General features: G+C 71.5%; 52 protein-coding genes and 1 pseudogene (2 of these 53 running past the window's edge). 21 read left to right on the top strand and 32 right to left on the bottom strand.

All coding sequences use genetic code 11. From position 1 onward, the window contains the following. The 3 genes from argC to ACGFNV_RS26140 form a co-directional block, all read right to left on the bottom strand. Nucleotides 1-665, bottom strand: the 5' portion of a protein-coding gene (gene argC, locus ACGFNV_RS26150; RefSeq protein ID WP_393625422.1) for an N-acetyl-gamma-glutamyl-phosphate reductase. The gene continues 364 nt to the left of window position 1, outside the view; the window shows 665 of its 1,029 coding nt (coding positions 1-665); the start codon lies at nt 663-665; its stop codon lies off the left edge, out of view. Between the two features lie 356 nt (nt 666-1,021). Further along, complete coding sequence (locus ACGFNV_RS26145; RefSeq protein WP_393625421.1) at nt 1,022-2,317, bottom strand: MFS transporter; 1,296 nt, start codon at nt 2,315-2,317, stop codon at nt 1,022-1,024. Further along, nucleotides 2,314-3,468 carry a PLP-dependent cysteine synthase family protein gene (locus ACGFNV_RS26140; protein ID WP_393625420.1) on the bottom strand — a complete coding sequence of 385 codons (1,155 nt, stop codon included), beginning with the start codon at nt 3,466-3,468 and terminating at the stop codon, nt 2,314-2,316. Before ACGFNV_RS26140 ends, ACGFNV_RS26145 begins: the two co-directional genes overlap by 4 nt. Before the next feature lie 196 nt (nt 3,469-3,664). On the opposite strand from ACGFNV_RS26140, the gene ACGFNV_RS26135 reads away from it, so the two are divergent. Continuing rightward, nucleotides 3,665-3,790, top strand: a complete 126-nt coding sequence (locus ACGFNV_RS26135) for a hypothetical protein (RefSeq protein WP_393625419.1) — start codon at nt 3,665-3,667, stop codon at nt 3,788-3,790. Between the two features lie 1,245 nt (nt 3,791-5,035). On the opposite strand, the gene ACGFNV_RS26130 is transcribed toward ACGFNV_RS26135, so the two are convergent. Both ACGFNV_RS26130 and ACGFNV_RS26125 read right to left on the bottom strand, forming a co-directional pair. Next, on the bottom strand, nt 5,036-6,661 hold the full coding sequence (locus tag ACGFNV_RS26130) for a multicopper oxidase family protein (RefSeq protein ID WP_393625418.1): 1,626 nt from the start codon (nt 6,659-6,661) through the stop codon (nt 5,036-5,038). A 92-nt stretch (nt 6,662-6,753) separates the two neighbouring features. Continuing rightward, the gene (locus ACGFNV_RS26125; protein ID WP_393625417.1) at nt 6,754-7,167 is read right to left on the bottom strand and encodes a hypothetical protein; all 414 of its coding nucleotides are present in this window, start codon (nt 7,165-7,167) and stop codon (nt 6,754-6,756) included. A gap of 292 nt (nt 7,168-7,459) precedes the next feature. Here ACGFNV_RS26125 and ACGFNV_RS26120 point away from each other — a divergent pair, with 292 nt between their 5' ends. Together ACGFNV_RS26120 and ACGFNV_RS26115 are read left to right on the top strand one after the other, a co-directional pair. Further along, on the top strand, nt 7,460-8,329 hold the full coding sequence (locus ACGFNV_RS26120; protein WP_393625416.1) for a DUF5134 domain-containing protein: 870 nt from the start codon (nt 7,460-7,462) through the stop codon (nt 8,327-8,329). 16 nt (nt 8,330-8,345) lie between these two features. Then, a pseudogene (locus ACGFNV_RS26115) lies at nt 8,346-8,492 on the top strand (cation transporter); the annotation flags it as partial. A 242-nt stretch (nt 8,493-8,734) separates the two neighbouring features. Here ACGFNV_RS26115 and ACGFNV_RS26110 read toward each other — a convergent pair. Both ACGFNV_RS26110 and ACGFNV_RS26105 read right to left on the bottom strand, forming a co-directional pair. Next, nucleotides 8,735-9,640, bottom strand: a complete 906-nt coding sequence (locus tag ACGFNV_RS26110) for a M56 family metallopeptidase (RefSeq protein ID WP_393625415.1) — start codon at nt 9,638-9,640, stop codon at nt 8,735-8,737. Continuing rightward, nucleotides 9,637-10,005, bottom strand: coding sequence for a BlaI/MecI/CopY family transcriptional regulator (locus ACGFNV_RS26105; RefSeq protein ID WP_393625414.1), 369 nt, complete (start codon nt 10,003-10,005; stop codon nt 9,637-9,639). Before ACGFNV_RS26105 ends, ACGFNV_RS26110 begins: the two co-directional genes overlap by 4 nt. 160 nt (nt 10,006-10,165) lie before the next feature. On the opposite strand from ACGFNV_RS26105, the gene ACGFNV_RS26100 reads away from it, so the two are divergent. From ACGFNV_RS26100 to ACGFNV_RS26085, 4 genes are all read left to right on the top strand, one after another. Further along, nucleotides 10,166-10,630, top strand: a complete 465-nt coding sequence (locus tag ACGFNV_RS26100; RefSeq protein WP_393625413.1) for a DUF6153 family protein — start codon at nt 10,166-10,168, stop codon at nt 10,628-10,630. A gap of 102 nt (nt 10,631-10,732) precedes the next feature. Next, entirely contained in the window at nt 10,733-11,383 is a 651-nt protein-coding gene (locus tag ACGFNV_RS26095; RefSeq protein WP_393625412.1) for a DUF305 domain-containing protein, read from the top strand. A gap of 144 nt (nt 11,384-11,527) precedes the next feature. Then, nucleotides 11,528-12,379: a F510_1955 family glycosylhydrolase gene (locus tag ACGFNV_RS26090; RefSeq protein WP_393625411.1), complete on the top strand. Its 852-nt coding sequence runs from the start codon at nt 11,528-11,530 to the stop codon at nt 12,377-12,379. 126 nt (nt 12,380-12,505) lie between these two features. Continuing rightward, nucleotides 12,506-13,624, top strand: coding sequence for a HoxN/HupN/NixA family nickel/cobalt transporter (locus tag ACGFNV_RS26085; RefSeq protein ID WP_393625410.1), 1,119 nt, complete (start codon nt 12,506-12,508; stop codon nt 13,622-13,624). 502 nt (nt 13,625-14,126) lie between these two features. Here the strand turns inward: ACGFNV_RS26085 and ACGFNV_RS26080 are convergent. Beyond that, a complete protein-coding gene (locus tag ACGFNV_RS26080) occupies nt 14,127-14,516 on the bottom strand; it encodes a hypothetical protein (RefSeq protein ID WP_393625409.1) in 390 nt (129 codons plus the stop codon). 45 nt (nt 14,517-14,561) lie between these two features. Here ACGFNV_RS26080 and ACGFNV_RS26075 point away from each other — a divergent pair, with 45 nt between their 5' ends. Then, nucleotides 14,562-14,906: a TetR/AcrR family transcriptional regulator C-terminal domain-containing protein gene (locus ACGFNV_RS26075; RefSeq protein WP_393625408.1), complete on the top strand. Its 345-nt coding sequence runs from the start codon at nt 14,562-14,564 to the stop codon at nt 14,904-14,906. Here ACGFNV_RS26075 and ACGFNV_RS26070 read toward each other — a convergent pair. After that, a complete protein-coding gene (locus tag ACGFNV_RS26070) occupies nt 14,876-15,076 on the bottom strand; it encodes a hypothetical protein (RefSeq protein ID WP_393625407.1) in 201 nt (66 codons plus the stop codon). The genes ACGFNV_RS26075 and ACGFNV_RS26070 overlap by 31 nt on opposite strands. A gap of 119 nt (nt 15,077-15,195) precedes the next feature. Between ACGFNV_RS26070 and ACGFNV_RS26065 the strand changes: the two genes are divergently transcribed. Then, nucleotides 15,196-15,753, top strand: a complete 558-nt coding sequence (locus tag ACGFNV_RS26065; protein WP_393625406.1) for a hypothetical protein — start codon at nt 15,196-15,198, stop codon at nt 15,751-15,753. Here the strand turns inward: ACGFNV_RS26065 and ACGFNV_RS26060 are convergent. Then, nucleotides 15,737-16,540 carry a methyltransferase domain-containing protein gene (locus ACGFNV_RS26060; RefSeq protein ID WP_393625405.1) on the bottom strand — a complete coding sequence of 268 codons (804 nt, stop codon included), beginning with the start codon at nt 16,538-16,540 and terminating at the stop codon, nt 15,737-15,739. The genes ACGFNV_RS26065 and ACGFNV_RS26060 overlap by 17 nt on opposite strands. Nucleotides 16,541-16,568: 28 nt before the next feature. Here ACGFNV_RS26060 and ACGFNV_RS26055 point away from each other — a divergent pair, with 28 nt between their 5' ends. Further along, nucleotides 16,569-16,976 carry a MerR family transcriptional regulator gene (locus ACGFNV_RS26055; protein WP_393625665.1) on the top strand — a complete coding sequence of 136 codons (408 nt, stop codon included), beginning with the start codon at nt 16,569-16,571 and terminating at the stop codon, nt 16,974-16,976. Between the two features lie 317 nt (nt 16,977-17,293). Here the strand turns inward: ACGFNV_RS26055 and ACGFNV_RS26050 are convergent, their stop codons facing one another. Both ACGFNV_RS26050 and ACGFNV_RS26045 read right to left on the bottom strand, forming a co-directional pair. Continuing rightward, on the bottom strand, nt 17,294-19,966 hold the full coding sequence (locus ACGFNV_RS26050; RefSeq protein WP_393625404.1) for a YfhO family protein: 2,673 nt from the start codon (nt 19,964-19,966) through the stop codon (nt 17,294-17,296). A 499-nt stretch (nt 19,967-20,465) separates the two neighbouring features. After that, a complete protein-coding gene (locus ACGFNV_RS26045; RefSeq protein ID WP_393625403.1) occupies nt 20,466-22,955 on the bottom strand; it encodes an alpha-L-arabinofuranosidase C-terminal domain-containing protein in 2,490 nt (829 codons plus the stop codon). 135 nt (nt 22,956-23,090) lie between these two features. Here ACGFNV_RS26045 and ACGFNV_RS26040 point away from each other — a divergent pair, with 135 nt between their 5' ends. Beyond that, the gene (locus ACGFNV_RS26040) at nt 23,091-23,555 is read left to right on the top strand and encodes a DUF6314 family protein (protein WP_393625402.1); all 465 of its coding nucleotides are present in this window, start codon (nt 23,091-23,093) and stop codon (nt 23,553-23,555) included. A 45-nt stretch (nt 23,556-23,600) separates the two neighbouring features. On the opposite strand, the gene ACGFNV_RS26035 is transcribed toward ACGFNV_RS26040, so the two are convergent. The 3 genes from ACGFNV_RS26035 to ACGFNV_RS26025 form a co-directional block, all read right to left on the bottom strand. Beyond that, complete coding sequence (locus tag ACGFNV_RS26035; RefSeq protein ID WP_393625401.1) at nt 23,601-24,194, bottom strand: histidine phosphatase family protein; 594 nt, start codon at nt 24,192-24,194, stop codon at nt 23,601-23,603. Nucleotides 24,195-24,298: 104 nt separating this feature from the next. After that, nucleotides 24,299-24,736 (bottom strand): GNAT family N-acetyltransferase, encoded by a 438-nt coding sequence (locus ACGFNV_RS26030; RefSeq protein ID WP_393625400.1) that lies wholly within the window; start codon nt 24,734-24,736, stop codon nt 24,299-24,301. 26 nt (nt 24,737-24,762) lie between these two features. Then, complete coding sequence (locus tag ACGFNV_RS26025; protein ID WP_393625399.1) at nt 24,763-26,232, bottom strand: PLP-dependent aminotransferase family protein; 1,470 nt, start codon at nt 26,230-26,232, stop codon at nt 24,763-24,765. Here ACGFNV_RS26025 and ACGFNV_RS26020 point away from each other — a divergent pair. Continuing rightward, complete coding sequence (locus tag ACGFNV_RS26020) at nt 26,231-27,196, top strand: DMT family transporter (protein WP_393625398.1); 966 nt, start codon at nt 26,231-26,233, stop codon at nt 27,194-27,196. The two genes, ACGFNV_RS26025 and ACGFNV_RS26020, sit on opposite strands and share 2 nt — an antisense overlap. Nucleotides 27,197-27,286: 90 nt before the next feature. Next, on the top strand, nt 27,287-27,493 hold the full coding sequence (locus ACGFNV_RS26015; RefSeq protein WP_393625397.1) for a DUF1918 domain-containing protein: 207 nt from the start codon (nt 27,287-27,289) through the stop codon (nt 27,491-27,493). 182 nt (nt 27,494-27,675) lie between these two features. On the opposite strand, the gene ACGFNV_RS26010 is transcribed toward ACGFNV_RS26015, so the two are convergent. Next, on the bottom strand, nt 27,676-28,890 hold the full coding sequence (locus ACGFNV_RS26010; RefSeq protein ID WP_393625396.1) for a glycoside hydrolase family 10 protein: 1,215 nt from the start codon (nt 28,888-28,890) through the stop codon (nt 27,676-27,678). 172 nt (nt 28,891-29,062) lie between these two features. Between ACGFNV_RS26010 and ACGFNV_RS26005 the strand changes: the two genes are divergently transcribed. Together ACGFNV_RS26005 and ACGFNV_RS26000 are read left to right on the top strand one after the other, a co-directional pair. After that, nucleotides 29,063-29,938, top strand: a complete 876-nt coding sequence (locus tag ACGFNV_RS26005) for a 3-hydroxybutyryl-CoA dehydrogenase (protein ID WP_393625395.1) — start codon at nt 29,063-29,065, stop codon at nt 29,936-29,938. Nucleotides 29,939-30,121: 183 nt separating this feature from the next. Continuing rightward, nucleotides 30,122-30,379 (top strand): hypothetical protein, encoded by a 258-nt coding sequence (locus ACGFNV_RS26000; RefSeq protein WP_393625394.1) that lies wholly within the window; start codon nt 30,122-30,124, stop codon nt 30,377-30,379. 40 nt (nt 30,380-30,419) lie between these two features. Here ACGFNV_RS26000 and ACGFNV_RS25995 read toward each other — a convergent pair whose 3' ends face one another. From ACGFNV_RS25995 to infC, 10 genes are all read right to left on the bottom strand, one after another. Then, on the bottom strand, nt 30,420-30,965 hold the full coding sequence (locus ACGFNV_RS25995) for an NUDIX hydrolase (protein ID WP_393625393.1): 546 nt from the start codon (nt 30,963-30,965) through the stop codon (nt 30,420-30,422). Nucleotides 30,966-31,028: 63 nt separating this feature from the next. Beyond that, on the bottom strand, nt 31,029-32,369 hold the full coding sequence (locus ACGFNV_RS25990) for a transcriptional regulator (RefSeq protein ID WP_393625392.1): 1,341 nt from the start codon (nt 32,367-32,369) through the stop codon (nt 31,029-31,031). Between the two features lie 221 nt (nt 32,370-32,590). Continuing rightward, nucleotides 32,591-33,661: a PP2C family protein-serine/threonine phosphatase gene (locus tag ACGFNV_RS25985; protein WP_393625391.1), complete on the bottom strand. Its 1,071-nt coding sequence runs from the start codon at nt 33,659-33,661 to the stop codon at nt 32,591-32,593. Nucleotides 33,662-33,821: 160 nt separating this feature from the next. After that, nucleotides 33,822-36,344: a phenylalanine--tRNA ligase subunit beta gene (pheT, locus tag ACGFNV_RS25980; RefSeq protein WP_393625390.1), complete on the bottom strand. Its 2,523-nt coding sequence runs from the start codon at nt 36,342-36,344 to the stop codon at nt 33,822-33,824. After that, nucleotides 36,344-37,465 (bottom strand): phenylalanine--tRNA ligase subunit alpha, encoded by a 1,122-nt coding sequence (gene pheS, locus ACGFNV_RS25975; protein ID WP_393625389.1) that lies wholly within the window; start codon nt 37,463-37,465, stop codon nt 36,344-36,346. Before pheS ends, pheT begins: the two co-directional genes overlap by 1 nt. Before the next feature lie 151 nt (nt 37,466-37,616). After that, complete coding sequence (locus ACGFNV_RS25970; protein WP_393625388.1) at nt 37,617-38,765, bottom strand: ATP-binding protein; 1,149 nt, start codon at nt 38,763-38,765, stop codon at nt 37,617-37,619. Between the two features lie 53 nt (nt 38,766-38,818). After that, complete coding sequence (locus tag ACGFNV_RS25965; RefSeq protein WP_393625387.1) at nt 38,819-39,670, bottom strand: TrmH family RNA methyltransferase; 852 nt, start codon at nt 39,668-39,670, stop codon at nt 38,819-38,821. Between the two features lie 181 nt (nt 39,671-39,851). After that, the gene (gene rplT / locus ACGFNV_RS25960) at nt 39,852-40,235 is read right to left on the bottom strand and encodes a 50S ribosomal protein L20 (protein ID WP_006141703.1); all 384 of its coding nucleotides are present in this window, start codon (nt 40,233-40,235) and stop codon (nt 39,852-39,854) included. A 111-nt stretch (nt 40,236-40,346) separates the two neighbouring features. Further along, complete coding sequence (rpmI, locus tag ACGFNV_RS25955; RefSeq protein ID WP_004933563.1) at nt 40,347-40,541, bottom strand: 50S ribosomal protein L35; 195 nt, start codon at nt 40,539-40,541, stop codon at nt 40,347-40,349. Between the two features lie 104 nt (nt 40,542-40,645). After that, complete coding sequence (infC, locus tag ACGFNV_RS25950) at nt 40,646-41,344, bottom strand: translation initiation factor IF-3 (RefSeq protein WP_393625386.1); 699 nt, start codon at nt 41,342-41,344, stop codon at nt 40,646-40,648. A 367-nt stretch (nt 41,345-41,711) separates the two neighbouring features. Between infC and ACGFNV_RS25945 the strand changes: the two genes are divergently transcribed. Continuing rightward, complete coding sequence (locus ACGFNV_RS25945; RefSeq protein ID WP_393625385.1) at nt 41,712-42,068, top strand: DUF1844 domain-containing protein; 357 nt, start codon at nt 41,712-41,714, stop codon at nt 42,066-42,068. Between the two features lie 44 nt (nt 42,069-42,112). On the opposite strand, the gene ACGFNV_RS25940 is transcribed toward ACGFNV_RS25945, so the two are convergent. Beyond that, nucleotides 42,113-42,844, bottom strand: coding sequence for an SseB family protein (locus ACGFNV_RS25940; RefSeq protein ID WP_393625384.1), 732 nt, complete (start codon nt 42,842-42,844; stop codon nt 42,113-42,115). Nucleotides 42,845-42,995: 151 nt separating this feature from the next. Between ACGFNV_RS25940 and ACGFNV_RS25935 the strand changes: the two genes are divergently transcribed. Then, nucleotides 42,996-44,009, top strand: coding sequence for a serine hydrolase (locus ACGFNV_RS25935; RefSeq protein WP_393625383.1), 1,014 nt, complete (start codon nt 42,996-42,998; stop codon nt 44,007-44,009). Between the two features lie 18 nt (nt 44,010-44,027). Here ACGFNV_RS25935 and mycP read toward each other — a convergent pair whose 3' ends face one another. Further along, a complete protein-coding gene (gene mycP / locus ACGFNV_RS25930) occupies nt 44,028-45,281 on the bottom strand; it encodes a type VII secretion-associated serine protease mycosin (RefSeq protein ID WP_393625382.1) in 1,254 nt (417 codons plus the stop codon). Then, nucleotides 45,278-47,017 (bottom strand): hypothetical protein, encoded by a 1,740-nt coding sequence (locus tag ACGFNV_RS25925; protein WP_393625381.1) that lies wholly within the window; start codon nt 47,015-47,017, stop codon nt 45,278-45,280. The genes mycP and ACGFNV_RS25925 overlap by 4 nt, the downstream gene beginning before the upstream one ends. Nucleotides 47,018-48,390: 1,373 nt before the next feature. Here ACGFNV_RS25925 and ACGFNV_RS25920 point away from each other — a divergent pair. Beyond that, complete coding sequence (locus ACGFNV_RS25920; protein WP_393625380.1) at nt 48,391-49,593, top strand: amino acid deaminase/aldolase; 1,203 nt, start codon at nt 48,391-48,393, stop codon at nt 49,591-49,593. Between the two features lie 81 nt (nt 49,594-49,674). On the opposite strand, the gene ACGFNV_RS25915 is transcribed toward ACGFNV_RS25920, so the two are convergent. The 3 genes from ACGFNV_RS25915 to ACGFNV_RS25905 are packed head-to-tail and all read right to left on the bottom strand — an operon-like array spanning nt 49,675 to nt 53,221. Beyond that, nucleotides 49,675-50,475: a 3-oxoacyl-ACP reductase gene (locus ACGFNV_RS25915; RefSeq protein ID WP_133929389.1), complete on the bottom strand. Its 801-nt coding sequence runs from the start codon at nt 50,473-50,475 to the stop codon at nt 49,675-49,677. Beyond that, entirely contained in the window at nt 50,472-51,851 is a 1,380-nt protein-coding gene (locus tag ACGFNV_RS25910) for an aldehyde dehydrogenase family protein (RefSeq protein WP_393625379.1), read from the bottom strand. Before ACGFNV_RS25910 ends, ACGFNV_RS25915 begins: the two co-directional genes overlap by 4 nt. A gap of 8 nt (nt 51,852-51,859) precedes the next feature. Further along, nucleotides 51,860-53,221 carry a glutamine synthetase family protein gene (locus ACGFNV_RS25905; protein WP_393625378.1) on the bottom strand — a complete coding sequence of 454 codons (1,362 nt, stop codon included), beginning with the start codon at nt 53,219-53,221 and terminating at the stop codon, nt 51,860-51,862. A 95-nt stretch (nt 53,222-53,316) separates the two neighbouring features. Between ACGFNV_RS25905 and ACGFNV_RS25900 the strand changes: the two genes are divergently transcribed. From ACGFNV_RS25900 to ACGFNV_RS25890, 3 genes are all read left to right on the top strand, one after another. Continuing rightward, the gene (locus ACGFNV_RS25900) at nt 53,317-54,051 is read left to right on the top strand and encodes a FadR/GntR family transcriptional regulator (RefSeq protein WP_393625377.1); all 735 of its coding nucleotides are present in this window, start codon (nt 53,317-53,319) and stop codon (nt 54,049-54,051) included. Nucleotides 54,052-54,109: 58 nt separating this feature from the next. Then, nucleotides 54,110-54,808, top strand: a complete 699-nt coding sequence (locus tag ACGFNV_RS25895) for a gamma-glutamyl-gamma-aminobutyrate hydrolase family protein (RefSeq protein WP_393625376.1) — start codon at nt 54,110-54,112, stop codon at nt 54,806-54,808. A 631-nt stretch (nt 54,809-55,439) separates the two neighbouring features. Beyond that, nucleotides 55,440-55,504: the start of a hypothetical protein gene (locus ACGFNV_RS25890; protein WP_393625375.1), read on the top strand. The gene runs 916 nt beyond the window's last position; the window shows 65 of its 981 coding nt (coding positions 1-65); its start codon is at nt 55,440-55,442; its stop codon lies off the right edge, out of view.

The raw sequence follows: 55,504 nt of genomic DNA, 5'->3' as shown, positions 1-55,504 counted from the left end.
CGTTCACCGGCGGCCGCGGAGAAGTTCTGGATCATCTCGGGCGTGTGCCGGTGGCCGCCGCCGACGCCGTACGGCGACATGGAGCCCATGACCTCGCTGCCCAGCAGGTGCGGCTTGGGCGCCTTGCCGGCGCCGGAGGTGCCGGAGGCGGCGACGATCACGGCCTCGTTCGCGGCCAGCCCCGCCGCGTACGCCGGGAACAGCGCGAGCGTGGCGGCCGTCGGGTAGCAACCGGGCACCGCGATGCGCTTGGACCCCTCCAGCGCGGCGCGGGCGCCCGGCAGTTCGGGGAGGCCGTAGGGCCAGGTCCCGGCGTGCGCGGAGCCGTAGAACTTCTCCCAGTCGGCCGCGTCCTTCAGCCGGAAGTCGGCGCCCATGTCGACGACGAGGACGTCGGGGCCGAGCTGCTCGGCGACGGCGGCGGACTGCCCGTGGGGCAGCGCCAGGAAGACGACCTCGTGTCCGGCGAGCACCTCCGGCGTCGTCTCCCGCAGCACACGGTCGGCCAGCGGCAGAAGATGCGGCTGGAGCGCGCCGAGCCGCTGACCGGCGTTGGAGTTGCCCGTCAGGGCGCCGATCTCGATCCCGGGGTGCGCCAGGAGCAGCCGCAGCAGCTCCCCGCCCGCGTATCCACTCGCTCCGGCGACCGCCACACGTACAGCCATGAACCCTCCTCCTGGATGGCATGACTATACGTATCGATGCACGATTATGCAATCTTGGGGCATCCGCCCCCGGGAGCGCCTGTGACTGCGACTTTTAGTCGGCGGATGAGAGTCTTAGTTGGCGGATCTTGGTCTCGTAACGCTGCGTCGCGACCAGTTCCGAAGAGCTGCCCCGCTGCCGATGCGGGACGGCTGGGGCGAGGACATGGAGTGGCCCTGTGCGGGGGTCCCGGCTGACGTGATCGCCGAGTTCACCGGGCACCGGGTCGCCGCGCACCGGGGGAGGCGGGCGTCGGGGAAAAGCCCAGCCGGGGCGGGCAACACAGGTTGCCCGCCCCGGCGTCTACGGGCCCGTATCAGACCATGGTGGGCTGCGGCTCGGAGACAGGAGCCCTCAGACGGCCCGTGGCGTGCAGGCCGTACAGCGCGGCCGCGCAGGCGAGGCCGAGGACGGTCAGCGAGATCCACGGCAGCGCCGGCATCCCGGCAGAGCGGGCCGCGTCGAGCGCGGCGCCGGTGAGCAGGTTCCCGAGGGTGATGCCGATGCCGCAGATGGTGTTGTACAGGCCGTAATGGGTGGCGACAAGCCTGTCACCGCAGAGTCGGACGATGGTGTCCATCTCGAAGGGATAGGCAATCATCGTGCCCACGGCCAGCAACAGCGCGGCCAGCGTCGGCGGCAGCGCCGCGAGCAGCCACAATCCCACGCCGGACTCGGGTACGGGCACTGCCGTGGCGAGCAGCAGGGGCACGAACGCCAGACCCATCACCGCAAGGCCCCGCACGAGGGCCTGGCCGGGCTCGTAGCGGGCCTTGCACCAGGCGGTGACCCTCGTCTGGCCGAGGATGGTGCTCAGACCGGACACCGCGAAGAGCACCGCCACGGCAGCGGTCCCGAACTCCCCGTCGCCGCCCAGCCGTCGCACTTCCAGCGGCAGGGACAGGTAGACCTGGAAGGTCAGGACGTACGAGCCGATCATGGCTGCGGAGAAGAGCAGGAACGGCCGGTTGGCGAGGATGCCCCGCCACTGGGAGAGCACGCTCTCGCGCTCTCCGCCCCGCTCCTGCTCCACGTCCTTGCGCCGGGCGGGCAGCGCGCGGATCTGGACGATGCTGAGCAGGGCGAAGATTCCGGCTGCCACCAGGCAGGTGACGCGGAAGTCCACGCCGGTCAGCACCATGCCCGCCAAGGGGCCGAGCAGAATCCCGGCCTGGTAGAAGACGTTGAACAGCGCGAACGCCTCTACCCGGCGCTCCCCCGCATCCGCGGCGAGATAGGCCCGTACGGCCGGGTTGAACAAGGCCCCGGCCAGTCCTGTTGCCGCCGAGGCGGCGAGCAGCGCGGCCAGTGAGTCCACCAGCCCGAGCGTCGCGAAGCCGACGGTGCGCAGCACACACCCGGCCACGATCATCGGCTTGTAGCCCAGCCGGTCGGCGAGCGTCCCGCCGACCAGGAACATGCCCTGCTGGCTGAAGTTGCGTACGCCGAGAACGAGTCCGACGACCCAGCCTGCCAGCCCGAGGGTGCCGGAGAGGTGGGCCGCCAGATAGGGCATCAGCATGTAGAAGCCGAGGTTGATGGTGAACTGATTCACCATCAACAACTGGACGCTCCGCTCGTAGGAGCGGACCTGCGTGAACAGCCCCTTCACCGGTCCACCTCCGGGGAGTCGGACGCGACCTTGGTGTCGCCGTCCGGGGTGACGTCCTGCGGCGTGCCCTGAAGGGTGAGGGGATCGGCAACTGCTGCGCACCGGGTCCAGCGCGTGACCTCCTTCTCGTCAAGGCGGCCGATCACATCCGGTTCGGGAGCGGGAGGCGTCTCCAGCAGGCCGTGGGCGGCGCAGTAGTCGTCGTCGTACACGGTGCCCAGGTAGCGCTGGGGGCCGTCGGGGAAGATCGCCGCGATGCGGGCGTCCGCGGGCATCGTGCGGGCGAACCAGCAGGCCACCAGGGCGACCGCGCCCACGCTCCAGCCGCCGGTGGCGTAGTGGGAGGCGGCGAGCTGTCGGCAGGTCGACACCGCCTCGTGCGGGGCCACCCAGTGCACCTCGGAGAAGTTCCCGTAGGCGACGTTGCGCGGGTAGATGCTGGAGCCCAGGCCGCGCATCAGCCGGGGCCTGGCGGGCTGGCCGAAGATCGTCGAGCCGATCGTGTCCACGCCGACGACCGTCAGCTCCGGGTAGAGCTGCCGCAGCACCCGGGAGACGCCCGCGGAGTGGCCGCCGGTGCCGACGCTGCACACCAGCACGTCGATGTGGCCCATTTCGGAGGCGAGTTCCAGGGCCAGCGGGGTGTACGCGGCGACGTTGTCCGGGTTGTTGTACTGGTCCGGGCACCAAGAGCCGGGGTGCTGCTCCATCAATCGTTGCACGCGCTCGCGGCGGGCCTGCTGCCAGCCGCCCGTGGGGTGCGGCTCGGAGACGACGTTGACCTGGGCGCCGTACGCGGTCAGCAGCCGGGTCATGGACAACTCCATGCCCGGGTCGGTGACCAGGGTGACCGGGTGTCCGTAGACCATGCCGGCCAGTGCGAGGCCCAGGCCCAGGGTGCCGCTGGTGGACTCGATGATCCGTGCGCCGGGCCGCAGGTCGCCACGGGCGCGGGCCCGCTCGACCATGTAGAGGCCGGGACGGTCCTTGATGCCGCCGGGGTTGAAGCCCTCCAGCTTGGCCCAGAAACCGCGCCCTGCCGGGGCCAGCGGCTCCGACACGCGCAGCAGCGGCGTGTTTCCGACCAGTGCCGACAGTGCGGACTGGCCGGAGGTGAGGGGGTTCTTCGTCAGTGATGTGAGTGACTGCATGCTTCGCTCTCGCTCGATGAATGCACGGTGGGGGGTGATTCATCACGCGCCACGGCGACGGGCACGGACTTGCGTCCGCGTTCCATGCCGTCAGGGCGCGGCAGCCGGCCGTGCCGACTGCGGGGAGAGGGACCTAGATACGCCACCGGGACGTACGAGCAAGCGCCGCCCGGCCGCTGCGTGGTCGTCGCCGTATGTGCGCTACGCCAAGGACAAGCGGACGTCCCAGGACGGCAACCCCGGCAACCATCGCTGCCGGAGCATCCGCGGCGGCGACTGGCTGCTCCAGCGCCGGGGCCGTTGTACGGACGACCGCATCTGACGCGCACTCCTGGGCAGCGTGCGGCGCGTGGGGCTGCGCCCCGCCCGACGCCACCGCCGGAGCTGCGATGGCCTCGGGCATCAGCCTGTGGTGTTCCTCGGCGGTCCCGCCGTGCCCTACGGCGCACAGGATGATCGCCAGCAGCAGGGCGACCCGGATCAGGGTGACGATTCGGCGCGGCCCTAATGAGCCGCTTGGAGCACTTCGGGCGTGCAAGAGCGTATGGGAATGGGGCGGCACAGGTCCTCCGTGCGTCCGCCGCCCTCGACACGGAGGGAGGGAAGCGGCGGGCATGGGTGGTGGGAGGGGAAGGACGCGTCGACGAATCTGGCCGGAATGCGAGTGACCTCGGGCACACGGGCTGGTCTCGTCGGGCGGGACACCCGGCCGAGCCACCCCAGCTGCCCCTCCTGCGTGGACGGGTGCGGTGATGGAACGACCGGGTGGGAGGACTCTGCGGTTCCTAGACCTGCTGCACCACGGACGCTCTCATGGCCTCCGCTGACGCCCCGTGAAGTTCGGCACCGAAAGGCCCCGGCTTCACAGTGGAACGGATGGCAGTGACTGGTTCGCGAACCGACACGGCAAAGCAGGGAGACGCCACTGTTGTCCCCTGCTGAGGCTGTCCGGAAGCGCAATGCTCGGCAGGGTGCGGCGAACCATGACCCTCATCGTCGCCGTCCGTCGCCACGACAGCGAAGCGGGCTGTTTCACCCTGGGCGCCGTGTCCCGTATCGGCCCGGTCCGTCAGGACGGCTGCGGCGCTGGTCGACAGGTGCCCCCTGACGCCCTCGACGTGCACGCCGTGAGCGAAGAGGACACTGAAGAGCAGTACGGCGAGGGCCAGTACGCGTGGCAGCCCGGCAGACACGCGGGACCGCGTTATGCACCGGGGCGACCAAGCCGTGATCATGCCGTGATACTAACGGCTCGAGGACGTTGATCCACCGACTGCCCCGAACCTCGAGTCAACGAGCCATGCGAATGGCCTGTTTGCTTCGGCGACGCGACAGTGGGCTCTCGCCGTGTCGTCCTCGTGGGCGGATCGGGACGACGTGCTGCGCCCCCTCGGCCGCCCTGCTGACAGTCGGCAACCGTTGCGCCCGGCACGATCCCGCCCAGGTCCGCTCCTCGTTCGCCGCGCGCGTGACCGTGCGCCCGGCCGTTGCCCGGCCGCGGATGTCACGAGCACGAGCGCGGCCCCAGCCTCGTGGCCGGGGCCGCGTTCGCCTCAAACGGGCTCGGTCACGCCCGGTAGGCGACGAGGGCCATCATCCCCACCTCGCCGTGGTAGACGTTGTGGCAGTGCAGCATCCACTGCCCGGGGTTGTCGGCGTCGAACACGGCAGACACCGTCTTCTTCGGCAGCACGATCGTGGTGTCCTTGCGGGCGCCGCCATCGCCGAGCTGGAAAGTGTGGCCGTGCAGGTGCATCGGGTGCCACATCCCTGTGGTGTTGACGAAGTCCAGCCGGACCCGCTGCCCCGCCTCGACCAGGAACGGGTCGGCGTCCGGGTTCTCCATGTCGAACCTCTTGCCGTTGACGGCCCAGTTGTACTTGTCCATGCCGCCGGTCAGCTCGACGCGGTGAACGACGTCTGCCTTCTTGGCGGAAAGACGCACCTCGTCGGCCGCCTTCAGAGAGGACGCGGTGAGGACCGAGCCGTCCAGTTCCTTCGGGCGGACGGAGGCGGACGGTGTGCTGCCGGACCCAGTGCGCACCAGGGCGAGGGCGGTCGCGTTCTTGCCCTCGGCGAGTGCGACGAGCGGGAAGGCGCCGTCGCCGAGGGTGACGAGGACGTCGTAGCGTTCCCCCATGCCGATGAGCAGGGCGTCGGTCTGCCGGTGTTCGACGGGGTAGCCGTCGGTGTGGGTGACGGTCATCGTGTGTCCGCCGAGCGCCACCCGGTACGCGGTGTCGCCACCGGCGTTGATGAAACGCAGCCGCACGCGCCGGCCCGGCTTGCCGGTGTACACGTCCGGGTCGGCCGGCACCCTGCCGTTGATGAGGTGGTAGGGGTACTTCACGTCGCCCGCATCGCCGCCGAGGAGGTCGCTGGTGGCGCCCATGAGCATGAACCTCATCGACATGCCGTCACCGTCTCCGGAGGAGGACGCGGAGGGCGAGGCGCTCGTCCCATCCATGTTCATGTCGCCCATGTCATGCCCGGACATGCCGTGGCCGGACATGCTGCCGGAGCTGGACGAGCTGTGGCTGCCCATGTCCATTCCGCCCATGCCCTGGCGGAGTTCGGCGAGGGCCTCGTCGGGGGTGCCGGTGACGCCGTCGAGCCAGTCGTCGAGGACGATGACCCAGTCGTCGTCGTAGGAGAGGGGTTCCTTGGGGTCCTCGACGATCAGCGGTGCGTACAGGCCGCGGTCGAGCTGGACTCCGGAGTGCGGGTGGAACCAGTACGTGCCGGGGTCCGCCGCGACGAAGCGGTAGGTGAAGGTACTGCCGGCGCGCACGTCCCGCTGGGTGACCATCGGTACGCCGTCCATGTCGTCGCGCAGGGCCAGGCCGTGCCAGTGGACCGACGTGGCGGTCTTGTTCGGGAGTTGGTTGGAGAGTTCGGCGACGAGGGTGTCCCCGGCGGAGATGCGGATCTCCTTGCCGGGGGCCTGGCCGTCGTAGGCCCAGGTCTTGGCTTTGACACCGCCGAGGTCGAGCGTCACAGGCGCCGCGGTCAGGGTGACCTTGCGCTCGGCGCCGGTGCCACGGCGCTTCTTCTCGGCGCTGGTGACAGCCGAACTGGAAGGGCTGACCAGGGCGGGCGTGTTCGACGAGGCGCTGCTGCAGGCGGCGAGCGCGCCGGCGCCCGCGGCGCCGAGACCTGCGAGCAGGAGGGAACGACGGTTGATGCTGTTCACGGTAGGGAGTCCTCTTCTCTGAGTGCGCGGCGTCGCGTAAGGGCGTGACGCCATGGCTGCGGACGGTTCCCGGACACGCCGGGAGTCGCGGCCTATATGCGCAGCTGAGAAAGGACGGAGAGCTCGGGCGGGGCTCGTTCGGCGGATCGGGTGGTCGCGGGACCGCGGGAGGGCAGCAGCCGCATCGCGGCGCTCACGGAGAGCGCCTTCCTCGGCGGGGAGAGTTTGACTGTCTCGAAGCTTGCGGCCCCGCAGTGCTGGACACCGTCCGAGCAGGACAGGGCGTTGTCCGCGTGTAGGGCCGGGGTGGCCGTCGCTGCCGGCGGCGCGTCCGGACGGAAGTGGATCGCATCCGGCGATGAGGTGATGGGGTGGCCTTCGTGGCCAGCCATCGCCGCCATCACCATCCCAGCCATGGGCATGGGCGCCGTGGCCCGGGGGCCGGTCATCGCGGTCGAGTCATGGTGGACGAGGACGGCGAGCGCGGCGCAGAGGGCTACCAGCACGCCGAGTGCTGAGCGGCCTGCGTTTCGGGCGGATGCCGGTCTGCGGCATCGCCCCACGCGTTCCTCCACCTGGTCCGTCTCCCGTCACCCGGCGTCTTGAGCAGCCCGACCATATACCCCGTGGGGGTAAAGGACGGAAGCGGCCGCCGGGGTGCCGAGTCACGCATCGGGCGGTCTCGCTCACGACACGAGGCCCCTCTTGTCGCTGAGCACGTTTCCACTGCGTTACGTACTAAGAGGCATAGCAGATGACGGAAGGGCGAAGATGGGAAATCTGACACTGAGCTGGGCCATGGCGACAGTCGCCGCTCTGGTGGCCGCCGTCAGCGCGGTCCGGGTGCTGACCACCAACGGCGAAGCCCGTTTCGCGGCCGGCGGGGACCTGCTGATGGGTGTGTGCATGGCCGTCATGACCCTGCCCGCGACGGCCGCCTGGTACGCCGGGTACGGCATGTGGTGGGCGGCGGCCTTCGGGCTTCTCGGTCTCGGCGGCATCGCGCTTGCCGTCAGGCAGGCGCGCGAGGGCGGCTGGAAGCAGGGCCGTCACTGGGTGCACCTCGTCGTGGGCAGCTTCGGCATGGTGATCATGACGCTGGCCATGACGAGCACGCCGTCGGGGCCGGTGCTTGCGCTGGGCGGCGGGCACCACATGGCCGGCATGCCAGGGATGGCAGGGATGGCAGGGATGGCAGGCATGGACGGTATGACGGACGCGCAGCACACGGGCATTGAGGGCATGGACCACACGGGAGGCATGGCCATGCCGGGGATGGACGGGCCCGACGCGACAACATCCCATGCCGCCAGCGTCGACGCCGCCGGATCGTCGCCTTCTGTCTGGCGTTTCGTGGTCGCCGCGCTCGCCGTCTACTTCCTGTTGTCGATCGCCGCATCCGTCTGGGCGCGCGTTCGCGGCACCGACAGGAACAGCGTCTCGAACGGTCGGCGGCGCGGCTGGGGCCGTTGGCTGCTGAGCATGCCGGACACGGTCGTCGTCTTCCTGGCATCGCTGACGATCTCGGTGTGGGACAAGGCCCGCACGGCGGAGCGAGGACGTCACGGCCGGCGCCGCAAGCTCGGCGCCACCCCCGAGGCGGCCCTCGCCGCCCACATCGGCATGGGCGGGACCATGTCGGCAATGCTGCTGCTGATGGCCGTGTGAGAAGCAGCGAGTCGCCGATATATCCGCTCTGGCCGGCGTCAGCGCCGTCAAGGCCGTCGCCAAGACGGGCGAGGTCACCGTCACCTCCGCCGCCCCGCTCGACGAGGAGGCCGTCCGCGCCGCCGTCGACGAGGCCGGCTACGAGCTCGTCGGCCGCGCCTGACGGCAGCTCCGGGGGCGCTTCCCCCGCAGATACGCACGACGCGCATTCACTCCCACGCCGGGACGTACCGCTCCGCTGATACGGACGCCGTGCGTCCCGGCCTCCCGTTGCAGACACGCAATGACCAGCACGGCTCCCGAGAAGACGCTGCCCGGCACGGCGCCGCGACCATGGACACACTGGTGTCCACTTCCTGCTGTGCGACATGCACAACTGTGGGGATGGCGCGGGTCCTGTGGGAGTCAGGGCCCGCACGCCACCAGGGGCAACAGCGGAGCTGCGACCGTGGCCACGACTACGCCCCACCACGTCGCACGGTGCGGCCGAGGCTGAGGAGTCAGGACGCGGCGCAGTCGGATCAGGGCTCCCGATCCACCGGCACCCAGGGCCGCCCGTGGCACCCGGCCCGCCGCGACCTCGCATATCGCGGCCGCCAGGGTCTCCCTGGGGTGCAGCCGCACAGCGTGGTCGTCCGCGATCATCTCCAGCAGCAGGTTGGTCTGCTCCTTGGCATGCCGCGCCAGCGGAAGACCGGGGAACGCGCGGGAGAACGCGTCGACGAGCACTTTCAGCAGGTGGTGTCTGCCCGCGATGTGGGCGTGCTCATGCGCCAGGACCGCCTTGAGTTGGCCCTCGGACAGGACCTCCAGTGCCGCCCGGGTGACCACCACCCGAGAGCGGCGGCCCGGCAGGCAGTAGACGGCCGGAACGCCGTAGTCGACGATCGTGGCGCCATACTCGGGCGCCGGTTCGCCGACCAGGGCAAGCATGTCGAGCTGGCGTCGGCGAGCACGCCGTACCTGCCAGGCACAGCGGACCAGCCAGCCGGCCGGCAGCAGCACGATCGCGACGGGCGCCGCGAGCACCAGGACGTCGCCGAAGGTGAGGGGCCCGTCGCCCGCGGTCGCGCCAGCGACCAGACCGCATGTGCTGAGGAGCCCGGCGAACCCGTCGTGTGCGTGCTGTTCGCCGAGGCCCAGGTGGTAGAGGGCCAGGGCGACGGCGATGACGAACGTCACCATGAGCCCCAGCCATGCGAGAACCGCCGTGGCCGGGGCGCGGTGAGCCCAGCGCGCGCGAGCCAGCAGGGGTGGTGCCGCGGCGCTCACCAGGGCCGCGTACGCGGCCAGCGCCACGGCCTCGATCATGTCTCGCTCCGCCTCTTCGCCGCCCGGAGGGCCGAGCGTAGTGCGTCCGCTTCCTCGGGTGAGATCTGTTCCACGAAACTCGCCAGGGCACCGGCGGGGTCCGGGTTGCCGCCGAGCACCTCGTGCATCAGGGAGGCCGTGTACTGCTGGCGCGTGCACGTGGGCGTGTACACCCAAGCCCGGCCCTCCTTGTGCCGGGTGAGCATGCCCTTGCGGTGGAGGATGTCGGCCACCGTCTTGACCGTGCTGTAGGCGAGGGGCCGCTGCTTGTTGATGTCCGTCAGCACGTCACGGGCGGTGGCCGGACGGCCCCAGCTCCACAGGCGGTGCATGATCTCCGCCTCCAGCTCACCCAGCTGACGCACGACCGCTCCCTTCGCCTCCGGAGCAGGGGACTTCCGGAACCAGTGAACGTTCATCCTAGAGGGCGGTTTTCCTGCCAAACAGCTTAGAAGTCAGCCGGATGCCTGCCCCCTCACAGCATGGCCTCCTCCACACCGGTACTGTCGGGCGCGGAGGTCCGTGATGATCGTGAGCCGGCACGTACGAACAGGAGGCGCCCTCGGGCACCTGCTGCTCGTCGTCGTGCTCGCACTCGGGGTGTTCGTCATGCACACCGTGGGCCATCCTGGGGATTCGTCCGCCGCTGGGATGAGCGGCGCGTCCCACGCAACGGCGGACATGATGGACGCAGCCGCCCCCTCAGGTCATGAGCCCGCCAAGGCTTCGGCATCCATGGATGACGAGAGCTGGGCAACGGCCCCCTCGCACTCCTCGTCCCCGCACATGCCAGCGACAGCGATGGACATGATGTCGCTGTGCCTGGCCGTACTGCTCGGCGCCTGGGTGCTCGCCGCGCTGCTGCGCTCGGCGCTCTCCCGCCGGCCGGACTGGCTGGCGAACCTCCTCGCCCAGGCTCCCGTCCTGCTGCGACCCAACCCGCCGCCACGCGGCCCCGATCTCACCGAGTTGTCGGTTCTGCGGCTGTAGGCCGGAACGCCCCGCGGGCGCGCACCACGCGCGACCCCGCGATCTCGCGTACGCCAAAACAGCCGACGACCTTCAAGAACCGACACACAAGGTGAATCGACCATGACTGCCTTCACCCGCACCCTGCACCGCACGTCCGCCCGCCGCATCGCGGCCGTCAGCGTCGTCGCGGCGGGAGCTCTGCTGCTCTCCGCCTGTGGCGACGACGGCGACGACATGGCCGGCATGGACCACGGCAGCAGCAGCTCCTCAGCCGCCGCCACCCCCGAGGCCGCGGCCACGTCAGGGGACTTCAACGACGCGGACGCCACCTTCGCCCATATGATGATCCCGCACCACCAGCAGGCCGTGGAGATGGCCGGGCTGGCCGACGGCCGGGCGTCCGACTCGCAGATCAAGGACCTCGCCGGAAAGATCGAGCAGGCCCAGGACCCCGAGATCAAGACGATGAAGGGCTGGCTCACGTCCTGGAAGCAGCCGACGGCCATGGAGTCCATGCCCGGCATGGACCACGGCAGCATGAACGGGATGATGTCCGACGAGGACATGGACGAGCTCAAGGGCATGAACGGCGCGGAGTTCGACAAGATGTTCGCCCAGATGATGATCGACCACCACAACGGCGCGATCGCCATGGCCAAGGACGAGCAGAAGAACGGCAAGAACGCCGACGCCAAGAAGATGGCCGGCGACATCGTCACGGGCCAGTCCGCCGAAGTGAAGCAGCTGCAGAGCATCCTCGACCGGCTCTGAGCGGGCTCACCTGCCCGACCGGCGGTCCCGGGCTTCACGGCGCGCTCGCCGCGGAGCCCGGGGCGGTCCGCGCCCCCCGCTCCCCTCCTGCCCCGGCCCTGCGGCCTTCCGTGCCGACGCGCCCACACAACTTTCCGAGGAACCATGAACAAGCGCCATGCCGCCGTGACAGCCACGGCCCTGGCCCTCGCCCTCACGCTGGCCGCCTGCTCCAGCGATGACGACGACACGCATGCGTCCACCGATTCCGCTGCCGCCATCAGCCACATCCACGGCCTGGGCCTGGTCGGCCAGCGCCTGTACGTCGCTACTCACCAGGGGGTCTACACCCCCAGCGCGAAGGGCGAGCCGGAGCTGGTCGGTGACAGCAAGGACGACTTCATGGGCTTCACGGTGGCCGCCGACAGCACGTTCTACGCCAGCGGCCACCCCTCCGAGGGCGGTAACAAGGGCCTGATCAAGAGCACCGACGCCGGAAAGAGCTGGACGTCCCTGTCCCTCAACGGCCAGTCCGACTTCCATGCTCTGGACTTCGTGCACGGCACGGTCTACGGCCTCGACGCCACCAACGGCCTGCTGCGCACCAGCACGGACGGCAAGTCGTGGAAGGACGGGGCCACGCTCCAGGCGCTGGACGTCGCGGTCAGCCCGAAGGATCCCGGCACCGTCCTCGCCACGACGGCCGAAGGGATCGCCCGGAGCGTCGACGGCGGCAAGACCTTCGCCAAGGGCAAGGCGCCGGTGATGGCCTTCCTCTCGTGGCCCGCGAAGGACGCCCTCTTCGGCATCGACACCTCGGGTGGGCTGAACCGCAGCAGCGACGGCGGCGCCACCTGGAAGCAGATCTCCACCGTGCCGGGCGGCCGGCCGCAGGCACTCACCGCGCTCGACTCGGGGCACGTCCTGACCGCCACCCAGGACGGCGTGTACGAGTCGAAGGACGGCGGCCGGACCTTCACCAAACGGCTCGCCGTCGAGTCGACCGGCGGGCACTGACCCGTCAGACACCCATCCGGCGGCCATCGACCCCGGGAGACAGCGACACCGCCTTACTGCGTACGATTTGCAGCTGAAGTCATGACGCAGCAGGGCATGACCGAGATCATCCCCGAAGGACCGCCCATGAGCACCAGCACCGAGCCTGTCCGGCCGAGCCGCCGGTTCGACCGGGGGGAGATACGCCGCCTCGTCGCGATGTACGGCTTCGTCGCGGCGCTGCATGTGGTGGGCTTCGGCCTGTTCGCGTACTACAACGCCCGCTACCACGGCCTGGCCGACAGCCAGGGCAAGCTGCTGTACGCGGGCGCGGCCGGGCTGGCGTACACGCTCGGGATGCGGCACGCCTTCGACGCCGACCACATCTCGGCGATCGACGACACCACCCGCTACCTGCTGCAGAAGGGCAAACGACCGCTCGGCCTGGGCCTGGCCTTCTCCCTCGGCCACTCGTCCGTCGTCTTCGGCCTCTCGCTCGGCATCGCCTTCGCCGCGCAGGCCGCGAACCGCTTCCAGGCGGGCTTCGCCGAGATCGGCGGTGTCATCGGCACGCTGGTCTCGGGGGTCTTCCTGTACGCCATCGCCGCGCTCAACTTCGCCGTACTGCGCGGCATCGTCCGCACCTGGCGCGAGGCGAAGGCGGGCCGCCACCAGCCGGAGGAGCTGGAGGAGCTGCTGGCCGACCGCGGCCTCATGAACCGGGTCTTCAAGGGCCGCTACAACAAGTTCATCGAGCACAGCTGGCAGCTGTACTTCGTGGGCCTGCTCTTCGGCCTCGGCTTCGACACCGCCACACAGGTCGGCGCGCTGGGCCTCGCGGCGGGCTCGGCCGCGGACGGCACGCTTCCGCCGCTCGCCATCATCGCCCTGCCGCTGATCTTCGCCGCCGGCATGAGCCTGATGGACACCACCGACGGCGTCTTCATGGCGAAGGCGTACGAGTGGTCGTTCACCAACCCAGTCCGCAAGATCTACTACAACCTCACCATGACCGGCCTGTCGATCTTCGTGGCGTTCGTGGTCGGCACCGTGGAGCTGGTCTCACTGCTCGCGGAGCAACTGGGCGCGGCCGACCACGCGCCCTGGTCGTGGCTGGCAGCCGTCGACCTGAACACGATCGGCATCGTCATCGTGGTCACCTTCCTGGTGACCTGGATCGGCGCCGTCGCGCTGTGGAAGCTGCGCCGCTACGACGAGCGGTATCCCGCACGCACGGACGCGGAGCCAGGCCCGACGTCCGTGTGACTCCTCCAGACTCCCGGGCTCGCTAGGACTTCCCGCCGGTGCACGCGGCGACGCGGCACCAGGCTCGGGCGTCTGGGTGCCCTGGACGAGGCGCTTGTCGTCGATCGGGCCGGCGTGCGGATGAGTATCTGGCGCGTCGACGGCACGAGCGTCCGCAGGGACGTGGACGGCCTCATCATCGGCGACGGGCGTGACGTGAATCGAGTGGTGCACACCCTCGGAAGCCGCCAGGCCGTCCGTACGCACCCGCATGACCCAGGGTGTGTACAACCCCGACCGCGAGCAGCAGCGTCAGCAGGACGAAACGCAGGCGAGGCTACCCGCCTTCACGTCTTTGTCCACATGCCCCTGCCGTCATCCGGGGCCGCACCCTGTACGGGCACGCGTCTTCGTCCTCGGCCGCACAGCGTACCGATGGTGCGGTTTCCTCGATGACAGGGGTCTGTGCGACCGTCCGCGGGGCGGGGCGCGCTTTTGCCCCCCGGCCTGTCCGCGTCCGTTCTCAGTGCACGTGCGGGCCGCCGGTCATCTGCGGCTTTCCTCGCGGTACAAGGAACAGGGCCGCCAGTGTGCTCGCGGCGGCCACAGCCGCACTCAGTGTGAAGGCGTCCGTGAATCCGTCGATCGCTCCCCGCCCGATACCGGCTGCGGCGACGGTGGACATCACGGCCACGCCGATCGAGCCGCCCACCTCGTGGAAGGTGTTGATGACGCCCGAGGCGAGCCCGGCCTCCTCGTGGTCGACCATGGCCAGCGCGGTGGTGGTGGCCGTGACGAAGACGGCGCCGATGCCGAAGGTGGCGAGCACAAGGCCGGGCAGCAGCCCGGTGTACACGTCGGTGTCCGCCGAGAGCCGGGCCAGCGGCACGGTCCCCGCGGCCGCGATCAGCATGCCGGCGACCTCCGTGAGGCCCTGACCGCTGCCGCCCGGGCCTGGGTGGACGGCACCCGCGCGAACCCGGATGTCCTCTCCCTGCGCAACGTCGTCGCACGGGAGCTGCACCGTTTCCCCGAACTCGGGACCGTCTGGCACGGAGCCGGCCCCGACCGGCACCATCCGGCCGCGGCAGGGGCCCTGCCACAGCTGGCCACCAAGGGTCGCCTCGAGATCCCGGACATCGAGGTGGCCATCATCCAGCTCTACTCACTGCTGCTCTATCCGCACCTGGTCTTCAGCACGTACGGCACGAGTGTCGACGACAGCCTCACCGAGCGTCTGATCACCAGCGGCGTCGACATGTTCCTCAGTTACTACGCCCCGAAGAGCGCCCAGCCCCGGTAACGCGGCCAGCTCTGCGGACGCAGCCCGGCCAGGGTGACTGAGACCAACCGCCGCACCGCGGCCATCGAGGTCAGGGCGCCGGCTCCGGCGAGGGCGTGCAGGCAATACCCGGCCAGCTCGTCCGGAATGACATCGCCGCGGACCTGGCCCGCCTGCACTCCCTCGGCCAACAGCCCTCTGTCTGGGTGAAGGTGGCCGGCGCCGTGGCTGTGGCCTTCGTTGTCCTGTTCCTCGTCCTGCATCTCACGGGCAGTGTCGGACCCGGTATGCACGGCGGTCACTGATGCCGATGCCGTCCGGCCTCCGCAAAGTAGCGCTCACCGCGCACGTCACGTCGTCGGTCGGCTGGCTCGGGTCGGTCGCGTCCTTCCTGGCCCTCGCCATCGCCGGCCTGACCGGCGAGGACGCCCAGCGCGTGCGGGGCGCGTACCTCGCCATGGAGGTGACGGGCTGGTACGTGATCGTGCCCCTGGCGTTCGCCTCCCTGCTGACCGGGCTGGTCCAGTCCCTGAGCACCACCTGGGGACTGCTCCGCCACTACTGGGTGCTGGCCAAGCTCGCGCTGACCGTCGTTGCCACCTTCCTTCTGCTGCTGCACATGCAGGTAGTCGACGACGTGGCACACGCTGCCGCGCTGACTGACCTGTCCGGCTCCGACCTCAGTGGGATGAGGGCTCAGCTCGTCTTCGACGCCGCTGCCGCCGTCGCCCTACTCATCACGACCACGGCCCTGTCCATCTACAAGCCGCGCGGCATCACGCGCCACGGGTGGCGTGTGCAGCAGGAGCGGCGGGCCGGACGGGTCGGTAGCGCGGCCGTGGACACGGCGGCTACCGCTCAGGCTTGATCAGTCCGCTCCCGGTTCGGCGTGGCGCGATCGCTGCGGCCACGAAGATCGGCAGCGCGAGGAACAGACGGTCGGCGTCGGCGCGAGCGCGTTGCTCGGCGATCCACGTGTCCGTCCGCTCGCGCGTTACGGCGCCGGACGAGCAGGCGCCTTCGGCCAGTCCGACCAGCACGGGCAGCATCACCGGCCCGGTGAAGACGCCCGTGTGGACTTCGACCGTCACCTCATGGAAGCCGGCCTCCAGGAGCAGGTTGCCGTAACGGCGGGCGACCCTGGGGGCGCGCGTGAGGTCGGCGCGCGCATGCACGATGGTGCGGGTGAGGCCCGGATCGCTGGAGTCGATGACGTAAGCGTCCCAGTCCTGCCCGATCAGCACGATCCGTCCGCCCGGCACGAGGACGCGCCGGGTCTCCGCCAACGCCCGTGCCGGTTCGGCCAGTTCGTGGAACACCTTGTCCGCGCGGTAGCCGTCCACCGAGGAGTCGGCGAGTGGCAGCGCGTACGCGTCGGCGATTCGGCAGTCGGCCTCGGGCCACCGCCCGCGGGCGACCGCGATCATCCGCTCGTCCGGGTCCACACCAACGGCCCTGACACCCCGCTCGGCCAGCTCCGCCACGGCGCGGCCGGCGCCGCAGCCCACGTCGACGACGGACGTTCCCGGTTCGACGCGGAGCAACTCGTAGGAGCGGGCCCGCAGTTCCTTGATGCCGGGCAGTGCGTCGGCCGCGTCCAGCAGGGCGATGAGGTCGCCGGTCGACTGCCGCGCACGTTCCGTTTCCTTGGTCATGAGCGCCAGACTGCGAGTTAATGTCGGCATGAAGTCAAGCGAGCACAGTGCATCGGCCGACCTTGAGGACGAGGTCCTGAGCATCGGCGCCCTCGCGGAACGCTTCGGACTTGCCACGCATGTCCTGCGCCACTGGGAGGCGATGGGGCTACTGGCTCCCGTACGGGATGCCACCGGCCGTCGGCGCTACGGCTCCGCCGAGGTCACGCGCGTCGCTGTCATCGTGCGGGCCAAGGAAGCGGGCCTGTCCCTCGACACCATCCGTTCGCTGGCCGCCACTGCAGATCCCGCGAAGCGCAGGGACATCCTGCGCGAGGAGGCCGAGGCGCTTCGCTCCCGCATCTCGGCCGCGCAATATTCGCTCGGACTCGGGGGGTTTCGGGAAGGTCGGGCGGCGGGTGCGGGCTGCTGGCGGCATGGGCTGCGTCGGGGGTGAGCCAGGTAGAGCGGCGTCGCCCATTGCCCTGACATGCGACGCTTCTGCTCAAGATGGCGTCCCGCCGGGTGCATCACGCGGGACACGATCCTGCCCAACGCCTACGGGATCAAGTGCGCCAGACACTCGGCATCGCTGACGGCGGACCGACTCACCCCGTCACTCACACACAGTGAGCATGCAAGCTCATGATCCGCCAACCAAAATCCTCGGTCACAGCGCCGCCGCGCCGCGGGGCCGGCCCGGGACCGGTCCGCGGCGCGCATTCGGAGCGAAGAAAAAGAAAACCGAAAGAGAACAACAGGTAAATAGAGCCCTCAGGGAACGAGGTCTTTCGCTCGTTCCACATTGCTCGCGACGACCGTGGTTTTCCCCTGGAGAACAGCACCACGCCGACGGAAGACCGGAATGGCGGCGAACAAAATCAGCCCCAGAAGCGAAGTGGTGCCGATGATTGTGCCCAGCCGTAGGCCGGGCGGGTGGAAGGAACAGGTGAGTCGGGTCGAGGAACCGTCGAGCGGCATGGCGATCAGTCCGTGGAACTCCTTGGCGGGTACGGCCGCGGTGTCCCCCAGCGCGCAGCGCCAGCCGGCGATCCTCGGTGCCGCGACGACGGCGATTCCCACGCTGTGGGTGGGGAGCTTCGCCCGGATGGTGCCGTCGGACACGGACACCTCGGTGGCGCCGGTGGCCGTGAGGCGCTCGGCGGCGGTGCGCAGCCGGGCGGTGTCGAGGCAGCCGACCGCTCCGTCCGGTACGAGACTCATGCGGTTCGGGGACAGCTCGATCCGCAGGTGGCCGGAGGCCGGAACCCGGCCGAGCCGCTGCATGGCGGCGATCTTGGTGCGGTGGTCGGACCTGAACCGCCCGGTCGGGCCGTCCGCGTCACCGGCGACCCGCGCGGTGCCCGAGAAGTACGGCGCCCACAGGTAGACCTCGCTGCCGGGCGCGCAGCGGGCCGTGATCGTCGGTTTCCGGACGACGCCGGGAGCGGGGTCGCCGATGCGCAGGCCGGGCCGCTCGTCTCCGCTGCGGGACGGCTGTCGACCGGCGCTCGTGCGGACCGTGAGCCGAGGGATGTCGTACACCCGGGTGCCCAGCAGCAGCTCCTGGTTGCGGTACGGCGACGGCCCGAATCCGGAGCGGTTCACGCCCGGGTGGGCGGGGGTGCCGGAGGGCCGTACCGTCACCAGCGGCGGCACGGCCTGCCGGGTCACGGTCACGCCGCTGCCGTCCTGCGGGAACCAGTTCTGGTGCGGGTCCGGCGGGGAGTGCACCCGGGCGCCGACGGAGAAGATCACGTCCGTCACGGCGTTGTCCAGGCTCTGCAGGTTCCGGCCGCGTGAGGTGAAGCCGCCCCCGAGGGCGGGCAGGGTGCGGCTGAGGATGTCGGACGTGTGGCTGCTGTAGTACTGGGCGCCCTGGCCGCCCACCGCCATCGGATCGTTGGCGACGGTCTGTTCCCGGCCCGGATCCGTGCGGTACCGGGGCCAGCCGTCGGCCTCCTCGACCGCCCGCGCCTGGCTCTCCTGCCGCTGCCCCCAGGGCGCGTAGTCGTCCATGTGGCCGAACCGCAGCCGGGTGGCGACGGCGGACGTGGCGGTGGCCTCGCCGAGCTGCGCCCCGACCAGCAGCGTCACGGCGAGCACGGCCGGGGTGCTGGAGCGGAGGCCGGCGAGAAGCGGCCGACGGTCGGTGCGGCCGAGCAGGGCCAGTCCGAGCAGCGTGCCCCCGACGGCGAGCAGCAGCACCGGCCAGGCGACGGGGCGTACCAGGTCGCTCCGGCTCGCGACGGCGGCGATCAGTGCGAGCAGCACGCCCGCCGCGCCGAGAGCGCGCAGGTCGGGTGGGCCGTACGAGAGCGCGTACCAGGCGGCGATCACCAGCAGCCCGCACAGGACGAAGGTCTCGCGGTAGGAACTGCCCTGGGGGGTGGCGAAGGCGTGCCAGGCCAGCTGGGTCGGCGCCCACTGCATCGACAGCACCATCCCGGCCACGAGCAGCGTCCACGCGGCGCGGACACGCCGGGGCACCGCCCGGTGGAACGGCAGGGCGAGGGCGAGCACCAGTGCCGTCATGCCCACGTAGACGCCCGGTGAGCCGAAGCCGTACGTCGTCGGCAGCAGGCGGGCCAGGAAGTCCTCCCCCGCCACCGGGACGAACCCCCGGAAGCGGCCCGGGGAGGCGTGCTCGCTGCCGAAGTAGACCACCGCGACCAGCGGTGCGGCCAGGCCCACACCGAGGGCGACGGTGAGCCCGGCGCGGCCCGCGGCGGCGAGCGCCTGCCGGCGGGAGGGGCGGGCGAGCAGCAGCCTGACCAGCAGCACCAGACCGGCGCCGAGGGTGGCCATGTACGCCGTGTAGAAGTTGGCGATCCAGGCGAGGGTGACGACCAGCACGCCGAGGACCCGGTGCCGGCCGTGCAGGATCCATTCGCCGACCAGGCACAGCAGTGGCAGCGCGATGAGGCCGTCGAGCCACATCAGGTTGTAGGCCGCGTCCGCCACGCTCCAGCCGCACAGGGCGTAGGAGGCGCCCAGCAGTCCCGCCGCCCACCAGCGGCCGGGGCGCAGGGTGAGCAGCAGCCAGGCCATGACGGCGCCGGCGGTCGCCGTCTTCAGCAGGGTGATGACGTACACCGCGAGGTCGATCTCGTCCCGCGGGAACACCCCTACGAGCAGGGCGAACGGGCTGGTGAGGTAGGTGCCGAGGTCGGGCAGGAAGCTGGTGCCGAACCCCGACTGCCAGTTGACGAGGAGTCCGCCCTCGGCCCGCCCGTGGAGCAGGTCCCACAGGTGGGTGTGGAAGGGCACGTACTGGTTGCCCAGGTCGTTGACGTCGCGGGTGCGCGAGCCGAAGGGGTAGCTGCGGGCGACGACGTCGGCGGCGCAGAACACGGTGACGGTGAGGGCCGCGGCCAGCAGGGCGGCCAAGCGCCGAGCATTACCACTTCCGCGCAATTCGGATGTGGGCAGGGTCGGGCTGGGCATTTTCGGGAGTCCCCCGTCCGTGGTCGATTTCGCCGTCTTAGACGAGCATTTCTTCCGGACGGTTGTGCCGCCACTGGAAAGTGGCGAGGGGAATTCCGAATACGCCGGAGGAGTGGGAAAAGGAGGCCGTCAGCCGTCCCCCTCGCTCGGCGCTCCTGCGATGGCCTCGCTTGGCCGCGTACGCCTGCGGCCGGGTTGCCCGCGTCGGGTTCGGCGGCGCGACGGGGGCCGTCGGCGGTCCAGGCCGGCCGGGGCGCCCGCCATGACGGAGGGGGCGGGCCCGGCCCACAGGGACCGCCTCGCCCACCCGTGCCCTCGCCGGGCTCCGGGTGCTCCTCGCCGGCGCGGGCGAGCGAAACCCGCCCCGCCCTGCCTCGCCCCCGGTACGGGCGTGGAGACACCGCCAATCCGGCACTGGCACAGGCACCCGGCGTGACGGAGGGAATCGACGCCGAGCGGGCCCGGGGAACACACACCCGGGCCCGCCCGGCCGCTCCGGCTACCTCTGCTTGAGGCGGAGGAAGGTGATCGAGTTCGCCGGGAAGGTGTACGTGAACTTGTCCGCGACCCCGGTGAACGTGGACGTCACCGGCGTGACCGGAGTCTGCGTCTCGCTGTTCACCGCGTCCGGCGCGGCGGCCAGCGTGGTCACCCTGGCCTTGGAGGACACCTTCGCGCCGCCGAGGGCGACGGCCGTACGCGCGGCGTTGGGCTGGGCGTTGACGACCTTGACGATCAGGTCACCGGTCTTCGCGTCGCGCGTGACGACCTGGCGGAACGGCTCGGCCGACTTGTCGTCGGTGAAGCTGCCCCACTCCTTGCCGTCGAGGTAGAGCGTCACCTGGCGGCCGCGCACCTTGATGTCGATGTCGTAGGCCCGGCCCGTCTCGACCGACCCCGCCTTGGAGATGAGCGTCGACTTGCCACCGTCCACGGCCTGCTCGACCGCGCTCTGGGTGTTGTTCCAGCCTCCCAGGTTCCACCAGTAGTAGTTCCCGGTGTCCTTGACGCCGAAGGCGACGAGGAAGCCCTCCTTGCCGGACTTCTTGGTGGCCTTCACGTGCACGTCGTAGTCGTGCCAGTTCACGTCACCGGCGGAGACCATCGTGTTCTCGGCGGCCGCGTCGCTCTGGACGTACTGGCCGTCCTGGACGCTCCAGCTGCCCCCACCGGTGTGGCTCCACCGCGAGGCGTCACCGGAGAAGTCGTCGGCGAGCAGCGTCCTGCCGTCCGCGTCCGTCACCTTCACGTCGTCGTACGCCGCGCTGGTCGCCCAGGTGGAGAGGCCGACCGCACCCGTGATCGGGCCCTGCAGAGCCGGCGTTCCCGTGGCCGTCGACGGCACCACCCGGTCGCCGACGTTGTTCATGAACAGCTTCTGGACCTCGTAGTTGGCCGAGTTCCAGGAGGCGTGGTTGTTGAACCACACCAGGTCCGGGCGCCACTGCACGTAGTCCTCGTTGGCGAACAGCGGGGCGTAGGAGGCGAGTTTGACGACGTCCGCGTTGCGCTCCAGACCGGTCATGAACGCGGCTTCGGAGAGGCCGTTCTTGAAGGCGTTGCCCTGGGAGGCGTACTCGCCGAGGAAGACCTTGGGGCCGCCGCGGTCGTAGGAGTCGTAGCGGTTGTTGTTCTGGAGGAACCACTGCGGGCTGTTGTAGTAGTGCTCGTCGACCATGTCGACCTTGGCGTCCCGGTTGAGCTGCCAGGCCGTGTCGAAGGTCGAACCGGCGTCGTCCGGACCGGAGTTGGAGATGACCGTGATGTTCGGGTACTTGGCCTCGATGGCCGCCCGGAACTGCTTGAAGCGGGCGAAGAACTCCTCTGGCAGGTTCTCCTCGTTGCCGACCTCGATGTGGGTGAGGTGGAACGGCTTGGGATGCCCCATCCGGGCGCGCTTCTTGCCCCATGTCGACGTCACCGGGCCGTTGGCGAACTCGATGAGGTCGAGGGTGTCCTGGATGTGCCGCTTGAGCAGCGCGTCGTCGTCGACGGCCTTGTTCTGGCCGCAGCCGGTGACCAGCGCCGGCACGACGGGCAGCGGCATCGCGCCGATGTCCTCGGAGAGACGGAAGTACTCGTAGTAGCCGAGGCCGTAACTCTGGTTGTAGCCCCAGAAGTTGGAGTTGGTGGCGCGCTGTTCGACCGGCCCGATGGTGTCCTTCCACTGGTAGGACCGGGCGCGTTGCCAGCCGGAGGCCTCGCTGTAGTCCTGCATGGAGCCGGTGTTGACCAGGCAGCCGCCGGGGAAGCGAACGAAGCCCGGGTGCAGGGCGGCGATCTTCTCGGCGAGGTCCTTGCGCAGGCCGTTGGGCTCGTTCCTGTAGGTGTCGCGGGGGAACAGGGACACCATGTCGAGGGCGGTCGCGGCGGAGGAGGCGACGGTCAGACGGCCGTTGCTGCTGGTGCGGGTGGCGGTGAGGGTCGCCTTGTACTTCGCCCAGCCGCCCGTGCGCACGGCCACCCGGCGGGCCGTGGCCAGGGTGCCGTCGGCGTCCTGCAAGGAGACCGTGAGGGCAGTGCCGCTCGCGGCGCGCGCCCACACCGAGAAGTCGTACCTCTTGCCCTGCTCGACATGGATGCCGGTGTTGTACCCCGCGTTGGTGACGGACGAGGCGGCGCCCAGGGAGAGGTAGGAGCGGTTGCGGGCGTTGAGGCGGCCGTCGTCGTTCACGACCTGCGCGGTGCCGTCGACCGTCCAGGAGGTCAGCGGGGTGTACGACTTGTTGTCGACGGTGGAGTACTCGAAGGATCGGTTCTGCACGAGTTCGGCGTAGAGACCGCCGTCGGCGGCGCGGTTGATGTCCTCGAAGAAGACGCCGTACATCGTGTCGTCGATCTTCGCGCCCTTGGCGGTGGGGTCGACCTTGATCGCGTAGTCGGTGGTCGTCTCGGCGTGTGCGGGGACCGGGACGAGGGCGGCGGCCGCCAGGACGGCCGTCGCGGTGAGACCGAGTCTCCAGCGGGTGGGGGTGGTGCTGCGTGACATGGATACTCCGCGGCTCAGTTGGGTCGCTGTTCGAAATATCGGACCTTGATCAGCACTTCGAACGGCAAGATAGGGAGGGGACGGGAGTGCGTCAATGGGTCGCGGAGCAACGGATGTGACGAAGGGCAGTGCGAGATGGGCGAGTTCTGGCCAGTGCCCGACGTTTTGAGGTACCTCGCCGGGAGTTGGCGGGTGACACGATCGGTGCGGGATCTCGCGAGCGGGGACGCGGGCCGATTCGAGGGGACGACCGTTTTCAGCCCGCTCGACGACGAGGGCGGTCCGGGCGGATCAGGAGGTCTACGGCACCAGGAGCACGGCACCTTCGTCTGGCAGGGCGTGGCACGCCCCGCCGAGCGCACCCTGCGCTTCCTGCCGGGCCCCACGCGCGGCACCGCGGACGTCCGCTTCGCCGACGGGCGCCCCTTCCACGACCTGGACCTGACGTCCGGGCGGCACGTCACCGACCACCCCTGCGCCGCCGACCTCTACCGGGGCGAGTTCACCGTCCGGGACGCGGACCACTGGCGGTCGCTCTGGCGGGTGGGCGGCCCGGCGAAAAACCTCGTCCTGACGACGGACTACGCGCGCGAGGGCTGAATGGACGCTCTCCGGCTGGTCATGGGACGGCTACGCACGGGACGGCTACGCGCGGGACGGCTGCGTGGACGCCCCGTCGAAGCGGAGGTTCCAGCGGCCCGCCCGGCCCGTGACGGTGGTCGTCGAGAGGGGACGGACGTCGATGTTCCAGTACGACGACGGCGGCGCCTTGAGGGCGTACACCAGCGCGGCCCGGATCACCGAGGGTTCCGCCACGGCGACGACACGGCCGCCGTCCTCGATGGGCCGGGTGTCGAGCCAGCCGCCGACCCGGGCGATGAAGCCCAGCAGTGACTCGCCGCCGTGCGGGGTGGCGCGGGGGTCGGCGAGCCAGGCGTCCACCGCCCCGGGCTCCCGGGCCATCGCCTCGCCGAGCGTCAGCCCGCGCCAGCGGCCCATGTCACAGTCCCGCAGGGCCGGTTGCACGAGCGGCGCGTACCCGAGGGCGTCGCCGGTGGCGCGGCTGCGCGGTGTCGGCGAGCAGTAGCGCAGCTCGGCGACCGCGAGGAGCAGCAGGCCACCGGCGACATGCTGCACCTCGTCCCATCCGGCCTGGTCCAACGGCCGGTCGTCCTCGAAACGTTCCGCGAGCAGCGGGGAGCTGCGCGCGGCTGCGACGAACGTGACCCGAAGCGCCATGCGGCGATGGTGAGCCGCCGAAGTACGCAGGTCAAGAGGCGTTACGGGCCAGTTATCGGGCCTGCGTCGAACCACGCTGAAATGTCCGGACGCGCCCGGGCAAGTCAGTCGAAAACGAGCGCCATCCACCGGTCGGGCTCGACGAGCGGCCGGAAGCCCACCTTCTCGTAGACGTCGTGCGCGTCCGCCGTGGCGAGCAGGACGCGCCGCAGCCCGTACGGCGTCAGGTGGGCGCGCACGGCCGCGACCATCGCCGTGCCTATCCCCTTGCCCCGCACGGACGGATCGACATAGACATCGCACAGCCAGGCGAAGGTGGCCTGGTCGGTCACCACCCGCGCATACGCGACCTGCTCGCCCGAAGCCGTGTCGAACACCGCGAAGTTGAGCGATCCGGCGATCGCCCGCTCCTGCTTCTCCCGCGCCCGCCCGATCGCCCAGTACGCGTCGGTCGACAGCCAGCGATGCACCCGCTCGACGTCGATGCGGTCGGGGTCGGTGGAGATCTCGTAGCCGTCTGCGAGGCCGGGGATGTCGGTCATGGCGGGATCCTGACAGCGGTGAAGCCTCAAGTCGAACGGATTCCGGATGCCGAACGGTTCCCGGGCAGCACCTCGTCGCAGGCGGTACGCAGCCGTCGTACGCCCTCCGTGATCTCCCCCGTGCCCGCGACCGCCGCGAAGCTCAGGCGGACGTGTCCCGCCGGGGGTTCGGCGCTGAAGTAGGGGCGGCCCGGGGTGACCGCCACGCCCGCGCGGAGGGCGGCCGCCGTGAGGGCCGCCTCGTCCGTACCGTCAGGCAGGCGCACCCACAGGTGGTAGCCGCCGGACGGGACGTGCGGGACGGCGAGTTCGGGGAGGTCCAGGCGCAGAGCGGTCGTCATGGCGTCGCGGCGGCCCTTCAACTCGGCGGCCAGTGCCCGGAGATGGCGGGGCCAGGCCGGTGAGCCGACCAGTTCGAGTGCCGCCTCCTGGAGCGGGCGGGGGACGAAGAAGGTGTCGACGACCTGGATGGCGCGCAGCCGCTCCAGGACCGGACCGCGCGCGGCCAGGGCGCTGACCCGGAAGCTGGGCGAGGTCGCCTTGGTGAGGGAGCCGACGTGCACGACGACTCCGTCGGGGTCGTCGGCGGCGAGCGGACGCGGCAGCTGCCCGGCGTCCTCGTGCACGAGCCGCCGCACGTAGTCGTCCTCGACGACGAACGCTCCCGCCTCCCGTGCGATCCGCAGTACCTCACCTCGCCGGTCGGGGGCGAGGACGGCGCCCGTCGGGTTCTGGAAGAGCGGCTGGCAGACGAAGACCCGGGCGCCGGTCGCCCGGAACGCGTCGGCGAGCAGCGCGGGCCGTACGCCGTCCGCGTCGACCGGCACGGGCACCGGACGCAGGCCCGCGGACCGGGCGATCGCCAGCATGCCGGGGTACGTGGGCGATTCCACGAGCACGGGCGCGCCGGGCGGTGCGACCGCCCGGAGGGCCGTCGTCAGGGCCGACTGGCCGCCCGCGGTGACCAGTACCTCCGCCGCGGTCACCGCGCCGCCGATGCCTCGCGCGAACCACTCGCGCAGCTCCGGCAGCCCTTCCAGCGGCGGCCGTCCCCAGGCGCCGGGCCGCCGTCCCGCCCGCGCCAGGGCCGCGGACAGCGCCCGCTCGGGCTGCAACGAGGGATGCAGATAGCCGCCGTTGAACTCGACGACCCCGGGCGGCGGGGCCGCGAGCGAGACCGTCACGCCGGAGGCGTCCACGGTGCGCGGTACGAGGTCGCCGACACCGTCCGCGCTGAGCGCGACCTCCTGCCAGGAGGTGTCCCCCGCGGGAGTCCTCGCCGCCCGGGGCGGGGCCCGGAAGGCGCCGGCGCCGGGCCGTGTGACCACCAGCCCCTCGGCGACCAGCTGCGCGAGGGCCCGCGACACCGTCACCGGGCTCACCCGGAACCGCTCGACCAGGGACCGGCTCGACGGGAGCTTTCCACCGGGAGAGTAGCGGTCGAGCTCCCGCCGCAGCGTATCCGCCAGTTCACCCACACTGCTACGCTCATACATGAAAGCAAAGAGTAGCGCTACTGAACCGCCCCGGATAGCAGTCACCCCTCCGAACACAGCGCCGAGGACCACGCGGGGCACGGCGCCCGGCCCCACCACCCGCGAGCACCGCGGGCTCGGCGTCCTTCAGGCCGGGCTCGGAGTCGTCGCCTTCTCGCTCACCTTCCCCGCCACCGCCTGGGGACTGGAGGGGTTCGGGCCCTGGGCGCTGGTGGCCGTGCGCAGCGTCCTCGCGGCCTTGATCGCGGGGACCTGTCTGCTGGCCCTGCGGGTTCCGCCGCCCGCTCGGCGGCACTGGCCCGGGCTCGCGGTCGTCGCCGGTGGAGTGGTCGTGGGCTTCCCGCTGCTGTCGACGCTCGCCCTGGAGACCTCGACCACGGCCCATGCCGCCGTGGTGGTCGGCCTGCTGCCCCTGACGACCGCCCTGTTCTCGGCCCTGCGCGTCGGCAGCCGGCCCTCCCGCACCTTCTGGGTGGCCTCACTCGTGGGCGCCGCGGCGGTGCTCGCGTTCACCGTGCAGCAGAGCGGCGGCGCGCTCACCACGGCCGACCTGTACCTGTTCGGCGCCCTGCTGGTGTGCGCGGCCGGTTATACCGAGGGCGGCCGGCTGGCCCGGGTCATGCCGGGCTGGCAGGTGATCGGCTGGGCGCTGGTGCTGTGCCTGCCGCCGGCCGTGCCCGCCGCCGCGTTCGCGCTGGCCCACCAGCCCGCGCACCTCACCGCGCACAGCGTGGCCGGGCTGCTGTGGGTGGCGGCAGGTTCGCAGTTCCTCGGACTGGTCGCCTGGTACCGGGGCATGGCGGCCATCGGCATCCCGAAGGCCAGCCAGTTGCAGTTGGCCCAGCCGCTGCTCACACTGGTGTGGTCGGTGCTGCTGCTGGGCGAGCACCTGACAGCGGCCGCCCCCGTGACGGCCGCTGCCGTACTGGTCTGCATCGCGGTCACCCAGCGGGCGCGAGGTTGAGCGGGCCCCCGGGCCCCCATTCCGCCGGCGCCCTCCGCCGTAGACTCAGAGCCACGGACCGCCGCTCCCGCTCGCGTGAGGAGGCCCCAGATGCAAGCAACCGTGGGCGACCAGCTTGTCCAGCACGGCAGGGTGGTCGGTCAGCACGACAAGGTCGGCGAGATCGTCGAAGTGATGGGCCACGAGGGCAACCCCCCGTACCGCGTCCGCTTCGAGGACGGGCACGTGGGCGTCTGCTCGCCGGGCCCCGACACCGAGATCCGCCACAGGGAGACCGGCCCGTCGATGGGCCGCTGAATCGGCCTCGTTCGGGCCATCGCCGGGGATTCGCCGACTGCTCGTAGTGGTCGGCGACCGCCCGCGCCATCACCCCCGACCGGTCGCGCCGCCATGTCCCGGGCGGCGCGAAGCCGTGCGCGCGCACCTGCCGCAGCCTCGGGGCCTTGGGCCCCAAAATCCAGCCGCGGGCCTGACGACCGTCATCCGGGTGGCCCCGCCGGCCGCCGGTAGTGGTCGGCGACCACCCGGGCCATGGCGCCGATCCGGTCCACCGAGACGTCCTTGGCGGCGAAGAAGACGTGCCCCCGCACCTCCGGGTGCTCCTTGGCGAGCGTGAGGTGCCGGGACAGCTCGGCCGGGTCCTGCCAGGCCGCCGCCTGCGCCGGGTCGCCCGCGCGGTACAGCGCCTCACCGACGTACAGCTTCGTCTTCGTGCCCCGCGCCACCTCGGCCCACCAGGGCACGAGCTTCGCGTAGTCGGCGGCGGCGAAGCCCAGGTGCCAGTACAACTGCGGGCAGATGTAGTCGATCCAGCCCTCACGCACCCACGTGCGGGTGTCGGCGTGGATGTCGTCGTACGACTGGAGCGCCCGCGTGTCCGAGCCGCGCGGGTCGCTGGAGGCGTTGCGCCACACGCCGAAGGGGCTGATCCCGAACTGCGTGCCGGGCCGGATCGCCTCGATGCGGGCGGCGGTCTCGCGCACCAGCCGGTCGATGTTGTCCCGCCGCCAGGCGGCCCGGTTCGGGAAGGCGCCGCCGTGGGCGTCGTAGGCCGCGTCGTCGTCGAAGGTCTGGCCCGCCACGGGGTACGGGTAGAAGTAGTCGTCGAAGTGCACGGCGTCCACCGGATAGGTCCGCACGGCGTCCAGCATCGCGTCCTGCACGAAGGCGCGGACCTGGGGCAGCCCTGGGTTGTAGTAGAGCCGCCCGCCGAACCTGACCACCCAGTCCGGGTGCCTGCGGGCGGGGTGGGAGGCGACGAGCTTCGACGGGTCGGCGTGCAGCGCGATGCGGTACGGGTTGAACCAGGCGTGCAGCTGAAGGCCCCGCGCGTGCGCCTCCGCCACGGCCGTGCCGAGCGGGTCCCAGCCCGGGTCCGCGCCCTGGGTGCCCGTGAGGACCTGGGACCACGGCTCGTACGGCGAGGGCCACAACGCGTCGGCGGTGGGCCGCACCTGGAACATCACGGTGTTGAGCCGGACGCGGACCGCCTCGTCGAGCAGGCCGAGGAGCTCGGCGCGCTGCTGCGCGGCGCTCAGGCCGGGCCGGGACGGCCAGTCCCGGTTGTTCACGGTCGCCAGCCACATCCCCCGCATCTCGGTCGCCGCGCGCCGGTGTCCCGGCGCCGGTGCCGAGCCCATCGCCAGCATCGACATCGCGGCCAGCGCGAAAGCCCGCCGAGTCGGTCGCCCCATGCCCCACACACTCCGCACGCCGTGGATCCGTGCCGTCACGGACCGTCTCCGCGCCCCAGGATGCCGTACCCCGGCGATCGATCATCGGTACTTGGCGGTAACGTGCACGATCGGAGCAGGCACCGAATCAGGGGTACTGCCAGAGCGACAGAGCAGCAGCGAAAGGGACGATGTGACGGGCATCCCAGCGGGAGACATTGCACGCGTCGGAGTGGTGGGCTGCGGTCAGATGGGCGCGGGCATCGCCGAGGTGTGCGCCCGCGCCGGACTGGACGTGAAGGTCGCCGAGACCACCGGCGAGGCCCTGGAGATCGGCCGTACCCGGCTGTTCAACTCCCTGGCCAAGGCCGCCGAGCGCGGCAAGATCACCGAGGAGGAGCGGGACTCGACGCAGGCGCGCCTCGGCTTCACCACCGACCTCGGCGAGTTCGCCGACCGGGACCTGGTGATCGAGGCCGTCGTCGAGAACGAGCAGGTCAAGACCGAGATCTTCCAGGTGCTCGACCATGTGGTGACGCGCCCGGACGCCATCCTGGCCTCCAACACCTCCTCGATCCCGCTGGTGAAGCTGGCGGTGGCCACCTCGCGGCCCGACCACGTCATCGGCATCCACTTCTTCAACCCGGCCCCGGTGCAGCAGCTCGTCGAGCTGATCCCGGCGCTCACCACCTCCGAGGGCACGCTCAGCCGGGCCCAGCTGTTCACCGAGAAGCTGCTCGGCAAGCACGCCATCCGCGCCCAGGACCGCTCGGGCTTCGTGGTCAACGCGCTGCTGATCCCGTACCTGCTCTCCGCGATCCGGATGTTCGAGTCGGGCATCGCCAGCCGCGAGGACATCGACAACGGCATGGAGATGGGCTGCGCCCACCCGATGGGTCCGCTGAAGCTGTCGGACCTGATCGGCCTCGACACGGTCGCCTCGGTGGCCCACTCCATGTACGAGGAGTACAAGGAGCCGCTGTACGCCGCTCCCCCGCTGCTCCAGCGCATGGTGGACGCCGGGCGGCTGGGCCGGAAGTCGGGTTCCGGCTTCTACACCTACGGCTGACCACGGTCGGTGACGACCACGGGCCCGGCACTCCGCGGAGTGCCGGGCCCGCGCCATTCACACACCGTGTGCGCTCCGGACCCGCATATGCCCCTCGCACACTCTCCCCACCCGTCCACCAGGCGAGTTCACTCATCATGCGCATGCAAGGGATGTGAGACGACTACGGAAAGGAGTGGACACGTGACCGCCGATCCCGAGCATCCCGTGGCCCCTGGAGAACTCGCGGAGTTACGTCGCCGCCTCGACGTGGCGTACGCCCGTGTCGAGGGAGGGCTGGCCCTGCTGTCCCACCGCACCGAAGAGGCCGCCAAGGAACTGGACGAACTGAGCACCCGCATCGTCACGTTGGAACACGCGCGATGGCCGCTGCCGTCGCTCGCGGCCTTGGTGGCCGTCGGAGCACTGGTGGTGACGGTCTGGCAGGCCTTCGGACGCTAGTGCCCGCCGCAGCACCGGCCCCGAGGGACGCACGGGGGAATCAGGGTTTCGCGTCCTGCCCGAGCCTGAGGTGGTGCAGCAGCAATAACGCGGCCGCCATGTTGGCGGCCGGGACCTCCCCACGGGCGACCATGTCGGGGACGAGCTTGAGGGGGACCCATTCCCGGCGGTCCGACTCGAAGTCGTCCACGGGGTGCCCGACGTACTCGCCCTCGTCCGACCAGTAGATGTGGTGTCGGGCGTCGGTGAGGCCGTTGGACGGCTCCACGCTCATGAGGTGGTGCAGGGGCCCCGGTCGCCAGCCGGTCTCCTCCTCGAGTTCCCTGGCGGCCGCGCGGGCGATGTCCTCGCCGTCCTCGACGACGCCCGCCGCGAGTTCCCACCCCCAGCTGTCCGTGATGAAGCGGTGGCGCCACAGGAGGAGGACCTCGTTGGCCTCGTTGACGACCGTGGCCACGGCGACGGGCCGCATGCGTATGAGGAAGTGGTCGAGGTGCCGACCGTCCGGTAGTGCGACGTCCGCGAGGTTGACGCTGAACCAGCGGTTTGCATACACCGTTTGTTCGTTCTCTTTCGTCCACTGCACGGTTCTGCCACCTTCCGTCGAGTAAGTGGCAATATCGCAGCAGGGACTGTGACTGTCCGATGGCTACAGCGGTACGCGCAGTGCCCCGTCGATGAGTTCGGCGGCCTCGGCCGTGCCCGCGCCGCCGCTGCGGACGAGGTGCTCGCGCACCGCCCTGAGTCTGTCCCGCAGGCGCTGGGACTCCATACCCCGGGCCGCCTCGGCCATCCGCACCGCCGTGTCCACCGCCTTGTCGGCGTTGCCCTGACGCAGCTCGATCGTGCTGAGCATGGCCAGCCGGTGCACCCGCCCCCGGTCGTGCGCCGGATTGTCGACGGCCGCCGCGGCGTGCTCCCGGGCGGCCGCCAGCTCGCCGAGGCTGAGCAGCGCCTCCGCCACCTGGACGTTGACCAGACCGGGTTGGACATAGCCGGTCTCGTCGGGTTCGTAGCCGCGCCGGATGTTCCCGGCGGCCGTCTCCGCCCGCCGGATGCAGGACAGCGCGCTCGTGCCGTCGCCGAGGTGGGCGTACGCCTTCGCCTGCATCGCGTACAGGTCGGAGGCCAGCGCGGGCGTGATGTGCTTGCCGGCGGTGCGCAGCGCGGCCTCGGCGAACGCGACGGCCTGCCGGTACTCCCGCATGAACAGCGCCTGGTTGACGAGGAGCGCGATGACGTACGCCCCGAGGCCCCGGTCCCCGCTGGCCTTCGCGAGCCGCAGCGCCTGGTGGAAGTAGCGCTGCGCGAGACCGTGCGCGTCGGAGTCGTACGCGCAGATGCCCGCGATCGCCACCAAGCCGCCCGTGGCCCGGTGGAGTTGACGGCCCGTCGCGTCGGTGTAGCTGCCGCGCAGCAAGGGGGCCGCCTCCGCGTTGAGGAAGCCGACGATGCGGGCGCGGGTCGCTATGCCGCCGGCCTTGCGGTACATCTGCTCGTAGTGGGCGCGGGCGGCGCGCAGCATCTCCAGGTCGGCCGACGTGACCCGGTGCCGGCCGCCGCGCGAGACGTCCACGTCCTCGGGCGGGTTCTCCCACTCCCACACCGGCATCACCGCGGGGGTGCCGGTGACGGCGGGCGCGCCGAGTATGTGCGGCCGCTGCTGCTCGTCGGAGCGCCACAGGGCGGTGGCCCGCTCGACGAAGCCGGAGAGCGAGGTGCCGTGCGGGGCGGACGGCTCACCCGGCACGCCGAGGCCGATGTCGTCGAGCGTGACCGGCCGGTGCAGCCGGCCGGCGAGCACCTCGCAGATGAGGTCGGGCACCTGGCCCCGCGGCCGCTGGCCCTTCAACCACCGTGCCACGGCGGTGTGTTCGTACCGCAGGGCGAGACCGCGTGCCCGGCCCGCCTGGTTGACGTGTGCCGCCAGCCCCGCGTGCGAGATCCCGGCCTCGTCCAGGATCGCGTCGAGCAAGGTGTTGGGCTGCATGGGTGCCCCCCGGGTGGCTCGGTGCCGTCAGGGTAGTGCGTGCGCCTTCACACGGGGTGTGAACGGAGTACGCGAATCCGGGCTGTGTGCGCGCTGTCGCGGAGAGTTCCCACCCGGTTGACTGAAATACCTCGCAAGAGGCCGGCCGGGCCGTCGGCTCCCCCTCGTACAGTACGGCGGCCCGGCGCTGGGATCTGCTGCGTCGGCTGTGCCGGGGAGGTTCAGAGGTGGTTGGTCGGGTGCGGGTGCGCGACGGTTGCTCGCGCCCGCGCGGCGGAGCCGCTGATGTCACCGCCCCGCGCCCCTGAAGGGGCGCGCTGCTGCGGGTCGTTGCACAGCACCAGCAGGGCGACGTCGTCGCCGGGCCTGCCGTTCGTGTGCCGCAGCAGTGCCGCGAAGACAGTGCGCAGGATCGTCTGCGGTGTGACCGGGCCGCCGCACAGCACCTCCCCGATCGCGTCCGGCAGGGAGAAGAACCGGCCATGAGCGTCCCGGGCGTCCTCGGCACCGTCCGTGTGCAGGACGAGGGTCTCGCCGGGGAGCAGGTGGCCGACGGGCTCGGCGGGGAGTTCGCGCGGCAGCGGGAACGCGCCGAGGGGCGGGAGGGGGTCCGCGTCGGCGAGCGGTACGACGCGGGTGCCGGTCAGCAGGTAGGGCCAGGGGTGACCGCAGTTGATACACAGCAGTTCGCCGTCCGGACGGATCTCCAGCAGCAGGACGGTGACGAACTCCTCGACGACCGGGTGCTCGTCGCCCGCCCGCTCACGCAGGTGCCGGGCGAGGGCCCGGTCGAGGCGGCGCAGTACGGCTCCGAGCTCGGGCTCGTCGTGCACGGCCTCCCGGAAGCTGCCCAGCACGGCGGCGACGGTGCCGAGAGCGGCGAGGCCGTGCCCGCGTACGTCGCCCATCACCACCCGTACGCCGTGCTCGGTGGCGATCACCTCGTACAGGTCGCCGCCGACCCGGGCGCCACGGTCGGCGGAGAGCTGCGCGGCGGCGGTGTGCAGTCCGCCCACGCGGGGCGGCAACGGCCGCAGCAGGGCGTTCTGCGCGGCCCGTGCGACCCGGCGGGCCTGCCTGAGCTCCTGCAACAGGGCCCGGCGGACGTGCAGGATCAGTCCGGTGCCGAGCGCGAAGAACACCGTCGTGGTGACGATCCGCGCCCCGAGGTCGGCGTGCCGGGCAAGCGGACACACGAGCCTGTACGTGATCGCCAGCGCGCCCCACATGAGGGGCAGCCCGAACACGAAGGGCCGCACTCCACGGGGAACCCCAGCCTTGATGCGGATCATGCCGACGGTCCCCCAGTCAGGCCCTGACAACGCAGATCGGACCGGCCCCGAAGGGCCGGTCCGATTCTGTCGGCAGCTGACCCAAAAGGGCCAGATCACCCACCTTTATCACTCCATCGAGTGAGGTAACCGATGAGGTGACGGATGGGGGGTACGGGGGCTAGCCCCGCAGCACGGCCCCCGCCCGCTCACCCGCGAGGGCGACCGCCGCGTCCCGCGCCGCCGACGCCTCGTCGACCGTCAGCGTCCGGTCGACCGCCCGGAACCGCAACGCGTACGCCAGCGACTTCTTGCCCTCGCCCAACTGCTCCGCGTTCTCGTACACGTCGAACAACCGGATCCCCTCCAGCAGTTCACCCGCGCCCTCACGCAGCGCCGCCTCGACGTCCGCGTGCGGTACGGACCGGTCGACGACGAGGGCGACGTCCTGCGTGGCCACGGGGAACGTGGAGATGCTCGGCGCCTGGGGCGTGCCGTCACCGGCCTGCTCCAGGGCGTCCAGGTTCAGCTCCATGGCGCTGGTGCGCTCCGGCAGCCCCAGGGCCTTCACCACGCGCGGGTGCAGCTCACCCGCGTGGCCGACGACCCGCTCCGTACCGTCGGCGACGACGACGAGTTCGGCGCACCGGCCCGGGTGCCACGGCCCGTACTGCCCGCTGCGGACGGTCAGCTCGGCACCGGTCTCACGGGCGACCGTGCGCGCCGCCTCGACGGCGTCGGCCCAGTCGGCCGTACGGCCCTTGCCCCACCAGCCGGCCTGCTCGCGGGCGCCCGCGAGGACGACGGCGACATGGCGCGGCTGCTCGGGCAGCACGGCGTTCAGCTCGGCGAGCTCCTCGTCGGTCGGACGCCGGTCGACGGGCAGGTGCCCGGCGACGCGCTGCTCCTCGCGCGGGTGGAAGACCAGCCCGGTCTCGAACAGCGCGAGGTCGTGGGTGCCCCGGCCGTCGTTGCGCCGCAGGGCACCGAGCAGCCCCGGCAGCAGCGACGTACGGAGCGCGGGCTCCTCGTCGTTGAGCGGGTTGACGAGCTTGACGACGCGGCGGGCCGGGTCGTCGGCCGCCAGCAGCAGCTGGTCGAAGACCTGCTCGCTGACGAAGGGGTAGTTCGGCGCCTCGACGTAGCCCGCTCCGGCCAGTGCCCGGCCGACCCGGCGGTGCAGCCGCTGCCGGTGGGTGAGGCCGCGGCCCGACGGGGGCTTGGGCAGCGTGGAGGGCAGGTTCTCGTAGCCCTCCAGGCGGATGACCTCCTCGGCGAGGTCGTTGGCCTCGGCGAGGTCGGGCCGCCAGGACGGCACGGTGACGATCAGCTCGTCCTGCCCGTACACGTCACAGCCGATCTCCTGCAGACGCCGTACGACGGTCTCACGGCCGTAGGTGACGCCCGCGACCTTGTCCGGGTGGTCGGCGGGGGCGGTGATGGTGTGCGGCGCGGACGGCGCGAGGATCTCCGTGACGCCGGCCTCGGCGGTGCCGCCCGCGAGCAGCACCAGCAGGTCGACCGTGCGCTGGGCGGCGGCGGCCGCGGCCTGCGGGTCGACACCGCGCTCGAAGCGGCGGGACGCCTCGGAGGACAGCTTGTGACGGCGGGCCGTGCGCGCGATGGCGACCGCGTCGAAGTGGGCGGCCTCGATGACCACGTCGGTCGTGGCGTTCGCCGCGTCCCCGGAGTCGTCGTGGTCCGCGATCTCGGTGTTCGCGCCGCCCATGACGCCGGCGAGGCCGATGGGGCCGCGGTCGTCGGTGATGACCAGGTCCTCGGCGTGCAGGGTGCGGGTGACGCCGTCGAGGGTGACGATCTTCTCGCCCTCCTCGGCGCGGCGCACGCCGATGGTGCCCTGGACGAGCGAGCGGTCGTAGGCGTGCAGCGGCTGGCCTAGCTCCATCATCACGTAGTTGGTGACGTCGACGGCGAGGGAGATCGGGCGCATGCCGACCTTCTGCAGACGGCGCTGCAGCCAGATCGGGGAGCGGGCCTCGTGGTCGAGTCCGGTGACGGTGCGGGCGGTGAAGCGGTCGCAGCCGAGCGGGTCGGAGACCTTCACCGGGTAGCCGAAGGCGTTGGGTCCCGGCACGTCGAGCAGCGCGGGGTCGCGCAGCGGCAGACCGTAGGCGATGGCGGTCTCGCGGGCGACGCCGCGGATCGACAGGCAGTCGCCGCGGTTGGCGGTGACGGCGATGTCGAGGACCTCGTCGATCAGCTCGAGCAGCTCGATGGCGTCCTTGCCGACCTCGGTCTCGGGCGGCAGCACGATGATGCCGTGGGTGCCGTCGTCGCCCATGCCCAGCTCGCCGCTGGAGCAGATCATGCCGTGCGAGGTCTTGCCGTAGGTCTTGCGCGCCGAGATCGAGAAGCCGCCCGGCAGCGTGGCGCCGGGGAGGACCACGACGACCTTGTCACCGACCTGGAAGTTCCGCGCGCCGCAGACGATCTCCTGGGGCTCACCGGTGCCGTTGGCCTGGCCGACGTCGACGGTGCAGAAGCGGATCGGCTTCTTGAAGCCCTCCAGCTCCTCGATGGTCAGCACCTGACCGACCACCAGCGGGCCCTTGAGGTCGGCGCCGAGGTGCTCGACGGTCTCGACCTCCAGACCGGCCGAAATGAGCTTGGCCTGGACGTCACGGCCGGTTTCGGTCGCCGGCAGGTCGACGTACTCCCGCAGCCAAGAAAGCGGGACCCGCATCAGATCTCCATCCCGAACGGCCGGGTGAACCGGACGTCACCCTCGACCATGTCTCGCATGTCTTCGACGTTGTGGCGGAACATCAGCATCCGCTCGATGCCGAACCCGAAGGCGAAGCCGCTGTACTTCTCCGGGTCGACGCCGCAGGCGGTCAGCACCTTGGGGTTGACCATGCCGCAGCCGCCGAGCTCGATCCAGCCCTCGCTGGAGCAGGTGCGGCAGGGGCGGTCGGGGTTGCCGACGGACTCGCCACGGCAGACGTAGCACACCATGTCCATCTCGGCGGACGGCTCGGTGAACGGGAAGAAGTTCGGGCGCAGCCGGGTCTTCATGCCCTCGCCGAACAGCGACTGGACCATGTGGTCGAGGGTGCCCTTGAGGTCGGCCATGGTCAGGCCCTCGTCGACGGCGAGCAGCTCGACCTGGTGGAAGACCGGGGTGTGCGTGGCGTCCAGCTCGTCGGTGCGGTACACGCGGCCGGGACAGATCACGTACACCGGCAGCTCGCGCTCCAGCAGGGAGCGGATCTGCACGGGCGAGGTGTGGGTGCGCAGGACCACACCGGACTCGGTGCCGCCGTCCGGGCCTTGCACGAAGAAGGTGTCGGCCTCGCCGCGGGCCGGGTGGTCCGGGCCGATGTTCAGGGCGTCGAAGTTGAACCACTCGGCCTCGGCCTGCGGGCCCTCGGCGACCTCGTAGCCCATGGCGACGAAGACGTCCTCGATGCGGTCCGACAGCGTGGTGAGCGGGTGGCGGGCGCCGGCCGGGACGCGGTCGTGGGGCAGCGTGACGTCCACGGCCTCCTCGACCAGCACGCGCGCGTCGCGCTCGGCCTCCAGCTCGGCCTGGCGGGCTGCGAGCGCCTTGTTCACCGCGCCGCGGGCCTGGCCCACCAGCTTGCCGGCGGCTGCCTTCGCGTGCGGGGGCAGGGCGCCGATCTCGCGGTTGGCGAGGGCCAGCGGGGAGGCGCCCCCGGTGTGGGCGACCTTGGCCTCCTGGAGCGCGTCGAGGGAGTCCGCGGCGGCGAAGGCGGCGAGCGCCTCGTCCCGCATGCGCTCGATCTCTTCCGGTTTCAACGCCTCGACCTCTACAGGGTCGTACGACTTATTCGGTGCCGACATCTCTTCCCGTGCTTCCGATTGGCTGGCTGAAGGTCCCCGTCACCGACTCACTCAGAGATCAGAGGGCCGTCTCTGGGACACAAAGGTGCCAAAGGCCGAGTCTAACGGGGTGGTGGTGTGCGAATGCGCCCGCGGGCTGCTCGGGAGGACCTCAGGTGAGATAGGCCGGAGCGCTCACGGGCAACGTAAATCGGAACTCCGCGCCGCCCTCGGGGGCGCGGCCGACCGTGATGGTGCCGCCGTGGGCCTCGACGATGCCCTTGACGATGTAGAGCCCGAGGCCGGTGCCGCCGCGCTTGCTGCCCCGCCAGAAGCGGGTGAAGACGCGGTTCATGGACTCCTCCGGGATGCCGGTGCCTTCGTCGCGCACGACGACCGACGTGGCCGCGTGTTCGCCGTCCTCGCCTTCACGCGGGGACGGGGCGGGCGTGACGTCAATGGTGACGGTTCCCTCGCCGTGTCGCACGGCATTTTCGAGGAGGTTGCTGAGCACCTGGTCGATCTTGTCGGGGTCCGCCCACAGCGCGGGCAGCGGCTGCTCGATGCGCAGCAGGAACCGGTCGGCGGGCTGGCCCGCGGCGACGTACGCCTGGATGTGCCGTCCGACGGCCGCCCCGATGTCGACGGGCTGGCGGCGGACCTCCAACCGGCCGGAGTCGATCCTGGAGATGTCGAGGAGTTCGGCGATGAGGCGGGTGACGCGGTCGGCGTCGGCGTCGACGGTCTCCAGCATCAGGCGTTTCTGGTCGTCGGTGAAGCGTTCCCACTTGGCGAGCAGGGTGGCGGTGAAGCCCTTGACGGAGGTGAGCGGCGAACGCAGCTCGTGCGCCACGGTCGCGATCAGCTCGGCGTGGCTGCGCTCGGTGCGGCGGCGGGCCTCGGTGTCCCGGAGCGAGACGACGACCCGGCGGACGGGCCCGGTGGGCTCGCTGCGGATGTAGCGCGCGGAGACGAGTACCTCCCGCCCGCCCGGCAGCAGCAGGTTCCGCTCGGGCTGTCGGACCCGGATGGCGAGTCCGCGGTACGGATCGGTCAGCTGCCACCAGCGCCGGCCCTCCAGGTCCTCTAACGGGAGGGCCTTCTCCAGCGGCTGTCCGAGGGCGTGGGCGGCGGCCGTGGCGGTGATGCGCTCGGCGGCCGTGTTGAAGCAGACGACGCGGCCGTGCTCGTCGGCGACGACGAGTCCGTCGGGCAGGGCGTCGGGATCGATGCCGGACTCGGCGAGGTCACCGGGCGACCGGGGCGTGGAGTCGTGCGGCACGGCTCGTGCTTCCCGTGTACTGCTCATGCCGACGCTCATTCCCCGTACCCCACCTCTCAGACGACTGAGGGGCCCCCGAGCTGGTCACCCTACTAGCTGTCGGTGACGGACCGGCACCCTCCGGAGGCGCGCTGTGCACGGGCCGACGCGTAGAGACATACGGCTGCGGCGGTGGCGAGGTTCAGGCTCTCGGCCTTTCCGTGGATCGGGACGCGTACGACGGCGTCCGCGAGCGCACGGGTCTCCTCCGGCAGCCCCCAGGCCTCGTTCCCGAAGACCCACGCGGTGGGCCCGCCCATCGCCCCCTTGTCGAGCTCCTCGTCCAGGTCGTGCGCGCCGGCTCCGTCGGCGGCGAGGATCCGCACACCGGCGTCCTTCAGCCCGGCGACCGCCTGCTCCACGGGCACGCCCACGGCGACGGGCAGATGGAACAGCGATCCGACGGAGGCCCTGACCGCCTTCGGGTTGTACAGGTCCACGGACGCGTCGGTCAGCACGACGGCCTCCGCCCCGGCGGCGTCGGCGCAGCGCAGGACGGTGCCGGCGTTCCCGGGGTCGCGCACGTTCGCGAGTACGGCGACGAGCTGCGGGCGGGCGTCGAGGATCTCCTCGAACGGTGTGTCGATGAACCGGCAGACACCCACGAGCCCCTGCGGGGTGACGGTCGTGGAGATGTCGGCGATCACCTGTTCGTCGGCGAGGTGGACCCGGGCGCCGGCGCTCCGCGCCTCCCCGACGATGTCCGCGTACCGCTCGGCGGCGTCCAGCGTGGCGAACAACTCCACCAGGGTGCCCTCGCCGTACGCCGCCGCCTCCCGCACGGCCTGCGGCCCCTCCGCGAGAAACAGCCGCTCCTTCCCCCGGAAGTTCCGCCGAGCGAGCCGCCGGGCGGCGGAGACGCGGGGGGAGCGGGGGGAGATCAGCTCGGGGCTGGCGGGGGCCATGTTCTGGTTCACCTTCATTACCTGTGGGCCACTGCACCCCCCTCAGGGGCGCGGGGAACTGCGCGACCGGCCACCGACGACTCGCACCCGAACGACGATCCGCGGCGGGCGTCAGCAGCAAAGGACCCGCAGGCCATGAAACCTGCGGGTCCTCAGTACGTCGGCCAAAGCCAGCGCAGCGTCACGCCGCCTTCGGCGCGTTGACGTCGCTCGGCAGCGCCTTCTGGGCGACCTCGACGAGCGCGGCGAACGCGTTGGCGTCGTTGACGGCCAGCTCGGCCAGGATCTTGCGGTCGACCTCGACGTTCGCGGCCTTCAGACCCTGGATGAAGCGGTTGTACGTGATGCCGTTGGCGCGGGCAGCGGCGTTGATGCGCTGGATCCACAGCTGGCGGAAGTCACCCTTGCGCTTCTTGCGGTCGTTGTAGTTGTAGACCAGCGAGTGGGTGACCTGCTCCTTGGCCTTGCGGTACAGGCGCGAACGCTGACCGCGGTAGCCGGAGGCCTGCTCGAGGATCGCCCGGCGCTTCTTGTGGGCGTTGACTGCCCGCTTGACGCGTGCCACTTGTTAACTCCTTGTAGCGGGGCCGTGGGTGGACTCACACGGCCCGGAATCGATTGGGTCCCGGTCCAGACGTACGGCGCGCGGCGATCGATTGATCACGCGCCGTCGACGTCACTTGCCGAGAAGCTTCTTGATCTTCGCGGCGTCGCCCGGGGCCATCTCGGCGTTGCCGGTGAGGCGACGCGTCACGCGGGACGACTTGTGCTCGAGCAGGTGGCGCTTGCCGGCGCGCTCACGGAGCACCTTGCCGGAGCCGGTGACCTTGAAGCGCTTGCTGGCACCGCTGTGCGACTTGTTCTTCGGCATAGCGCCGTTCTCTCCTCGTCGGTGGCGCTCCGGTGCCCGGTCGTGAAACCGGGCACGGTGGAGCGTCTTGTATCGGTTACTTCCTGGGACTGACGTCCCGGGGGTCACGCCTCGGCGTGCTCCTCGGCAGGCGCCTCGGTCTGCACGTCCGCGTCGGCGTCGGTGTCGACATCGGCGTCGGCAGCGTTCTGCGAGCGACCGGGGTTGGCCTTCGCATCGGCCTTGCGGGCCTCCTGCGCCTGGCGGGCCTCGGCCATCGCCTCGGTCTTCTTCTTGTGCGGACCGAGAACCATGATCATGTTTCGGCCGTCCTGCTTCGGGTTCGACTCGACGAAACCGAGGTCCTGGACGTCCTCCGCGAGACGCTGCAGCAGTCGGTAGCCCAGCTCGGGCCGGGACTGCTCGCGACCACGGAACATGATCGTGATCTTGACCTTGTCGCCCTGCTTGAGGAACCGGACGACGTGACCCTTCTTGGTGTCATAGTCGTGCGGGTCGATCTTCGGCCGGAGCTTCATCTCCTTGATGACCGTGTGCGCCTGGTTCTTGCGCGCCTCACGGGCCTTCATGGCCGACTCGTACTTGAACTTCCCGTAGTCCATGAGCTTGCACACAGGCGGACGGGCGTTCGCCGCGACCTCGACCAGGTCCAGGTCGTACTCCTGCGCAAGCTCCAGTGCCTTGGCCAGCGGGACAATGCCCACCTGCTCGCCACTGGGACCGACAAGTCGCACCTCGGGAACGCGAATCCGGTCGTTGATGCGGGGCTCGGCGCTGATGGATCCTCCTCGGTAGCACCACACGGCAGTCTGGCGGACAGCCGCGTAACGTCTCTGTTAGTTAGACCTAACCGCGCCGAAGCAGAAAAAATGCCCCGGACGATCACAGGCGGGGCTCCAAGCACTACCGGAGCACCGCCGCGATGGCCGCGGGGCGCGCTTTCGGGCGACTCCATCGTCCGTACGGAACGATGGTGGCCGCCTGACCGGGGTGACCCGCCGTCCCGGAGGGCGGTCGGGTGGGAGTTCGGAGCCTCCACTTGTTGGCCGGACACAGTCATGTCCAGCCGGTCGTCACACAAGGTTAGCAGTTCGGGCAGGCGTGCGCGAATCCGGTGTCTCACGCCTCCTGCTGTCAAGGGGGCACAGGCCTGGGCCTATCGTGTCCTGCATGAGTGAGACCCCTCCTGAGAACGCCGACTTCGACGAGATGACCCGCGACATCGCCGAGGTCCCGGCCGTCGAGGTGATCGTGACGGTCGCCGTCAACCTGATGAGCGCGGCCGCCGTGAAGCTCGGGCTGACCGAGGAGGGCGACAAGTTCAAGGACCTGGACGAGGCCCGCAAGCTGGTGCACGCCCTCGCCGGCCTGCTGGACGCGAGCGCGACCGAGATCAGCTCCTTCCACGCGGCCCCGCTGCGCGACGGCCTCAAGTCCCTGCAGCTCGCCTTCCGCGAGGCCTCCCTCGTCCCGGACCAGCCGGGCCAGGGCCCGGGCGAGAAGTACACCGGCCCGGTCTACGGCTGACCCAGGGCCTGTCCTTTCCTGCGACTTGATCCGCCGGACAGGCCCTAGCCCTTCACGTACAGGGGCTCGCCCGGAGGTGTCGTCCCGGCCGGCAGCAGTGCCAGGTCGAGGCCGCGTACCAGGCGGGCCCTCAGTGTTTCGTCGGCGGCGAGGCGTGCGGCGACCGCGCGGGCGGCCTCCGCAGGTGCGGCGGCCGGGTCCAGGACGAGGGCGAGGGTGCCGTCGGCCCGCCCGGGGCCGAGGTGGGCGCGGAGCACGGCGGACTCGGCGGCCACGGCGGCGCGTACCGCCTCGACCACCGCGGGGTCGGCGATCGGATCGGCCGTCGTACGCCCCTCGGCGAGCGCGAGCAGCGCGGACCCGGTCAGCTCGAACGGCACGGGCCCCGCCAGGTCGAGTACGACCGTGTCGGCCTTCTCGTGCGCCGCCGCCTGGAGTGCCTGGTGCAGGGGTACGGCGACGGGGCGGGCCGCCGGGTCCCAGCGGGCCAGGGAGTCTGTGGACGTGAAGGCGGGCAGCGCGGTCCGGGCCCCGGCCTTCAGGGTCGGTACGGCCATGTCGCTGGTCTTCTCGCGGCGCAGCCCGTTCTCGTCCTCCTCCACCTCGCCGAGCACCGCCACGACGGGGACGAGCAGCCGGGCACCCTTGAGGGCCTCCAGGACGGCTCCCACGGCGGTGCGGTCCTCGGCCCAGGTCGCGAGCGCCGCGCTCAGCCGGGGATCGGCGGAGCCGTCGTCGTCGGAGAAGCCGGGGTCGGGAATGTTCTTGTTCGCCACGGTCACCGACCCTATAGGGGGGATGCTGCTGGGCTTGTGCGGGCCCGGAAACGCGGCCGTGACCGCTTTCACAGGATTCTCAGCTTTCGCTGACGTATCTCTAACCTCGGTCTAACGGGCCGCACAGTCGGCGCCACCAGGCTCTCGGGGCATGGAGTCTTCCAGAGCCCGTCGTAGCCGCCGCGCTCGTCCCTCCCGGCGCCGTCCTCTGCTCGCCACCGCCCTCGCCTGCGTGGCCGTCGTCGGAGCGACTGCCGCGGGAACCGTGTACGTGAAGGGGCAGGCGCGCTCCGGGTCGGGTGCCGCGTCCTCTGCCTCCTCCTCACGACCGACGGACCGGGAGGCATCGGTGGAACCTGTGGCGGATCCGGTGGATCCCGTGGGTCCGGTGGCTGCGGTGGCTGCGGGGGTGGACCACGACGCCCTGTTGGCGGAGGCCATGAAGGCCGTGTCCGTCGAGGACGGGGCGGGCGTGTCCGTGGCGGTGCTCGACCCGGACTCCGGCGAGAGCGCGACGTACGGCACCGGCACCTTCGACACGGCGAGCATCGTCAAGGTCGATATCCTGGCCACGCTGCTGCTCCAGGCACAGGACGCGGGCCGTCATCTGACGGCGAGCGAGAAGTCGTACGCCACCGTGATGATCGAGAACAGTGACAACGCCGCCGCGTCGGCGCTGTGGCGGGCCATCGGCAAGGCGGACGGCCTCGACGCGGCGAACGAGCGCTTCGGGCTCACGGACACCGAGGGCGGCGAGGACATGCTGTGGGGCCTGACCCAGACCACCGCGGCCGACCAGCTCACCCTGCTCCGGCAGGTGTTCGGGGACGACTCGGAGCTGAGCGAGGCGTCGCGGGCGTATCTGGGCGGGCTGATGGGGCGGATAGCCGCCGACCAGCACTGGGGTGTGTCCGCCGCAGCCGACGGCTCCGCGTGGGCGCTGAAGAACGGCTGGCTGGAGCGGAGTGCGACCGGGCTGTGGGACGTCAACAGCATCGGGCGGGTGACGGTCGACGGCCACGCCTGCCTGGTGGCCGTGCTGTCCCACGGCGACAGCACGATGGAGAAGGGGATCGCGCTGGTGGAGGCGGCGGCGAAGGCGGCGGTGCCGGTGTTCGGTGAGGAGGGCACGGCCGCGAAGGAGTCGGCGTCGACGTCCCGCTGATCGGGGTGGGCCGGTGGCCTAGACCGAGTCGTAGGAGTCGTAGTCGTAGGAGTCGCCGGGCTCCGGTCGGCGGCGGGTGCGCCACATGAAGACCGCCGCCACCAGCAGCAGTCCGCCGGCGCCGCCGGCGAGGGGGCCCGCCCAGCCGGCCGTGGGGTCGTCGTCCGCGGGGGCGTCCGGGCCGGAGCCGAAGTACCGGTTGCCGTACGTGGTCGACCGGAGGCCCTCAGGTTTGAGGCGGGCGGCGGCCTTGATGGCGGCGGCCGGGTCGATGAAGCCGTAGCCGCGGGAGTCGTCGCGGCCGCCGCTGGGGGCGTCGCGGGCGGTGTCCTCGAGGAGCTTCTTGATCTGGGCGGGGGTCAGCCCGGGGTGGGCGGCCTTGATGAGCGCGACCGCGCCGGAGACGAAGGCGGAGGCGGCGGAGGTTCCCCAGCCCTCGTAGTACCTGTGGTCGGGGTCGGCGATGACGACGTTGACGCCGGGGGCGCTGACCGTGGCGTACCAGCGGCGGGTGGAGAAGGAGGCGCGGGTGCCGTACTTGTCGACGGCGGTGGCGGCTATGACGCCCGGGTAGGCGGCCGGGTAGGAGATGTGGTCGCCCTTCTCGCCGCCGTTGCCGGCCGAGGCGACGACGACGGAGCCCTTCTCCAGGGCGTACTGGACGGCCTCGTCCTCGGCGGCTTCGGGGTGCGCGGAGGCGGAGTCGTCGCCCAGGGAGAGGTTGATGACGTCGGCGCCCTGGTCGGCGGCCCAGCGGATGCCCTCGGCGAGGGCGTTGCCCCGGGTGCGGCGGGCCTCGGCGCGGGCGGAGTCGCCGTCCTCGAGGATCACACGGACGGGGAGGATCTTCGCCTCCGGGGCGATGCCCATGACGCCGTCGGCGTCGCCGGACCCATGGCCGTGGCCGGCGATGATGCCGGCCATCGCGGTGCCGTGCCGGGCCCAGGCGCGGTCGCCCGGTTCGGCGCCGAAACCGATCATGTCCTTGCCGGTGAGGACGTTGCCTTCCAGGTCCGGGTGGTCGGCCTCCACCCCGGTGTCGAGGACGGCGACGGTGATGCCCCGGCCCTTGGTGGTCTGCCAGGCCTCCCGGGTGTGCATGGCGTCCAGGGCCCACTGCTGGGCGCGGATGCCGTCGGCGTACGCGGGGGTGGCGGGGACGAGGGCGACGGTGGCGGCGAGGAGACAGCCGAGGAGGCCGACACGGCGGCGGGTGCGGCTGCGGTTGCCACTGGGGAGGCCGGTCCCGGGCGTCGTACGGCTGCTGCTCATGAGGGCTGCTCCGTGGGCGAGGTGGCCGTTCTCCGGATGCCGCGTTCGATGCGGTCGGCGAGGCCCTGCGCCTCGTTGCCGAGGCCGGCCTGGGAGGGGGCCGTGGTGGAGTCGGACTCCATGGCCTCCTGGGCGGGTTGCGCGGCGTCGACGGGACGGCCGTCGGCCCAGCCGGAGACGGCGTACACGACGACGGGGGCGTCGGTGAGGACGGAGATGGTCCAGGAGGCGCGCTGTCGGTCGCCGAAGGCGGCGGCGACGGTGTCCTTGGCGGCGTACGGGCGCGGCATGAGGTCGGTACGGGTGGCCAGGCCCTCCTTCTTGAACCTGGTGGCGAGGGAGCGCATGGTGGCGGCGTCGGCGTCGGTGAAGAGGAGGCCGACGGTGGTGACGTAGCTCTGGGTGGCGTCGGTGTAGGTGGCGCGCAGGAGGCGTTCGCAGCCGACGGGGGCGAGGACCTTGCTCAGCAGCGGGTCGAAGGCGTCGGCGCAGCCGCTGTCCGGGGCGACGGCGATCCGCGTCCAGGCGCGGTCGGCGCCGCCGGGACCGGCCCCTCGCCCCGCCACGGTGGGCGGGAACAGCTGGTCCACGGGCACGTTGTGCCACAGGCTCCCGGCCGCGACGTACGCGCTCCGCTCACCGCCCTCACCGGAACCCCCGACGAGCCAACTCCCGGTCACCGCGCCACCGATGAGCCCCAGTCCGAGCACAAGACACGCCCCCGCGGCAACACCCCGCGACCGCAACGACAACCTCCGGGGCCTGTCGTCGAACAGCTCAGGCTCCCCGAGACTCACCACCGGCCGCCCGGAGTTCGGCGCCATGGGGGCACTCCAGGAGAGCGCGGGGTCGGGGACCACGCCGGGGGATTCGGGGGTGCGTGGGGGGCGGGGCGGGATGGTGGGTCGGGGGGTGGTGCGGGGCGGGGTTGCTGTGCTGGGGCGGGGTGCGGTGGTGGGCGAGGGGGCGGTGGCGGGCCGCGGTGCAGCGTTGGGCCGGGGTACGGGGTTGGGCGGAGTTGCTGTGCCGGAGCGGGGCTCGGCGCTGGGCTGGGGTGCGGTGTTGGGCCTGGGTGCCGTGGTCGGCCGGGGCGGGGTGTCGGGCCGGGGCGGCACGACTGGGCCGCCGGGGCGGTGCCCGGGAGTCACTCCGCCGGTCCTGGGTGCGCCGGTAGGCCGGGGCACGGAGGCGGGCGGGCGCGCACCCGCGACGGCGCCCGGCCCGGCAGCCGCGCGACGCTCGGCGCCGGGGGCGTCGGAGGCAGAGCGGGTGTCCTGGGCGGGCGGGGCACCGGTACCGGGGCGGCGCACGGACGCGGGCTGCTCGGAGGACGGGCGGGCCTCCGGCACGGATGCGACACCGGTGTCCGGACGGCGTACCGACATGGGCGGCCCGAAGGTGTCCGGCACGGGTGAGGCACCGGTACCGGGGCGGCGCACCGACATGGGCGGCTCGGAGGAGGAACGGGTGTCGGCCGCGGATGAGGCACCGGCGTGGCCGCCCGACAGGGGCTGCTCAGAGAACGGCCGGATGTCCGGGGCGGACGCGACGTGGGCGGCTGCCCGCGTGTCCGTCGCGGACGGCGAGCCGGGAACCCGGCCACGCCCTTCGGAGGCCGAGGGGACGCCCGACGCGGGCGGGGCACCGGTGCCCGGGCGGCGCACCGACTCGGGCGCAGACGCCGAACGCGCGTCCGGCGCGGACGGGACACCGGCGCCCGGGCGGCGCGCCGACATCGGTGGCTCGGAGGGTGGGCGAACGTCCGGCGCGGACGGGGACGGCGAACCGGGGCGCCCTGTGGGGCCGGCGCCTGGGTCAGGGTTCGGCTGTGCGGCAGGGCGGCGCGTGGGCGCAGCGGGTGCGGGGTCCCGGTGGGCGGCGTTGGGGGCCGGGTCTCCGGCGGCGGGCCGGGGAGTCGGGGTCACCGGCGAGGTCTCGGCGGGCGTACCGGCGTTCGGCGTCGGCGCGGCGGCGGACCGGTGGCTCGACGGAGGCGCCGCGGCGGACCGGTGGCTCGACGGAGGCGCCGCGGCGGACCGGTGGCTCGACGGAGGCGCCGCGGCGGGCCGGTGGCTCGGCCTCGGCGGGACACCACGCGGCGCGGTGTCGTCCGGGGAACCCGAGGGAACCCCCTCCTGCCCACCTTCCGCACGCGTGCCGGAGGTCCTGCTCCGCTGCACGTCCGGGCCGGTGGGAATGCGTCCCGCCGTCGGAGCCGTGTCGGGGAAGCGAGCCGAGGCGGGCGGCGGCGGCGGCGAGTCGGCAGGGCTCACCGCACCCGACGCACGCGCCCCGAAGAAACCGCCCCGCTCGTCACCGGACACCGGCACCCGCGAGCCCGCGGAACCCTCCACGTCCCCGACCCGCGAACCAAGGAAGCCACCCCGACCATCACCAGGCACCGGCACCCGCGAACCCGAAGAAGCCTCCACATCCCCCGCACGCGAACCAAAAAAGCCACCCCGGCCGTCACCAGACACCGGCACCCGCGAACCCGAAGCCCCCTCCGCGCCCCGCACACGCGAGCCGAAAAACCCCTGCCAGTCACTCACGGGCGCACCCGCACCCCCACCCGGCTCGCCGTGACCTGCCGACCCGCGCTGCACAGAGGGACCCTCCGGGTCGCCGGCCGGCCAGGCACCCGTGCCCGAGACCGAGGTCCCCGGGGCGGCCGGGCCGTTCCGGTCCGGGCCGGCGCCCTGGGACCCGCTCCCCTGAGCCGACCGGCCCCCCGTCGAGTCGTCGGACGTATCCGCAGCGGGGGGATGCACAGGCGGCGGTGGAGTCGAGGGGCGTGGCGGGAAAGAGGCGCGGCGCGCTTCCGTGCTCATGCACCCCCCGTTTCCTCATGCCCGGGCCGACTTCGAACTGCGTGGGCCGTAACAGTTTCGTGCCCGGAGCAGCCCGGAGCGGAATCCGTCCCGGGCACGCATACCCGCACGGGCGGACCCGCATCCCGGCGCGGGCGTCCCACCGGCGTCGATCCTCCGTGCGTGCGCGTCACTCTACGGCTTGTTCCTGCGCAAACGGGAACCAGTCCCGCACCCCTGTGGCATCTGCCCGGAACGTCCCCCTACCCCGCGGTAATCCAGTCTGGCAGGCTGCGTTCATGACTGCGCGCGCCGCCGACCGGGCCCGTTACGACCGGGCCACCGCCCACCTCGACGCTCCACTCGCGATCGTGGACCTGGACGCCTTCGACGCCAACGCGGACGACTTGGTCCGCCGGGCCGGCGGGAAGCCGATCCGCGTCGCCAGCAAGTCCGTACGCTGCCGAACCCTGCTGGAGAGGGTTCTGGCGAGGGACGGGTTCGCGGGCATCATGTCCTTCACGCTCGCCGAGTCGCTGTGGCTGGCGCGCTCGGGGTTCGAGGACATCCTGCTGGCCTATCCGTCGGCCGACCGCACCGGGTTCGCCGAACTCGCCGGCGACCCCAAGCTCGCCGCCGCCGTCACCGTCATGGTCGACGACACCTCCCAGCTCGACCTCATCGACGCCTCCCGGGCCGGCGGACGCGAAGTCGTGCGTGTGTGCCTGGAGTTGGACACGTCCCTCAAGCTGCTCGGCGGACGTCTGCGGGTCGGTGCCCTGCGCTCCCCGCTGCACTCCCCGGCCCAGGTCGCCGACCTGGCGCGCGCGGTGGCGCGGCGGCCCGGTTTCAAGGTCGTCGGGATCATGGCGTACGAGGGTCACATCGCCGGTGTCGGCGACGCGGTCTCCGGGCGGCCGCTGCGCTCGCGGGCGATCAGGCTGATGCAGGCCACCGCGCGCCGCGAGCTCGCCGAGCGGCGCGCCGCGGTGGTGCGCGCGGTGCGGGCCGTCGTGCCCGACCTGGAGTACGTCAACGGCGGCGGCACCGGCAGTGTGCAGAGCACCGCCGCGGAGGACTCGGTCACCGAGATCGCGGCGGGCTCGGGACTGTACGTGCCGCGCCTGTTCGACAACTACACGTCGTTCAGCGGGCGTCCGGCCGCGCTGTTCGCCCAGCCCGTCGTGCGGCGTCCGGGCGTCGGGGTCGTGACGGTGCTCGGCGGTGGCTACCCCGCCTCCGGTGCGCCGGGGCGTGACCGGCTCCCGGTGCCGTACCTGCCCGAGGGGCTGCGCTACGACGCCCAGGAGGGGCCCGGCGAGGTGCAGACCCCGCTGCTCGGCTCCCCCGCCGACGACCTGCTGATCGGCGACAAGGTGTGGTTTCGGCACGCCAAGGCCGGCGAGCTGTGCGAGCGGTTCGAGCGGCTGCACCTGATCGAGGGGGACGCGGTGACGGCGACCGTCCCGACGTACCGGGGTGAGGGGCAGACGTTCCTGTAGGTCACCCGCGGCTCACGGCTCGGACGACGAGCCGATCCGATCCGAGCCGATGCCGTTGCCCCACACCCCCGCCGGCACGGCCTACAGCGGCGTCACGTACGCCCCGGAGATGCCGCCGTCCACCAGGAAGTCGGAGGCGTTGACGAACGAGGAGTCGTCGCTGGCCAGGAAGGCGACCGCGGCGGCGATCTCCTCGGCCTCGGCGAACCGGCCGAGGGGGATGTGCACCAGGCGGCGCGCGGCCCGCTCCGGGTCCTTCGCGAACAGCTCCTGCAGCAGGGGGGTGTTGACCGGGCCCGGGCACAGGGCGTTCACGCGGATGCCCTCCCGCGCGAACTGCACGCCCAGTTCGCGGGACATGGCGAGTACACCGCCCTTGGACGCCGTGTAGGAGATCTGGGAGGTGGCGGCGCCCATCCTCGCCACGAAGGACGCCGTGTTGATGATCGACCCCTTGCCCTGGCGCCGCATGTAGGGGATGGCGGCCTTGCAGCACAGGTAGACGGAGGTCAGGTTGACCTCCTGGACACGCTTCCACGCCTCGAGGCCGGTCTCCAGGATGGAGTCGTCGTCGGGCGGGGAGATGCCGGCGTTGTTGAAGGCGATGTCGACGCTGCCGTAGGTGTCGTAGGCCGTCTTGAAGAGGCCCTCGACCTGCTCGGGGTCGGTGACGTCGACCTTCACGAAGATCCCGCCGGTTTCCTCGGCGGCGGCCTTGCCGCGGGCCTCGTCGACGTCGCCGCAGACGACGTGCGCGCCCTCGGAGGCGAGCCGGCGCGCGGTGGCGAGGCCGATGCCGCTGCCGGCTCCGGTGATGACGGCGGTACGGCCGACGAGGCGGCGGCAGACGCTGCCCGAGGCCTCTGAAGTCTCTGCGGTCACTGTGCGGGGCCCTCCGTGCTGATGAAGACGTTCTTGGTTTCGGTGAAGGCGGTCAGGGCGTCCGGGCCGAGCTCGCGGCCGACGCCGGACTGCTTGTAGCCGCCGAAGGGGGTCCAGTAGCGGACGCTGGAGTGCGAGTTGACGGACAGGTTGCCCGCGCGGACGGCCTGCGAGACGCGCAGGGCGCGGCCCACGTCCCGGGTCCAGATGGAGCCGGAGAGGCCGTACTCGGTGGCGTTGGCGAGGGCCACGGCGTCGGCCTCGTCGTCGAAGGGCAGGACCACGGCGACGGGACCGAAGACCTCCTCGACGGCCACGCGCGCGTGCGGGTCGACACCGGTGAGTACGGTGGGCGGGTACCAGAAGCCGGGGCCTTCGGGGGCCTTGCCGCGGATGCCGTCCAGGTCGTCCGTGACGTACGAGCGCACCCGGTCCAGTTGGGCCCGGGAGATGAGCGGGCCCATGTCCGTCTTCTCGTCCGCCGGGTCGCCGACGACGACGGACTCGATCGCGGGGGTGAGGAGCTCCAGGAAGCGGTCGTACGCGGTGCGCTGGACCAGGACGCGGGTGCGGGCGCAGCAGTCCTGGCCGGAGTTGTCGAGGAAGGACATCGGGGCGGCGGCCGCGGCGGCCTCCAGGTCGGCGTCGGCGAAGACGATGTTGGGGCTCTTGCCGCCGAGTTCGAGGGTGACGCGCTTCACCTGGTCGGCGCAGAGCGCCATGATGCGCTTGCCGACGCGGGTGGAGCCGGTGAACACGATCTTGGCGACGCCCGGGTGGCGTACGAGGGAGTCGCCCGCGATGTCGCCGCGGCCGGGCAGCACCTGGAAGAGGTGCTCGGGAAGTCCTGCCTCCAGGGCGAGTTCGGCGAGGCGGAGCGCGGTGAGCGGGGTGGTCTCGGCGGGCTTGAGAAGGACCGCGTTGCCGGCCGCGAGGGCGGGTGCCGTGCCCCAGGCGGCGATGGGCATCGGGAAGTTCCAGGGGGCGATGACGCCCACGACGCCGAGCGGTTCGAGGAGGGTGACGTCGAGGCCGCCCGCGACCGGGATCTGACGGCCGGTCAGCCGCTCGACTCCCCCGGCCGCGTAGTCGAGCAGGTCACGGACGTTGCCCGCCTCCCAGCGGGCGTTGCCGATGGTGTGGCCGGCCTCCCGGACCTCCAACCGGGCGAGCTCCTCGCGGTGTTCGTCGACCACGACGGCGAAGCGGCGCAGCAGCCGGGCCCGGTCGGCGGGTGCGAGAGCCGCCCATGTCGTCTGGGCCTTCGAGGCCCGGCGGACGGCGGCGTCCACGTCCTGCTCCACGGCTCCCGGGACGGTCGCGATCACCTCTTCCGTCGCCGGGTTGAGGACGTCGAGTTCGTACAGTTGCGACAAGGGATGCCTCACATGCGTTCGAAGGAGCGGCGCAGCTCCCAGTCGGTCACCGCGGCGTCGAAGGCCTCCACCTCGACGCGCGCCATGTTGCGGTAGTGCGCGACGACCTCCTCGCCGAAGGCGGCCAGGGCGATCGGGCTGTTCTCCCAGAGCTCGGCGGCCTCGCGGAGCGTGGTGGGGACGTGTGCGTACTCGGCGGTGTAGGCGTTGCCGGGACAGGCCTCGGGCAGCTCCAGTTTCTGCTCGATGCCGTACAGCCCGGCCGCGACCAGGCCGGCGACGGCGAGGTGCGGGTTGACGTCGCCGCCGGGCAGCCGGTTCTCGAAGCGCAGGGAGCGGCCGTGGCCGACGACCCGGAGCGCGCAGGTGCGGTTGTCGTGGCCCCAGGCGACGGCGGTGGGGGCGAAGGAGCCCGGCTGGAACCGCTTGTAGCTGTTGATGTGGGGCGCGTAGAGGAGCGAGAAGTCGCGGAGCGCGGCGAGTTGTCCGGCGAGGAAGTGCCGCATGACGTCGGACATGCCGCCGTCGGCCGCCGCCATGGCGTTACGGCCGTCCGCGTCCGCCAGCGAGAGGTGGATGTGGCAGGAGTTGCCCTCCCGCTCGTTGTACTTGGCCATGAAGGTCAGCGAGACGCCCTCCTGGGCGGCGATCTCCTTGGCGCCGGTCTTGTAGATGGCGTGCTGGTCGCAGGTGACGAGGGCCTCGTCGTAGCGGAAGGCGATCTCGTGCTGGCCGGGGTTGCACTCGCCCTTGGCGGACTCGACGGTGAGGCCGGCGCCGGCCATGTCGTTGCGGATGCGGCGCAGCAGGGGTTCGATGCGGCCGGTGCCGAGGACGGAGTAGTCGATGTTGTACTGGTTCGCCGGGGTCAGTCCGCGGTAGTTCGCGTCCCAGGCCTGCTCGTAGGTGTCCTTGAAGACGATGAACTCCAGCTCGGTGCCGACCTGGGCGCTGAAGCCGTGCTCGGCGAGGCGCTGAAGCTGGCGGCGCAGGATCTGGCGGGGCGCGGCGACCACCGGGGAGCCGTCGTTCCAGGCGAGGTCGGCGATGAGCAGGGCGGTGCCGGCGTTCCAGGGCACGCGGCGCAGGGTGGCGAGGTCGGGGTGCATGGCGAAGTCGCCGTAGCCGCGGTCCCAGGAGGACATGGCGTAGCCGTCGACGGTGTTCATCTCGGTGTCGACGGCGAGGAGGTAGTTGCAGCCCTCGGTGCCGTGGTGGAGGACCTCGTCGAGGAAGAACCGGGCGGCGAAGCGCTTGCCCTGGAGGCGCCCTTGCATGTCGGGGAAGGCCAGGACGACAGTGTCGATCTCACCGCTCGCGACGAGGGCGTGCAGCTCCTCGACGCTGAGCGGGGGTGTGCGGTCTGCCACGGGAGTGCTCCTTCGGCTGCTGCGCGTTTTTCCGACCGGGCCGGGAGCCATAAGGTATTGCTCAGAACCATTGCTTGGGAAGGGGGCTCGGCCACATGTCGGTGGACACTGACGGCGGCCCGGACGACCGGTTGACTCCGGTGCTGCGGCCGGTCAGGGCGGGCAACGGCTTCGAAGAGGCGCTGGAGCAGATCCTCCAGGTGCTGCGGCTCGGCCTGGTGCCGGGGGGCGAGCGGCTGCCGGCCGAGCGGGAGCTGGCGGAGCGGCTCGGGATCAGCCGGGTGACGCTGCGCGAGGTGCTGAAGGTGCTCCAGGACCAGGGGCTGGTGGAGTCGCGGCGCGGGCGGTACGGCGGAACGTTCGTGCTGCCCCGTACGGACGCCGGCGGCGAGGACGAGCTGCGGCGCCGGATCGCCGAGGTGGACGTCGAGGACGTGCTGCGCTTCCGTGAGGTGCTGGAGGTGGGCGCGGCGGGGCTGTGCGCGGCGCACGGGCTGACGGACGAGCAGGCGGTACGGCTGCGCGAGGCGCTGACCCGCACCCACGACGCGCCGCTGACGGACTACCGGCGCCTGGACACGATGCTCCACCTCACCCTGGCCGAGCTGTGCGGCTCGCCGTCGCTCACGGCGCAGTACGCGGCGGTCCGGGCCACGGTGAACGACCTGCTGGACTGCATCCCGCTGCTCGTGCGCAACCTGGAACACTCGCAGCGTCAGCACATCGCGCTGGTCGAGGCGGTGCTCGACGGGGACGCGGACGGGGCGCGGGAGATGATGCGGGAGCACTGCGCGGGGACGGCGGCGCTGCTCAGGGGATTCCTGACGTGAGGACCGCGCATACCCTGGAAAGGTATGCACGTGGTCCATTGAAGGGGTGGAGGGGCACATGGGTGACAGGCCGCTGATCGGCGTCAGTACGTACCTCGAGTCCGGGGCGCGTTGGGGTGTGTGGGAGCTGGAGGCGGCCCTGCTTCCGGTGGGGTATCCGCGGCTGGTGCAGCGGGCCGGCGGCCTGGCCGCCATGCTCCCCCCGGACGCGCCCGAGCACGCGGCCGCGACCGTGGCCCGCCTCGACGGCCTCGTGATCGCGGGCGGCCCGGACGTCGACCCGCTGCGCTACGGCGCCGAGCGCGATCCTCGGACGGGGCCGCCGGCGCGGGAGCGGGACGCGTGGGAGCTGGCCCTGATCGAGGCGGCGCTGGCGTCCGGTGTGCCGCTGCTGGGCATCTGCCGGGGCATGCAGCTCCTGAACGTCGCCCTCGGCGGCACGCTCGTCCAGCACCTGGAGGGGCACGCCGAGGTGGTCGGCGTCTTCGGCGGCCACCCGGTCAAGCCGGTCCCGGGCACGCTCTACGCGCAGGCCGTCCCCGAGGAGACCACCGTGCCGACCTACCACCACCAGGCGGTGGACCGCCTCGGCGCGGGCCTGCTCCCGTCGGCGTACGCGGCGGACGGGACGGTGGAGGCGGTGGAGCTGTCCTCCGACTCGGGATGGGTCCTGGGCGTGCAGTGGCATCCGGAGATGGACGAGGACGTACGGGTGATGCGGGCTCTGGTCACGGCCGCTTCCCGGCCCGCTCCCTGAGCCAGTCCAGCGCGGCCTCGCCCTGGGCCCGTTGGAAGGCGCGGACGGTGGGGATGCCGGGGGGAGCGCCGCGGCCGACGGGCGCCGCGCCGGATCGGGGAGCCGGCCCCGATGGCACACGGCAGGTACACCGCCTGCAGCGAGCCGTCCCGGGAAGGAGTGCGCCCGAGCGCGTTCCCCGGGTACGGGGCACGACTCCGTCGGGCGGGCCGGCGCACCGGGGCCGGAGCGCCTCGCGGGCCTTCCACGAATTTCGTACGACCACGTCCCCACGGCTCGATGGCCCCGCTGACACCCCTTGGAACGGGAAGGGGCGGCACGGGAAAGAGTCGCCATGTGTCACATAACCAGCGCCTCGAAGCATTTAAAGGGTGACGGGAGGACTCACCCCCCGGGAACTGGAGCTGACTTCGTGCACGCATTCATCAAAGGCGCCACCGCATCGGCACTCGCTTGCGCGTTCGCCGTCGCTTCAGGGGCAACGGCACAAGCGGCGGCTGGCGGCTCATCCGTGCGGAGCTGGTCCGAAAGTGTCCTCCCTGCCGAGAACTCGCGTGGAACGGCCATCGCGCATCCCGATTCCCACACCACGTGGATCGCGGGATCGCGGGTCGTGCAGCAGGGAAGGTCCATGAATTTCTCGCCCGTCCTGATGGAGCGCGACAACCGAAAGGGCGGCTCGTGGCGCGAGGTCAC

It is taken from the genome of Streptomyces sp. NPDC048751 (assembly GCF_043198595.1).
GTDB lineage: Bacteria > Actinomycetota > Actinomycetes > Streptomycetales > Streptomycetaceae > Streptomyces.
Note: the sequence above shows the minus strand (reverse complement) of the source record. Positions and strands in the feature narration are given on the sequence as shown.

What these genes read in the sequence shown, in the direction of transcription:
- ACGFNV_RS25900 (WP_393625377.1), top strand. Translation starts at nt 53,317, where the DNA reads ATGTCGGTGGACACTGACGGCGGCCCGGACGACCGGTTGACTCCGGTG.
- ACGFNV_RS26010 (WP_393625396.1), bottom strand. Translation starts at nt 28,890, where the DNA reads ATGGGGCGACCGACTCGGCGGGCTTTCGCGCTGGCCGCGATGTCGATG.
- ACGFNV_RS26035 (WP_393625401.1), bottom strand. Translation starts at nt 24,194, where the DNA reads ATGGCGCTTCGGGTCACGTTCGTCGCAGCCGCGCGCAGCTCCCCGCTG.
- ACGFNV_RS25925 (WP_393625381.1), bottom strand. Translation starts at nt 47,017, where the DNA reads ATGTCGGCGCGCCGCCCGGGCGCCGGTGTCCCGTCCGCGCCGGACGCG.
- pheS (WP_393625389.1), bottom strand. Translation starts at nt 37,465, where the DNA reads ATGTCGGCACCGAATAAGTCGTACGACCCTGTAGAGGTCGAGGCGTTG.
- rpmI (WP_004933563.1), bottom strand. Translation starts at nt 40,541, where the DNA reads ATGCCGAAGAACAAGTCGCACAGCGGTGCCAGCAAGCGCTTCAAGGTC.
- ACGFNV_RS26140 (WP_393625420.1), bottom strand. Translation starts at nt 3,468, where the DNA reads ATGCAGTCACTCACATCACTGACGAAGAACCCCCTCACCTCCGGCCAG.
- ACGFNV_RS26090 (WP_393625411.1), top strand. Translation starts at nt 11,528, where the DNA reads ATGAACAAGCGCCATGCCGCCGTGACAGCCACGGCCCTGGCCCTCGCC.
- ACGFNV_RS25895 (WP_393625376.1), top strand. Translation starts at nt 54,110, where the DNA reads ATGGGTGACAGGCCGCTGATCGGCGTCAGTACGTACCTCGAGTCCGGG.
- ACGFNV_RS25920 (WP_393625380.1), top strand. Translation starts at nt 48,391, where the DNA reads ATGACTGCGCGCGCCGCCGACCGGGCCCGTTACGACCGGGCCACCGCC.
- ACGFNV_RS26040 (WP_393625402.1), top strand. Translation starts at nt 23,091, where the DNA reads ATGGGCGAGTTCTGGCCAGTGCCCGACGTTTTGAGGTACCTCGCCGGG.
- mycP (WP_393625382.1), bottom strand. Translation starts at nt 45,281, where the DNA reads ATGAGCAGCAGCCGTACGACGCCCGGGACCGGCCTCCCCAGTGGCAAC.
- ACGFNV_RS26120 (WP_393625416.1), top strand. Translation starts at nt 7,460, where the DNA reads ATGGCGACAGTCGCCGCTCTGGTGGCCGCCGTCAGCGCGGTCCGGGTG.
- ACGFNV_RS26110 (WP_393625415.1), bottom strand. Translation starts at nt 9,640, where the DNA reads ATGATCGAGGCCGTGGCGCTGGCCGCGTACGCGGCCCTGGTGAGCGCC.
- ACGFNV_RS26020 (WP_393625398.1), top strand. Translation starts at nt 26,231, where the DNA reads ATGAAAGCAAAGAGTAGCGCTACTGAACCGCCCCGGATAGCAGTCACC.
- ACGFNV_RS26095 (WP_393625412.1), top strand. Translation starts at nt 10,733, where the DNA reads ATGACTGCCTTCACCCGCACCCTGCACCGCACGTCCGCCCGCCGCATC.
- ACGFNV_RS26060 (WP_393625405.1), bottom strand. Translation starts at nt 16,540, where the DNA reads ATGACCAAGGAAACGGAACGTGCGCGGCAGTCGACCGGCGACCTCATC.
- ACGFNV_RS25990 (WP_393625392.1), bottom strand. Translation starts at nt 32,369, where the DNA reads ATGCAGCCCAACACCTTGCTCGACGCGATCCTGGACGAGGCCGGGATC.
- pheT (WP_393625390.1), bottom strand. Translation starts at nt 36,344, where the DNA reads ATGCGGGTCCCGCTTTCTTGGCTGCGGGAGTACGTCGACCTGCCGGCG.
- ACGFNV_RS25985 (WP_393625391.1), bottom strand. Translation starts at nt 33,661, where the DNA reads ATGATCCGCATCAAGGCTGGGGTTCCCCGTGGAGTGCGGCCCTTCGTG.
- ACGFNV_RS26030 (WP_393625400.1), bottom strand. Translation starts at nt 24,736, where the DNA reads ATGACCGACATCCCCGGCCTCGCAGACGGCTACGAGATCTCCACCGAC.
- ACGFNV_RS26045 (WP_393625403.1), bottom strand. Translation starts at nt 22,955, where the DNA reads ATGTCACGCAGCACCACCCCCACCCGCTGGAGACTCGGTCTCACCGCG.
- ACGFNV_RS26080 (WP_393625409.1), bottom strand. Translation starts at nt 14,516, where the DNA reads ATGCTGATCGCGGCCGCGGGGACCGTGCCGCTGGCCCGGCTCTCGGCG.
- ACGFNV_RS25945 (WP_393625385.1), top strand. Translation starts at nt 41,712, where the DNA reads ATGAGTGAGACCCCTCCTGAGAACGCCGACTTCGACGAGATGACCCGC.
- ACGFNV_RS26025 (WP_393625399.1), bottom strand. Translation starts at nt 26,232, where the DNA reads ATGTATGAGCGTAGCAGTGTGGGTGAACTGGCGGATACGCTGCGGCGG.
- ACGFNV_RS26015 (WP_393625397.1), top strand. Translation starts at nt 27,287, where the DNA reads ATGCAAGCAACCGTGGGCGACCAGCTTGTCCAGCACGGCAGGGTGGTC.
- ACGFNV_RS25935 (WP_393625383.1), top strand. Translation starts at nt 42,996, where the DNA reads ATGGAGTCTTCCAGAGCCCGTCGTAGCCGCCGCGCTCGTCCCTCCCGG.
- ACGFNV_RS26085 (WP_393625410.1), top strand. Translation starts at nt 12,506, where the DNA reads ATGAGCACCAGCACCGAGCCTGTCCGGCCGAGCCGCCGGTTCGACCGG.
- ACGFNV_RS26065 (WP_393625406.1), top strand. Translation starts at nt 15,196, where the DNA reads ATGCCGTCCGGCCTCCGCAAAGTAGCGCTCACCGCGCACGTCACGTCG.
- ACGFNV_RS26050 (WP_393625404.1), bottom strand. Translation starts at nt 19,966, where the DNA reads ATGCCCAGCCCGACCCTGCCCACATCCGAATTGCGCGGAAGTGGTAAT.
- ACGFNV_RS26100 (WP_393625413.1), top strand. Translation starts at nt 10,166, where the DNA reads ATGATCGTGAGCCGGCACGTACGAACAGGAGGCGCCCTCGGGCACCTG.
- ACGFNV_RS25965 (WP_393625387.1), bottom strand. Translation starts at nt 39,670, where the DNA reads ATGGCCCCCGCCAGCCCCGAGCTGATCTCCCCCCGCTCCCCCCGCGTC.
- ACGFNV_RS25970 (WP_393625388.1), bottom strand. Translation starts at nt 38,765, where the DNA reads ATGAGCGTCGGCATGAGCAGTACACGGGAAGCACGAGCCGTGCCGCAC.
- ACGFNV_RS26055 (WP_393625665.1), top strand. Translation starts at nt 16,569, where the DNA reads ATGAAGTCAAGCGAGCACAGTGCATCGGCCGACCTTGAGGACGAGGTC.